This is a genomic window from Formosa sp. L2A11 (assembly GCF_009796865.1).
Taxonomy (GTDB): domain Bacteria; phylum Bacteroidota; class Bacteroidia; order Flavobacteriales; family Flavobacteriaceae; genus Formosa.
Map to the genome: position 1 here is coordinate 461,374 of NZ_CP047028.1, position 57,671 is coordinate 519,044.

The window sequence follows — 57,671 nt, forward strand, 5'->3', positions numbered from 1 at the left end:
AGGATAAAATCACAGCTATTCCAATAAAATCAATGTTAAAAGAAATTGAAATAAAATAAAAACAGTTATTAATATTGAGAGTATATTTTAAATGTCTGGCTTGCAAACACGAAAACCAATTAAATACAGATGCAGGAACTCGTGTTGAATTTGAAATGAAAAATCCCAAAAGAAAGTACAAGTGTGTAAATTGTAGTCGGCACACAAGGCTATCTGCAAATAAATTATACACTAAACAATCTAAATTAATTTCGATGATTTCCGGAATTGTATTTTTAGTAGGCACTTTAATTGCATTATACTTTGTAGTGCAAATGATTTACAAAATGGAAACGGTAGTGGGAATCTATATAATTGCTAGCGGATTATTAATTCCAGTATCTATTTACAATATTTTAAATAAAGAAGACCAAAAGCGCGTAAAAATATTTAACCAAACTTACGTAAAGGAATAAAAATATTTTAACCTCAGATACTCTAAAAATCAGACTAATTAGAGTCTAACCAAACATATATTACCGTTTACAAGTTTTTAATTTTGCTTCAAAATTCTCTTACTTTGGCTATCTTTACGCTCGGCGAAAAGAATTATGCACGCTTTCTGCAAAAAATAATAGCCAAAACATTAGCCTCAGGCTGAAAAAAAATGAAAAAAGCAATTATAATTGGAGGGACTTCAGGAATAGGTCAAGGTATTACAGATGTACTTGTTAGTAATAAATTTAAAGTTGGTATAACTGGTATTGAAAAGGCTACAATTGAAGAACTAGAAAATTCGAAAAAAGAAAATTTTAAAGCAGAATATTTAGATTGTATAAACAGCAATACTTCTGAAACCATCACCGAGTTGGTTAATTGGTTAGGCGGACTAGATATATTAATTTTTAGTGCTGGTATTGGAAATTTAAATAAGGATTTAGGGTATAAAGTAGAAAATAATGCAAACAAATTAAATGTACTCGCATTTACCGAAGTTGCTGATTGGAGTTATAGATTCTTTAAAAAACAGGGCCATGGTCATTTTGTTTCCGTGAGTTCAATCTCGGGACTTTTTGGAAGCCGAGTAGCTCCTGCTTATCACGCTGCAAAAGCGTATCAAGTAAGTTATTTAGAAGCTTTAAGCCAGAAAGCAACAAAAGACAGAAAGTCTGGATTACCAATATACACTACAGATGTAAGACCTGGTTTTGTTATTACACCACTAACAGAAGGTAAAAGATTGTTTTGGGCTGCAACAAAGGAAGAAGCGGGGATACAAATTTATAATCTAATCAAGAAGAAAAAAAATATAGGATATGTATCTAGACGTTGGCGTCTGGTTGCAATACTTATATAAAAATGCTTCCGCGTGGGATTAAAAGTAGAATGTAAAAACAAGTTACCAGAATAACTAAGTATTCGGCTCGCCGATAGGCCAGAGCTGAATATTGTGTTGACGAAGTCGGCAGAAGATGTCTCTTATGGGGAAAACGATATGTTTAGGGAAGGATGTCTTGGTAATGGCTTGTAATTTATGTATTTAAACGACGCTTGTCGATCTTTATTTGGAAGAGATTGTTCCTTTTTTCGGTACTACTTAATATAATTTCACTTCATAATGGCTTAAATTTTAAGTTTAGGCATTGAGAGGTCTGTCCGCGTTAGCAGATTAATTTTTTTAATTGACCCTATTTAATTTTTTATCCCTTAATAATAGTCTCCAATTTTCGGGTGGACCACGTTCGTTAAATAACAGTACGGTATGCAGTTTTCCTTTTTTACAAACAGGACAACGACGGTGTAAAACAGGTTCGACTGTTTTAATAACCACTATCTTTTTACAAGCCAGTTCGGCTTGTAGTCTCGGTAATTTCTCTTTTTTCCAGCTGCTGCTTAAAATACCGTAATGCCGTATGCGTGTAAAGCCTTGGGTAAAATATGCAAAGCAAAGCGTCTAACAAATTCTTCACTGGACAAAGTCAACTTTATCTTTTTAGCTTGGTGCCGGTAATCTTTCGCGGTAAAAGTCACCGTTTTATTTTCACGATCTACAGCAATAATACGATGGTTACTTATTGCAATTTTATGCGTGTATCTGCCTAGATATTCAATAACATATTTTGGACTTCTAAAAGATTGTTTCGCATAGATCACCCATTTTTTACTGTACACTGTATTATAAACTTTCTTTGGGATTTTTACTTCACTTTTCCTAAGTTCAGAGATAAATTTAGCCTTAAACACCTTGCTCATAGATTTTACATTGAATAGATATTTACCTTTATTTTTTGCACTTTTCCATGTCCCTGATTTACGCCATCCACCGCCAGGAACAATACAATGCAAGTGCGGATGTAGGCTCATGTTTTGTCCCCAGGTATGAAGTATAGCAATCATACCCAGTTTAGCGCCCAAGTGTTTGGGGTTGTCTCCAAACTGTTGCAGGGTTTGCCATGCGGTTCTAAACAAACTGCTATAAATTACTTTACCATGACTCAGGCGTAGGTATTAAACTCACTTGGAAGCGTAAAAACGATATGAAAATAAGGCACATTTAATAGTTCGCCTTCTCTGGCTTTTATCCACTGTTCACGTTTGTGTCCCTGGCATGTTGGGCAATGTCTATTTCTGCAACTGTTATAACTAATGTGTAAGGCTTGGCAACAATCGCATTTATCAATATGGCCACCCATAGCTTTGGTGCGACACCTTCTTATGGCTTGTAACCCACGGTAATGCCAAGAGGTCAGACTCAATGTTTTGAGCTGTAGCTGTTCCATTTCTAAAATGTCAGCTACTTTATGTTTACAAAACATTAATCGTAAAGTTTATCCAAGGGAGAAAATTTGGAACCACTAGGCAAATTGGCAACATGAAGATACGTGAGTGTCATCTCGATATGTGCATGTCCAAGAAGTTCCTTTAAACTGACGATATCAACACCATACTCTAATAAATGTGTAGCAAACGTGTGCCGTAAAGTATGGGCAGTTATCTGTTTAGAACTCCCTATTTTACTTCTGTTTTCTTTAATAATCCAGCGTATACCGTTGGTGGTTAATCCGCGTGATTCTCCAGCTTTAGAAACTTGGCTATTAAAAAGATGTCCCTGAGGGTTTTCTGTTGTGATGTATTTTTTTAATCCCCTAATCAGAAGCGGACTCAAAGGCACATAGCGATCTATTTTTCCTTTTTTCTTAGGAATAAACACGGTTTTACGCTCAAAATCGAGATCAGATAATTTAACAGCGCAGAGTTCGTAGCTACGCAGTCCACACCGTAAAGCATACCTATTATCAAACGATGCTTAAGATATTTAGGCGCTTTTAAAAGGCGCTTAACTTCCTCTTTATTTAGAACACATGGTAGTTTAATATCTCTTTTAATTTGAGGAAGCGCTACACGTTTGGCTTCCATGCCCATCACTTTGTAGGCTGCTCTGAGTCCGAAAATGGTGTGTTTAAAGAAACTCTCGGAAGGTGTTTTGTGAAGTTTTTGGCATGGTAAAGATAGTTCTGAACGTGTTCTACCGATAGTTTTTCAGGACTTCGGTTGTAATGCAAAGCTAAGTGTGCCAAGCACCGGAGATAGTTGTTTAAAGTGCTTTTGGCTTTGCCATTAATAGAGAAACTCTGTTCGAGTTTGGTTTGAAGATGACTGAAATCCTTTACATCTGAAAAGGCGCGTTCAGCAATGGTTTTACTTTTTTTTAAACATAATAATAGATTTAAAATTTACCCATAAGTTAATAAATCTATTACTTTTACAAAAGAATAACTTATTCTGAATCAGTCAGGAGGGCTTCCGACCGATAGGGAGGATTCGTTCAACACAGTATATAACAACAACAGATAAATTAGTATTAAACGACAAACTATTAAGCTTTTGCTTATTGCAAACTTGTTTTAAAGCATCTTAATAAACAAACACACAGCGATGTTATATGCAATTAACAAAACTATTTAAAATATTAAAAATAAACACTTTAACAACTCAAAAAAGAAGCCTTTAATAGTCTAAGTAAATCAACAATAATTCTACTTCCTTACTTAACCTTCAATTTATTTCCCTCAAAATGCTTCCTTTTTTTTTAAGTCCACTATTATTTGTATTATTAATTTTGGCTATAAAAAAATGGCATTCATCAACTTTACAACAAGATTAAACAAGCTGTCTTACTTTAAATTAATAGTATTAAATTCTAAAAAGAGTACGTTCTCGTAAGTTTTGAAATCTAGAAGATAGAATAAAACAATACAGTTTTCCTTCTGGAAGCATTTATAATTACAATATTTATTCTTAATTAAATATGACTTTTATCAGTTTATAAATTTCTATTTACTGAATAAGAATCACCATACACTTAAAAGCAAGTGGATTAAGTTGATTCCTTCATTTTTACATCAAGAAAAACTTTATATTCATCTACTCTTTAAATCAAAATTAACAATACCATTGAAGGTCAGTTTCCTTTTTTAGACCATGAATTAAAGATATTCAACATAACTAAAACAATTTAAAACAGAAAAATGAAAAACACTTGCAAATCTTTTATATTAACAACAGTTACTGTTTCGTTATTTATGGCTTGTTCTACAGATGATTCTTCGACTACAACAGACGACACAACCACTCAAGACGATAACGATGATGACACCGTAACAGAATTACATGCCGCTTTTGCGGCCTTTAATACAGATGCAACCACTATTTATTTAGATGGATCTGATGTGGTTATAGAAACTACAGGCTTGCCAGATCACGAAACGGTATACTGGGGAGTAGGAAATACACTATATATAGAAGAACCAGATGTGCAGTTAACCCCATCTATTATGTCTAGTAATAATAATGCAGTAACCATAACAGTAGATGCTACACCAGATTTGACAGGAAACACGGTGTCTACAGAATTAAACACTATAGGTATTGCTGTTAGTGGTGCTTCAATATTTAACGATCAAGAAGGTGCTGGCGATTTAGACGAAGCTGCTGCATCTTTAGATTGGACAGGAGCTCACATTGGCCCAGGTGTATATCACTACCATTTGGAGCCCAAAGCGTTCACGGATGACGATGATAACTTAGCGGGTATTTTACTTGATGGTGTGTTTTTATATGGAAGACAATGTTACTCTACAGGCACACATCCTACAGATTTAGACGAATCTGGAGGGCATACATCTGTAACACAATATACAGATGGTGAAGAAGAATACCATTACCACATTATAAACGAAATATACTCTACTACAGGATCGTATTTAGCATTTGCTGGTCCTTTTCAAGGATATTAATTTCATAATATGAAAGCATTATATTTTATATCATTTGTCTTACTCTTAGTTACCAGTTGTAATAAAACGGTAACTAAGCGGACAGATGTTGTTGTTGAGGAAACCTTAGTTATTAAGGATATTGAAGTCCTAAAAGAAGATTTAATTTTAAACCAGATTGAAGGAAAATGGTATTATAATAACAAACCTTTCTCAGGCTATTCTATTAAACGCTACCCAAACGATTCCATCGCAGAACGACTTGGTTTTGTAAATGGAAAAAGAGAAGGTATTGCTAGAAAATGGTCAGAGAAAGGTGTGCTGCGTACAGAGTCTTATTATAAACATAATCGCTTAGATAGTGTATACAAAACATGGTGGGAAAATAGAGTATTGTCTTCTCAATCTAACTATAAAGATGGTATAAAACAAGGTATAGAAGAAGAATGGTACCCAACGGGGCAACTATCTAAACAAAGGCAACTTGTTAACGGAAAAGAAAATGGTTTACAAAAGGCTTGGTTGAAAAACGGAACTTTATATGTTAATTATGAAGCCAAAAACGGACGTATCTTTGGTATGAAAAGAGCTAATTCATGTTATAAACTAGAAAATGAAATTATTAATAGAGATAAAAAAATATAGCCCATTATTAATCATCATGCTAGTACTACTAAGTACAAGTTGTAAAAATGAGCAAAAAAAAGAAGATATTAAAGTTATTGAAAGTAGCAGAGTAGATTATCTGCCGTATTACGAAGACGAATCATTTACACCGCATTGGATTACTCCAGGATCTCAAGAAGAAAAAGATTTTCATAAGATTCCTGATTTTAAATTAATCAATCAGTTAGGCGATACCATTTCTCAGAAAACTTTTGAAAATAAAATTTATATAACAGATTTCTTTTTCACCGTTTGCCCTGGAATTTGTCCGAAGTTAGCAGAAAGCATGTTAAAGATTCAGGACGAATTTAAAAACGATTCTGAAATCCTTTTGCTTTCACATTCAGTAATGCCTACTAAAGATTCTGTTCCCGTTTTAAAAGAATATGCAAAGACTCATGGTGTTATTAATAACAAATGGCATTTGGTAACAGGCGATAAAAAAGAGATTTATACCTTAGGTAGAGAGCAATATTTTATTGAAAATGATTTAGGAGAACCAAAAAGTATTGACGATTTTCTACATACAGAAAACTTCTTGTTAATTGATAAAGACAAACATATTAGAGGCATCTATAACGGATTAAACAGAGCATCGATGGCACAATTAATTACAGATATAAAGGCTTTAAAAACTGAAAAATAAGAATAGATACTTTAACAAGGTCTTTATATTTATAAATAAGAGGTCTTAAACACTTAAAAATCCCAGATTAATTCTAATCTGGGATTTTTTTTGTTCTAATTCTATCTTTAAATAATTTACAATTACGTTTTTTAAAAATAATTCGACTCCCCATTTAGTAAATTAAAGCATTTAATTACTTATTAAAGAACAATCTTATTACATTAGAGACTGCAGTTCTTAGAAAGAATAAATATAAATCAAAGTAATAGTATGTGTGTGTTTTTAATAAAACTTAAAAATTTATTCTATTTACAACCTATATAATACAAAATAATAAAGCGTTTCATGTTAACTATACATTCAAACATGAAACGCTTTATTAAAAAAAGACTAAAATTGAAATAAAACTATTCCACTAATAAACCTTCAAGTGCTTTTAAATTTGTTATATCACCTTCAATTTCGAATGTTTCCGACTTCTTAAATAATACACTAAGTCCTCCTACGGCTGCTCCGACTCCTGCTCCTGCTGCAATAATAACGGGATCTCCAGAAAAGAAACCTGCTCCTGTTCCAGCCAAAGTTCCTATAAGTACATTATTCCCTCCAGAATATTTAGTTTTAACAGAACCAATCTCGCTTACCGGTACATCTATAACGCCTTCTTTTTTATCTAACTGAAGTGCTGTTTCCGTTATAGCTAATATTCTTCCTTTATTAATTTTATTTCCTTGTAAACCGTACACACGAACAAAAATCTTCGTGTTTTCGAATGTATTTTGAGCACAAACATTAAGGCTAAAAATAAGAGTAAATGCAAAAATTATATTTTTCATAAGTTATAGTTCTAAATAGAATATTCAGCTAAGATATTAAAAGTAAAGACGAAAAGGAAAGGAAAAACACACTTTATCGTATTAAAGTGTTTTTTTATCGAGGATTATTGTTTTTAAGCTGACATCAAGACAATCTAGTCGTTATAAATAAAATTGAAGTTAAACTACATAAGTTAAAACAAACTATTCTATTTTTATTGCAATACAAGACATTATTTAAAAGTAACAAGGCAAGTCCAAGCACAAGATGAAGTCTTTATAAAGGCCCTTATTTTACTTAAAAACAAGTTTCAAGACTCCCTTAACCTGTAGAAAAAAAACGTCCAAACATTTAAATATAACCTAAAGAAGGGATCTCATCTCAAGATAAAAGAATACTCCAAGCAGAAAGGTTAAAACACAAAAAAGCTCTACATTACTGTAGAGCTTTTTGTTATTATATAACTTTAATAATTCTTATAAAGCAGCTATATGCTTAGTCAAACCAGATTTAATGTTTGCAGCTTTATTAGCGTGAATTACATTTTTCTTAGCTAGTTTATCAATCATTGAAACTACATTAGAATACAACGCTTGCGCTTCTTCTTTAGTTTCAGCGTCACGTAACTTTTTAATAGCATTACGAGTCGTTTTATGCTGATATTTATTTCTTAAACGTTTAGCTTCGTTACTTCTAATTCTTTTTAACGATGACTTATGATTTGCCATTTGATTTCTTCTTATTAAATGATTGTAGCCCGTAGGGGAGTCGAACCCCTCTTACCAGGATGAAAACCTGGCGTCCTAGCCGATAGACGAACGGGCCATTGTTATTTTTTTGAGTGTGCAAATATAGAAACTTATTTTCGATTTGCAAAACATTTTTTCAAAAAACTTTCAATGTGATTTTTTGTTGTTACTAATTATCTCATTGCGGGTGCAAATATACAACCTTTTTTGAATATCACAACAATAATTGAAAGTTTTTTAAAAAAAATTATAATTAATATGCTTTTGCGAATAACACGCGACGTGTAGACGGCTTTCCGCTAAACACACAAACACCTTCCTCCTCTACCGAGTTCTCTGGAATACAACGTATTGTAGCCTTAGTAATGTCTTTTATCTTGTTTTCAGTCTCTGTAGTACCGTCCCAATGCGCAGAAATGAATCCTCCAGTTTTTTCTAAAGTTTCTTTAAATTCATCAAAAGTATTTACTTCTGTAGTATGAGTTGCTCTAAAATCAAAAGCCTTCTTATATAAGGTATCTTGTATTTCTGTCATTAATCCTTCTACAATACCTGTAAGTAAATCTAAGGATACAACTTCTTTAGTTAACGTATCTCTTCTAGCCAGCTCTACAGTTCCGTTCTCAATGTCTTTAGGTCCTATTGCTATTCGTAAAGGCACACCTTGTAACTCGTGTTGTGCAAATTTAGCTCCAGGTCTATATGTTGTACGGTTATCATACTTTACAGAAATATTTTTAGCTCTTAAATCACTAATAATTAAATTTGCAATTTTAGAAACCTCTTCAAATTGTTCTTCTGTCTTATATATAGGAACAATAACAACTTGATTTGGGGCTAAGTTTGGAGGCAATACTAAACCATGATCGTCACTATGCGTCATAATTAATGCTCCCATTAAACGCGTAGACACCCCCCAAGAGGTTGCCCAAACATAATCTTGCTTCCCTTCTTTAGAAGTAAACTTAACATCGAATGCCTTTGCAAAGTTTTGCCCTAAAAAATGAGAAGTTCCTGCTTGCAACGCTTTTCCGTCTTGCATTAAAGCTTCAATACAATACGTATCGTCTGCGCCTGCAAAACGTTCACTTTCTGTTTTAAGACCTTTAATAACAGGTATAGCCATAAATTTCTCAACAAAAGTAGCATATACATTATTCATTAACTGTGCTTCTGACAAAGCTTCAGCTTTTGTTTCGTGCGCCGTATGCCCTTCTTGCCATAAAAATTCTGCTGTACGTAAAAATAAACGCGTACGCATTTCCCAACGTACCACATTAGCCCATTGGTTTATTAATAAAGGTAAATCTCTATAAGATTGTACCCAACCTTTAAAGGTGTTCCAAATTATAGCCTCACTTGTTGGTCTTACAACTAATTCTTCTTCTAATTTTGCTTCTGGATCTACACGTAACTTCCCTGGTCTATCAGGGTCATTTTGCAATCTATAATGTGTAACCACAGCACATTCTTTAGCAAAGCCTTCTGCATTCTTCTCTTCGGCTTCAAATAGACTTTTAGGTACAAATAAAGGAAAGTATGCGTTTTGATGACCTGTTTCTTTAAACATACGGTCTAATTCTGCTTGCATCTTTTCCCAAATAGCATATCCATATGGTTTTATAACCATACATCCTCTAACTGCCGAATTTTCAGCTAGATCCGCTTTTACTACTAATTCGTTATACCACTTAGAGTAGTCTTCCGCTCTGCTTGTAAGTTTTTTGCTCATATTGTTAAATTTGGCATAAATATTGCCACTATGTTAAATACATTAAATAGTTACACAAAACTAACTATTTTTGTTATGTTCAACAATAAATTTAATCTAGATATGAGATATAAAGATATTCTAAAACAAAAACCACTCTTTTTTATAATGCTTTCTAGCTTGCTTGTACTCTCATCTTGTGGAAGTTCAGCATACTATAGTCAGCAAAGTACCGACGGTATTTACGGGACTCCAAAGAGCGAAGTTGTCTATCAAAATTACGATACAGCAGAAAATGTGTACTATAAAAACTATTTCAAAGAGAAAACTCAAGAAATAGACGAGTATAATGCGGAACAAGATTCTGTTTTCACAGATGTAGATAGTTACCAAAGTAACACGTATGTAGAAGACAATTATACAGATGATGATTCTTATGCATACCAAAATAATTACAATGGTAATGGCGGTTGGGGTCAAGAAACCGACGGAGTAACTGTAACAATTTATAACGATCCTTATATGTATGGCGGTTATGGTCATGGTTTCCCTTATTTTGGATATAGCTGGGGTTATGCTGGTTGGTACAGACCTTACTACGGCTGGGGTGGCGGCAGATACTACCCTCCTAATTTTGGTGGATGGGGTTACGGCGGAGGCTGGGCCTTTGGTTGGGGTTACCCTAGTGGTTACTGGGGACGTCCTGGTTACAGATACGGATATTATAATAATCGATACCATAGAAGCTATTCACATTATAACAGAGGCGGTCTCTCTTACAATTCCAATAACAGATACTTAAATAGTAATCGTTATGCTAAAACAAATACGAACTCTAGTAGATATCAAAACCTGAGTAGAAATAGCAAAACAAGTACTAGAAACAATAATACAACACGTAGAAATTATACTACAACTAGAAACACATCAAACTACAGCAGACAAAGACCAACAACAAACAGAACAAGTACATCAAGAAGTACAAGGTCTACAACACGTTCTTCGTCTTCATCAAACAGAAGTTACTCAAGCCCTACTCGAAGCTCATCTTCTTCTAGCAGAAGCTATTCTTCTCCTTCAAGAAGCTCTTCACCTTCTAGCAGTACAGGATCTTCTAGTAGAAGTAGCGGTAGCAGATCTTCTAGAGGTAGATAATAACAAAAAACAGAATTATTTATAATGAATTTTAAAACGATAGTTTTTATAATTGCAGGCATTTTTACAGTGCCTGCTTTTTATGCTCAAGACATTACAGACGCATTAAGATATTCTCAAGATAACATTGTAGGAACGGCAAGATATAGAGCGTTAAGTGGTGCTTTCGGAGCACTAGGAGGAGACTTATCTGCAGCGAGTTTAAACCCTGCAGGTTCGGCAGTGTTTACAAATAGCTTTATGTCTTTTACATTAATCAATTTAAACATAAAAAACAATACAGAATACTATAACGGGAACGACTCTAATTCAGATTCGTATACAGAGTTCTCTCAAATAGGAACGGCTTTTGTTTTTAATAGTCAGAACCCAAATAGTTCTTTTAAAAGATTCACCTTCGGTTTTACTTACGATAAAACTCATGATTACAAAGACGATTGGACAGCACATGGTATTGGAGCGAACTCTATTGCAAACTACTTTTTAGATTACGCACAAGGCTTACCTTTAAATGAAATTTCGGCTTTACAAAATGAATCCTTTTCTGATGCATATTCAGAAATCGGACAAATCTATGGCTCAGATAATCAACAAGCTTTTTTAGGGTATGAATCTTACATTATAGATCCTGTAAATAGCTCTGATGAGAACACAGAATATAATGCGAACATAGCGCCTGGAGAATTCGAACAAAACTACATCTATTCTGCAACAGGTTACAATGGTAAAATTGCAGTAAACTTAGCCTCTCAAGTAAACGACAAATTATACATAGGAATTAATTTAAACTCTCATTTTTTAAATTACGACCGTACAACTTACTTAACAGAGTCTAATTCTAACACAGGTTCTTTGGTGAGAGATGTAGATTTTGAAAACAGATTATCTACCATTGGTAGCGGATTCTCTTTTCAATTAGGAACAATTTATAAAGCGACACAAAGTTTAAGATTAGGATTAACATACAACTCGCCAGTATGGTACACTATTGAAGAAGAAACAACACAATCTATCTCTACAATAAGAGTTGACGATTCTGGAACAATAAGACAAGTTGTTAATCCAAGAATTACTAATGTTTTTCCTGATTACAAATTGCAAACACCTGGAAAAATCACAGGAAGTTTAGCCTATGTTTTTGGAGCTAAAGGACTAATTAGTTTAGACTATAATTATAAAGATTACGGAAATACTAAATTTAAACAAAATAACGATTCTTATTTTAGTGAACAGAACAACATTATTAGTAACCAACTAAAAGGAGCGTCTTCGCTTGCTATTGGTGGAGAATACAGATTAAAACAATTTAGTTTAAGAGGCGGATATCGTTTTGAAGAAAGCCCTTATAAAAACGGAAAAACGGTAGGCGACTTAACAGGATACTCTGTTGGGTTAGGTTATAGTTTTGGATTAACAAATATTGATGTTACTTTCGATCAATATCATCGCGATTCAGAATACCAACTTTACAATGTTGGCTTAACAGATGCTGCATCTTTAGACACAAGAGTTTCTAACGTTACATTCACCTTAAGTTTTGCCTTGTAAAAACATACTTTAATACATATTAAACGGGTCTGATTTTAATTAAAAATCAGACCCGTTTCTTTTTGCTTTTTCTTCAATTATTAATTGTTTCATAATTCAAACTTAAAGAAAACTGAATTACTTATCTTTGTGCATTAAAACAGCTTTATTTTTTAGATAAATGAAATTTGACGACAATACAGAAGAGTTTGATGCTATGGGCGATAACCATATTGGAAGTGCTACAGATTCACCAATGCTTCCCGATGCTTTTAAACTTTCGGACGATAAAAAAGTAGAATCCATAAAAGAAGATGTTCGCCATATTATGGAAACATTAGGCTTAGACTTAACAGACGATAGTTTAAAAGGCACACCTAATCGTGTTGCTAAAATGTTTGTGAAAGAGATTTTTAGCGGATTAAATCCTGATAAAAAACCAACAGCTTCTACCTTCGATAATAAATATAAGTACGGTGAAATGTTAGTTGAAAAAAACATCACCTTATACTCCACTTGCGAGCATCATTTTTTACCAATAGTAGGAAGAGCACATGTTGCCTACATCTCTAAAGGTAATGTTGTTGGCTTATCAAAAATGAATCGTATTGTAGATTATTATGCAAAACGACCTCAAGTACAAGAACGATTAACAATTCAGATTGTAAAAGAATTACAAGTTGTATTAGGAACAGAAGATGTTGCATGTATTATAGATGCTAAACATTTATGTGTAAATTCTAGAGGTATTAGAGATATAGAAAGCAGTACCGTAACAGCAGAATTTGGAGGGAAATTTAAAGAAAAGGACACTCGCAGAGAATTCATTGAGTACATTAAATTAGAGACGCAATTTTAAATTACCAAGATTATTATGCCTCAATTATACAAGCAACAAAATATTAAAGTTTACAATACACTTTCTGGACAGAAAGAAGTTTTTACACCTATAAATGACGGCTACGTTGGCATGTATGTTTGCGGACCTACGGTTTACAGCAACGTGCATTTAGGTAATGTAAGAACCTTTATGTCTTTCGATACTATTTTTCGTTACTTAAAACATTTAGGTTTTAAAGTACGCTACGTTCGTAACATTACAGATGCTGGGCATTTAGAAAATGATGCTGATGAAGGTGAAGATAGAATTGCAAAAAAAGCGCGTTTAGAACAAATAGAACCTATGGAAGTCGTGCAGCGTTATACTGTAGATTTTCATAATATTTTAAATAAATTCAACTTTTTACCTCCAAGTATAGAACCCACAGCAACTGGACATATTATTGAACAAATCGAATTAATAAAAACGATTATAGATAATGGGTTTGGTTACGAAATAAATGGATCTGTATATTTTGATGTTTTAAAGTATAACGAAACCAACGATTACGGAAAATTAAGCAAACGTAAGGTTGAAGATTTAATTCACAACACACGTGAGTTAGACGGACAAAGTGATAAGAAAAATCCGCAAGATTTTGCACTTTGGAAAAAAGCAGAACCCCAACACATTATGCGTTGGCCATCGCCTTGGAGCGACGGTTTTCCGGGTTGGCACTTAGAGTGTACAGCAATGAGCACAAAATATCTAGGCGAGCATTTTGATATTCACGGTGGCGGAATGGATTTAAAATTCCCACATCACGAATGCGAAATTGCACAAGCAGAAGCCTGTAATCATCAATCGCCTGTTAACTACTGGATGCACGCCAATATGTTAATCATGAACGGTAAAAAAATGGCTAAATCTACAGGGAATTTTATTCTTCCTGAAGAAATATTTACTGGAGATAATGAGCATATCACGCAAGCCTATAGTGCTAGTGTTGCTCGTTTTTTCATGTTACAAGCACATTACCGTAGCATTCTTGATTTTACAAATAATGGTTTATTAGCAAGTGAAAAAGGGTTTAATAGATTAATGGATGCTATTTCAGAATTAGATACACTTAAATCTGGAGCAACCTCATCTATAAACATTTCAGAATGGAAACAGAAATGTTATGATGCCATGAATGATGACTTTAATACACCAATTTTAATTGCTAATTTATTTGAAGGTGTAAAAATTATAAATCAAATAAAAGAAGGAAAAACAACACTTTCTGAAACAGATTTACAAGAATTAAAAGATACCATGCACACCTTTACATTTGATGTTTTAGGTTTAGTAAACGGATCTGACATAGAAGCTGGCGAAGATAAATTATCTGGAGCTGTCGATTTATTAATTAAGTTAAGACAAGAAGCAAGAGCGAATAAAGATTTTGCTTTATCAGATAAAATTAGAGATGAACTTGCAGCTGTTGGCATTCAACTTAACGACGGTAAGGAAGGCACAACATTTTCTACCAATTAAAAACATAACACGGACAAGCCTTTACACTTGTCCGTTTTTTTACATACTTAATGAAACGTTTTTTAATCGCTCCTTTCCTATTCTTAATAAAGATATACCAATTGTTTATATCTCCATTAAGACCTCCTTCGTGTAGATACCATCCCACATGTTCTCAATACACAAAAGAAGCACTTGTAAAACATGGATTACTAAAAGGCGGCTGGTTAGCAATTAAACGTATTTTTAGTTGCACCCCTTGGGGAGGCTCCGGTTACGATCCTGTACCTTAATATATTCATATAAATAACAAAACTTTAATAGTCGATAACAAGCTATTCTTTTTTAATACTTGAGCAAATGTATATATTTACTCATTGAAAACTAAACACTATGCACTTTTTAAAATTCGATTGGAACCCTACTTCTGGAATTGATATTATTGGTAATTTCCAACTTCATTTTTATAGCCTTATGTGGGTTACAGCCTTTTTATTAGGTTGGTATGTTATGAAACGTATCTACGAAAAAGAGCATGTTTCTTTAGAGTATCTAGATCCGTTATTTATTTATACTGTTTTAGCCACTATGATTGGTGCACGTTTAGGACATGTTATTTTTTACCAACCAGAATTATTTCAACAAGATTTTCTTAGTATCTTTTTACCAATTAGAACCAAACCAGAACTTGAATTTACTGGATTTCAAGGTTTAGCCAGTCACGGTGCTGCAATTGGTATTATTATAGGAATGTATTTATACAGAAGAAAATACAACTACAAATCTTTAATGTGGATTTTAGATCGTATTGTAATTCCAGTATCCCTAGGTGCAATTTTTATAAGAATTGGAAACTTTATCAATTCAGAAATTATAGGAAAAGTTACAGATTCTAGTTTGGGTGTTCGTTTTATTCAAGATGAATATAGTAAACGTGAAGCAATGCAACTTACAGGTATTAAAAATTATAAAGAAGCTTATAATGCCATTGCAAACAATCCGCAATTTCAGAACTTATTAGACGCTGTACCTTATAGACATGCTGCACAGTTATACGAATCTGCTTGTTATGTATTTGTATTCATAATTTTATGGGTTATCTATACAAAAACAAACAAAAAAGACAATCCTGGATTTTTATTCGGTTTATTTTTAGTTTTACTTTGGACTATTAGATTCTTTGTAGAATTTGTAAAAGTAGCACAAGTAAACGATCGTGCAACATGGGCATTAAACACCGGCCAATGGCTAAGTATTCCTTTTATATTAGTTGGATTTTACTTTATGTTTTTATATAAAGGCTCTTCTAAAAAAGCTTAAAATCAAGTTATTATGAAAGTCTCGAAACTTATAGGTTCTATTATTTTATTAGGAATAGCCACTTTAACTTTAGCGTGTAAGAATGAAGAAAAAGAAAACATTACACCTACAGAAATTTCATTTAAAAAAGAAGGTGAGTTAACGCTTTATAAAGCAAAAACAGACACAATAATTAAAGCATTAGATATTGAAATAGCAGATAATGGATATGACCGCGAAACAGGATTAATGTACAGAACTTCTATGAAAAATGATAACGGAATGTTATTTGTATTTCCTAATGAAGAGCCTCGAGCTTTTTACATGAAAAACACTCAAATTGCACTAGACCTTATTTACATTGGAAAAAATAAAACCATTGTAAGCATCTCTAAAAATGCTAAACCCATGGACGAAACCTCATTACTATCTTACAAACCGGCAATGTATGTGTTAGAAGTAAATGCGGGCTTAGCAGATATTTGGCAACTTAAAGAAGGAGATTCTATAGCATATACTAAATAATATAAATTTTAAGTAACCGGAATTTTATTGAAATTTTTAAATTAAAAAGTCGGATTAAATTAGAAATAATTTAATCCGACTTTTTAATTTTCATGATTTAAGATTTTAATCTTTTACAATGTCTTTTCCTTTATGTTTCCATTCTGAAATCCCACCTCGCAAATCGAAAATCTTTACAAAACCTGCATCTTTAAGTTTCTGAGCACATTCTGCACTTCTTTTGCCTGAGTTACAATATAAGGCCACAGGCTTAGTCTTATCTAAATCTTTTATATCCTGCTCAAAAGTAGCCGAATTATAATCTACATGCTGTGAATTTATAATATAACCTTGTTTAAAGCGATCTTCTTCAGATCTTAAGTCTACCAATTGCACATCATCTAAACTAAGAAGCGATTGCATTTCTTCTGCTGAAACCACTTCAATAACACCTGCCTCATTGTTATTACATGACGAGCATAATAAAATTATAAAACAATAAAGTATATTTATTTTTTTCATCTAGTTTATATTACCGCTCTTCTACCTCACCGGCCCAGTCGTTAAATCCTCCTAATAAGTTATACGTGTTTTCAATTCCTAATTGATTCATGATTTCGCAAGACTTACCGCTTCTTGCTCCAGAACGACAATACACATAGTAGTTTTTAGATTTATCTAATTTATCTACTTGATTAACAAATTCCTGTCCTAAATAAAAATCGATATGTTTAGAGTTTGGTATAAATCCTTGGTCTACTTCATCATCTGTACGAACGTCTAAAATAACAGCATTACTATCGCTAGCTAATTGCTCTACCCATTCTTCTTGTGTTAAATCTGCCATAATTGTTTGAATATTTTAATTACAAATTTATAATATCTTTAATATATAAACGAAAAAAAATCCGAAGTCTTACAATTTCGGATTTTATTATTTTTAAAATGGAGCTATATTATAATTTTAAAACATAACAAACAGACATAACACCCTATATTTAATAGCGTTACAATTAAATATACCTAATATATTATTTTAAGAATGTTTTAACCTCAGCCTCTAAAGCTTCGTAAGTAAATGGCGTTTCGTAAAACTGTCGTCTGTCTTTATTATATATAATGGTAACAGGAATGGTTCCCGACCAATTACGATTTACTTTAGGAATCCATGTTTCAGAATCTTGATCGTTTAAAGCAATAACTTTAGATTGTATATTATGGTTTGTAATAAATGGTTTCAATTTAGAATCGTAAACATTCGGAAAATCTAAACTCACTAACACTAATTCTACATGTTTTGAAGCATACTCTGTTCTCAATTTTTCAAAATGAGGTAATTCTTTAACACAAGGTGCACACCAAGTTGCCCAGAAATTAATTACATGCACATTATCATCTTCTACATGCAGTAAAGGTTCTAACTCCTCAAAATTATAAACTATTAAATCTACATTGCTTACCGTTTTTTCGTTCTGTGCTACGGTATTTACATCTTCCTTTACGGAATCTTTTTTAGTATCATTTTTACATGCAAAACAACATAAGCATACTAATAAAATAATGTTTTTCATGTTATAAAAATAGTCAACGCTCAAACCCTTAAAATAACTTTAACAAAACATTATACAAAACAGTTAGAATCATTACAGTCTTTAAGATACATTTGTATATACAATTATTGTACATGAAACAGTTAGAAGATATATTAAAAACAAATACACCTATTCCTTTAAATAAAAAAACGGTACTTAACATTACGTACTCAAGTATTTGGACAAAAGATGTAGTAAATGCGGTTTTAAAATCTTTTGATATTTCTAACGAACAGTTTAATGTATTACGCATTTTAAGAGGAAAGAAGGGAAAACCTGCAAACTTACAGGATATTCAAGACCGCATGATAAATAAAATGAGTAACACAACACGATTAGTAGATAAACTGATTGCAAAAGATTATGTTGAACGTTTTACTTGTAAAAAAAACAGACGAAAAGTTGAAATTTTTATCACAAAAAAAGGATTAAATATTTTAAAAGAAATAGATCCTATAGTAGATAAAACAGAATCTGAAATTACCGCAAACCTAACTACAAAAGAGTTAGAAACTTTAAATCTTTTATTGACTAAATTAAGATCTTAATCTTATTACAAACAGGCTACTGTTAGACAATAATTGAAAAAAAATCCGAAAAGAAATAATAATCATTTATATAATTAAATACCAGAAACAAACATGAAAAACACAGTAAAAAGCGCAATGATATTAGTCTTAGCTATAACATTTGCATCGTTCTCTACATTAAAAACAAAAAAAGTAGATGTAAAAGAAAGTCAAGTAAACTGGACCGGACATAAAGTTACAGGACAACACGACGGTACAATTACACTTAAAGAAGGTACTTTAGAGTTTAACGGACAAACATTAACAGGAGGTGCATTTACAATGGATATGACGTCTATAAATACAACAGATCTTGAAGGCGAATCTAAAACAAAATTAGATGGTCACTTAAAAGCAGACGATTTTTTTGGAACTGACAAATTCCCGACAGCGACTTTAAAATTTACTAAAGTAGAAGCTTTAGGTTCTGATTATGCAGTAACAGGAGATTTAACTATAAAAGGTATTACTAAACCAGTAACGTTTAAAATGAATGTCACAGAAGACACAGCTAAAGCAGCCCTTAAAATAGACAGAACATTATATGATATAAAATACGGTTCGGCGAGTTTCTTCGACAACCTACAAGACAAAGCCATTTATAACGAATTCGACATAAATGTGTCTTTAAAGTTCTAACATTACCTAATTCAGATGTTAGTAAAAATGTGTGATTAAGTGCAATTCCTGTAGTGTTTAGTATTATTATACTGACCTTCAGGAATTCTCTTTTATAATTTATTCAAAAAAAATTTGATAACTAAATTTTCATTCCTATATTTGAGAAATATAATATTAAAATTGAACACAAATTTAACTCATACTTGGTGGTGGAACTCTCGAAATGTAAACTTCGTGAACTAAACCTATTGTATATTTTAAACTCAAAATAACAAGGCTTGTCATTCACGACAAGCCTTTTTTATTACAAAAAAATGAAACAATTTAAACTCACAACACACTACAAAAAAATATTAGCCGATACTATTACACCGGTAAGTGTTTACTTAAAAATTAGAGATAAATTCCCTAACAGTATCTTGTTAGAAAGTAGTGACTACCACGCTAATAAAAACAGTTTCTCTTACATTTGTTGTAATCCTATTGCATCTATAAAAGTGCAAAACGAAACCATTACACAAGAGTTTCCCAATGGCGAAATAATCTCTCAAGCTATTACAGAACGCTGTATGGTTACTGAAGAAATTCACAACTTTACAAAACGTTTTAAAACAGATGATAGTGAAGAGTTTAAATTTATAAACAATGGGGTTTTTGGATATATTGGCTATGATGCTGTGCGTTATTTTGAAGATATAGAAATCACTAAAAAGGAAGACGTCTTAGATATTCCAGATATTTATTATGCCGTTTATCAAAATATTATTGCGATAAACCATTTTAATAATCAGGCGTATATTTTTGCACATTGTTACGATGCCGAAAGTAATATTGATGATTTAAATCAGTTAATTAAATCAAATCAATTTGCTACCTATCAATTTACTCCTGAAGACGATATTACATCAAACTTAACAGACGATGAATATAAAAACAATGTAGCCTTAGCAAAACAACATTGCGCCAGAGGTGATGTATTTCAATTGGTATTGTCTAAAAAATTCTCTCAAGAATTTAAAGGCGACGATTTTAATGTATATCGTGCTTTAAGAAGTATTAACCCATCTCCTTACCTATTCTATTTCGATTATGGGACTTTTAAAATATTTGGAAGTTCGCCAGAAGCCCAATTAGTTGTTCAAGATGGTAATGCAGAAATTCACCCAATTGCAGGAACGTTTAAACGTACAGGTAACGATGAAAAAGACGCCGAACTTGCTAAAAAACTAGCAAAAGACGATAAAGAAAATGCAGAACACGTTATGCTTGTAGATTTGGCTAGAAACGATTTAAGTCGTCACGGAAGCCAAGTTACTGTAGAAACCTATCGAGAAGTACAATTCTTCTCTCATGTTATTCACTTAGTAAGTAAAGTAGTTGGGAAAAAACATGCAGATACGATAACTATGCAAGTGGTTGCAGATACTTTTCCTGCAGGAACACTAAGTGGTGCGCCTAAACACAAAGCCATGCAACTTATTGAAAAATACGAAAAAACAAGTCGAGAGTTTTACGGTGGAGCTATTGGTTTTATGGATTTTAAAGGAAATTTTAATCATGCCATTATGATTAGAACGTTCTTAAGTAAAGACCACAAACTACATTGGCAAGCTGGAGCTGGAATCGTTTCTAAATCGAAACCAGAAGACGAATTACAAGAAGTTTACAACAAACTTGGCGCTTTAACCAAAGCCATAGATTTAGCAAAAAACATTTAATAGTGCAAATACAGAAACTCACTATGAAAAACATATTAGTTATAGATAATTACGATAGTTTCACTTACAATTTAGTGCACTATTTAGAAGATTTAGGATGCCAAGTTACCGTAAAACGTAACGATAAACTAAATTTAGAAGACGTTGAAGCCTTCGATAAAATTGTATTATCTCCAGGTCCTGGAATTCCAGATGAAGCCGGATTATTAAAAGATATCATAAAAACCTACGCCCCTACAAAAAGCATTTTAGGTGTGTGTTTAGGTCAACAAGCCATTGCCGAAGTATTTGGTGGAAGCATTGAAAACTTAGACAATGTGTATCACGGTGTTGCTACAGATGTGACTTTATGTGTAAAAGACGAACATTTATTTGATGGTTTCGACAACACATTTCCTGTAGGTCGTTATCATTCTTGGGTCGTTTCTAATAAATTACCAGATGTTTTAGAAGTCACTTCTTTTGATGCTAACGGACAAATAATGTCGTTAAGACATAAAACATACGACGTTCGTGGTGTACAATATCATCCGGAATCTGTGTTAACACCTAACGGAAAACAAATGCTTAAAAATTGGATAAATAGTTAATTATGAAACAAATACTTAACAGACTTATTAATCACGAACACATCTCTAAAGAAGAAGCAAAACGTGTATTGGTAAACATCTCTAAAGGCGATTATAATCAGAGTCAGATTGCTTCATTTTTAACAGTGTATATGATGCGTAGCATTACTACAGACGAATTAGAAGGATTTAGAGATGCCCTTCTAGAATTGTGTGTAGCAATAGATTTATCTGGTTATAACACCATAGATTTATGCGGAACTGGTGGTGACGGAAAAAACACATTCAACATTTCAACCTTAGCATCATTCATTACTGCAGGCGCAGGTGTACATGTAACTAAACACGGAAATTACGGTGTATCTTCTATATCTGGTTCTAGTAATGTTATGGAACATTTGGGAATTAAATTTACTAACGATGCTGGCTTCTTAGAAAACTGTTTAGAAAAAGCAGGAATTTGTGTATTACACGCACCGCTGTTTCACCCAGCAATGAAAAATGTTGCTCCTATTCGTAGAGAATTAGGTGTAAAAACATTCTTTAATATGTTAGGGCCAATGGTAAATCCTGCATTTCCAAAAAATCAATTAGTTGGTGTTTTTAATTTAGAATTGGCAAGATTATACGGGTATTTATACCAGAATACAGATAAGAACTTTACGATTTTACATGCGCTTGATGGCTATGATGAAATTTCATTAACAAGTGAAACAAAAGTAATTTCTAATTATTCTGAAACCATGTTAACTCCAGAAGATTTTGGAGTACAATTAATTCAGCAATCAGATATTTTTGGAGGAGACACCATTAAAGAAGCATCAGATATTTTTGTGAATATTTTACAAGGTCAAGGTACTGAAGCCCAAAATAATGTTGTTTGTGCAAATGCTGCAATGGCAATAAAAACAGTAAAAAACACATCGCTAACAGATAGTTTTGCTGCAGCAAAGGAATCTTTACAATCTGGAGAAGCCTTAAAAAGATTTAAAACTTTAGTAGATTTAAGCGCATAGTTATATGAATATTTTAGATAAAATAGTAGCAGATAAACGCATAGAAGTAACCTTAAGAAAAAAATTAATTCCTGTAAAACAGTTAGAGCAATCTATACTTTTTTCTAGAGACACAAATTCTTTAGCTTCAGCATTGATAGCAAGTACTAGCGGAATTATTGCTGAACATAAACGTCGTTCTCCTTCTAAATCTGTCATTAATCATAATTTAAATGTGTTTGATGTTGCGAAAGGTTATGAAGCTGCTGGAGTTTGCGGCATGTCTGTTTTAACCGATGGTAAATATTTTGGTGGTAGTTTAGACGATTTACTTACTGCGCGTGCAAGTTGTAACTTGCCTTTATTAAGAAAGGAGTTCATTATAGATACATATCAAATTATTGAAGCCAAAGCCTACGGTGCAGATGTTATTTTACTAATCGCTGCGATTTTAACACGAGAAGAAATTAAGACATTTTCAGAATTAGCAAAAAGTTTAAATCTAGATGTCCTTTTAGAAGTGCATAACGAAGCAGAGCTTCATAAATCTCTAATGCCAAGTTTAGATATGCTTGGCGTGAACAATAGAAACTTAAAAACCTTTGAAGTGTCACTAGACATTAGTAAAGAATTAAGCACATTAATTCCAAACGATTTTGTAAAAGTTTCAGAAAGTGGAATTAGTAATATTGAAGCCATTAAAACACTTCAACCTTATGGTTACAAGGGATTTTTAATTGGTGAAAACTTTATGAAAACAGACAATGCTGGAGCAAGTGCAACATCATTTATAAACGCCTTAAACCCATAGTTATGAAACTAAAAGTTTGCGGCATGAAATTCCCAGAAAATATTGAAGCTATAGCTAGTCTAGAGCCAGATTATCTTGGGTTTATTTTTTACGATAAATCTGCTCGGTTTATTTCATCTAAAATTCCTAATCTACCAAAAACAATTAAGAAAGTTGGTGTGTTTGTTAATGCTCCAGAAGACACTGTAATTACAACCGTTTTGTCAAACAATTTACATGCAGTTCAGCTTCACGGCGAAGAATCTGTAGCCTATTGTAAATACATAAAAACACAACTTCCTAATATTAAAATTGTAAAAGTATTTTCAATTAAAGACGAATTCAATTTTGATGTTTTAGCTCCTTTTGAATCTGTTTGCGATTTCTTCCTATTCGACACCAAAGGAAAATTACCAGGAGGAAACGGATATACTTTCAATTGGAATATTTTAGAAAATTACCCTTCAACAAAATCCTATTTTTTAAGTGGAGGTATTGGCATAAATGAAACTGAAGATTTAATTCAGTTTTCTAAAAGTAACGCTTCAAAATACTGTTATGCAATTGATGTAAACAGTAAATTTGAAACCAACCCTGGTTTAAAAGATTTTGAACGTATAAAAGAATTTAAAAAGCAATTATTTAGCAATAGAGCTGCAAAACAACATACCATGAGTTACAATGTAAATGAGAAAGGTTATTATGGCGAATTTGGTGGTGCATACATCCCAGAAATGCTATATCCTAACGTAGAGGAATTACGCCAAAACTATTTAAAAATTATGGCAGAACCTTCGTTTCAAGAAGAGTTCAACCAATTATTAAAAGATTATGTTGGTCGTCCATCTCCGTTGTATTTCGCTAAGCGATTAAGCGAAAAATATAATACAAAAATCTATCTTAAACGTGAAGATTTAAATCATACAGGCGCACATAAAATAAACAATACTATTGGTCAGATTTTAATGGCCCAACGCCTAGGCAAAAAACGTATAATTGCTGAAACTGGAGCAGGACAACATGGTGTAGCTACAGCAACAGTTTGTGCACTTATGGGTTTAGAGTGTATTGTATATATGGGCGAAATTGATATTGCTCGGCAAGCACCAAACGTGGCGCGTATGAAAATGTTAGGAGCTACTGTTATCCCTGCATTATCAGGAAGTCGTACCTTAAAAGATGCTACAAACGAAGCCATTCGCGATTGGATTAATAATCCTGTAAACACACATTATATTATTGGTAGTGTTGTAGGACCACATCCTTATCCAGATATGGTAGCTCGTTTTCAATCTGTGGTTTCTCAAGAAATAGAATGGCAATTACAAGAAAAAGAAGGCCGTACAAAACCAGACCATATTGTTGCATGTGTTGGTGGTGGTAGTAATGCTGCTGGTGCTTTTTATCAATATTTAGATGATACAGATGTTAATCTTATTGCTGTAGAAGCTGCTGGTTTAGGAGTGAATTCTGGAGAAAGTGCAGCAACCTCAGCATTAGGAAAAGAAGGTATTATTCACGGAAGTAAAACCTTATTAATGCAAACAGACGACGGACAAATTACCGAGCCTTATTCAATTTCTGCTGGTTTAGATTACCCTGGAGTTGGCCCAATGCATGCGAATTTATTTACCACTGGACGCGCAGAGTTTATTTCAATAACAGATGATGAAGCTATGAACGCAGGAATGGAACTTTGTAAATTAGAAGGTATTATTCCGGCTATTGAAAGTTCTCATGCCTTAGCCATATTTAAAAACAGAAAGTTTAAACCAGAAGATGTAGTGGTTTTAAGTTTGTCTGGTCGTGGTGATAAAGATTTACAGAATTATATTGATTACTTTAAAATATAAGATAGTCATCCTCTAGTGAGAACCTGAAATAAATTCAGGTTGACGTAGATGAACCAAAATAAATTGTAAAACCGTAACGTCATGCTGAACTCGTTTCAGCATCACACATGAGAAGAAATCTAACATTGTAATTCTCTAATGGGAACCTGAAATAAATTCAGGTTGACGTAGATGAATCAAAATAAATTATAAAACCGTAACGTCATGCTGAACGCGTTTCAGTATCACACATGAGAAGAAATCAATATTATAATTCGCTAGTGAGAACCTGAAATAAATTCAGGTTGACGTAGATGAACCTAAATAAATTATAAAACCGTAACGTCATGCTGAATTTATTTCAGCATCACACATGAGTAGAAATATGAAATTAAGTTTCATTTACATATTAACCAATACACATAGAACAACTCTATATATTGGTGTAACCGCAAATTTGATTAATCGAATTACAGATCATCAAAATGGAATAGGTTCCGTTTTTACAAAAAAGTATAATATAAAAGATCTTTTATATTTTGAAGAATTTAGCGATATTAATCAAGCTATAGCTAGAGAGAAACAATTAAAGAATTGGAAAAGGGAATGGAAAATAAATCTAATAAAACAGAAAAACCCAACACTTGTAACTTTAACTCTTTAATGATGAGAACCTGAAATAAATTCAGGGTGACGGTAAGATGAAAATTTCGTCATGCTGAACGCGTTTCAGCATCACACATGAGAAGAAATCTAATATCGTAATTCGCTAGTTAGAACCTGAAATAAATTCAGGTTGACGTAGATGAATCAAAATAAATTGTAAAACCATAACGTCATGCTGAACTTGTTTCAGTATCACACATGAGAAGAAATCTAACATCGTAATTCGCTAGTTAGAACCTGAAATAAATTCAGGTTGACGTAGATGAATCAAAATAAATTATAAAATCCTAACGTCATGCTGAACTCGTTTCAGTATCACACAAGAGCATATAAACAAAACTGTTATGAACAGAATAAACAAAAAACTCCAAGAAGACAAAAAATTATTGTCTATATATTTTACTGCTGGATATCCTAGTTTAAACGATACAGTAGACATCATTGAAGACCTTGAAAAAAATGGTGTAGATATGATTGAAATCGGGTTGCCATTTAGCGATCCTTTAGCCGATGGTCCTACAATACAAAAAAGTTCTTCTCAGGCTTTAAAAAACGGAATGACGACTGCTAAATTATTCGAGCAATTAAAAGACATTAGAAAAACAGTATCTATTCCTTTAGTAATTATGGGATATTTTAATCCGATGTTACAATACGGTGTAGATGCGTTCTGTGCAAGATGTCAAGAAATTGGTATCGACGGACTAATTATTCCTGATTTACCTGCAGACGAATACAAATTACATTATAAAGAAACCTTTGAAAAATACGGATTAATTAATGTGTTTTTAATTACGCCACAAACCTCTAACGAACGTATTGCGTTTATCGATAATATGTCTAACGGATTTATTTACATGGTAAGTAGTGCAAGTGTTACAGGAAGTCAGTCAGGATTTGGAGACGAGCAAACAAAATACTTTAAACGCATTTCTGATATGCATTTAAAGAGCCCACAAATTATTGGTTTCGGAATTAATAGTGAAGAAACGTTTAACCAAGCAGCAAAATATACAAAAGGAGCCATTATAGGAAGTGCCTTTATTAAGTATATTACTGAAAATGGAATTGATAATATTGGAGCTTTTACTTCAAAAATTAAACCTTAAAAACACGCTCTAAAAGCTATCCTCCTATAAAATCAAACTTAAAACGAGGCTTTTCTTAATGAAGAGCCTTTTTTTTGCATTACTAAAATAATTACTTATGCCATTAAACATTGTCCTTTTTGAACCAGAAATACCTAACAACACAGGAAACATTGGTCGGTTAAGTTTAGCTTCTGGATCTCATTTACATTTAGTAAAACCTTTTGGTTTCGAAATAGACGACAAACGCTTAAAACGTGCAGGTCTAGATTACTGGAAACATTTAAATATTACCTATTACGATTCTATAGCTGAATTCTTCAGTATAAACGCAGACAAAAAAATGGCTTTCCTATCTAGTCATGGTGAAAAATCACATTGGGATATCGACTTTGAAGATGATATGTTTCTCATCTTCGGAAAGGAATCTGTAGGCTTACCTAAAGATCTTTTAGAAGCACATAAAAATGAGCTGTTTAAAATCCCTCTTTTCAGTGAACATATTCGCAGTTTAAACCTTGCAAATGCGGTAAGTATAGTCGTTTACGAAGGCTTAAAAAAATTAAGTTAGGACTGCAATTTATTTTAAAAAGCTGATAATTTAATTTGTACATTTCACCCATAAATTTCTAGCAAACAGATTTTCATGGAAGATATTGAAAATATTGAATTAGCGTATTTAAGTCTTGACGATTATCAAGAACTTAAAGCGGCGATGATTGAGTCATACAGCAGCATGCCAGACTCTTACTGGCGTGAACATCAAATTGAAACCTTACTAAAACAGTTCCCCGAAGGGCAAGTTGTTATAAAAATAAATAACCAAATTGCAGGTTGTGCACTCTCTATAATTGTAGATTATAACAAGCTAGACGATGCTCATACTTACAAAGATATTACTGGAGACTATACATTTAACACACATAACAAGAACGGAGATGTTATTTATGGTGTAGAAGTTTTTGTAAAACCAGAGTTTAGAGGCTTAAGATTAGGTAGACGTCTTTACGACTACCGTAAAGAATTATGCGAACGCCTTAATTTAAGAGGTTTAGCATTTGGCGGACGTATACCTAATTATCACAAATTTTCTAGCGAATTGTCGCCTAAAGAATACATTGATAAAGTAAAGCGTAAAGAAATTCATGATCCCGTTTTAAACTTTCAGATTTCTAACGACTTCCATCCTACTCGTGTGCTTAAAAACTACCTGGAAGGTGACAGTAATTCTGAAGATTATGCTGTGCTTCTAGAGTGGGATAATATCTATTACGAGAAGAAAGAAATCAAAGCTGCAACGACTAAAAAAATTGTACGCTTAGGGTTAATACAATGGCAAATGCGTCCGTATAATGATTTGGATGAATTAATGCAACAAGCAGAATATTTTGTCGATGCCGTTTCTGGTTACAGAAGCGATTTCGCTTTATTTCCTGAATTTTTTAACGCCCCCTTAATGGCTAAAGACAATAATTTAGCAGAACCAGATGCCATTAGAAACTTAGCAAAGCACACTGCAGAGATCGTACAACGTTTCTCTAAATTAGCTATTTCTTACAACATCAACATTATTACAGGAAGCATGCCCGAAATTGCGGAAGATGGCCACTTATATAATGTTGGCTATTTATGCCGCCGTGATGGAACTACAGAACGTTACGAAAAACTTCATGTTACACCAGACGAAGCTAAAGTTTGGGGTATGGAAGGCGGTTACAAACTGGAAGCTTTCGATACAGATTGTGGTAAAATAGGAATCTTAATTTGTTACGATTCTGAGTTTCCAGAATTGAGTAGATTATTAGCAGATCAAGGCATGGATATTTTATTCGTTCCTTTCTTAACAGATACACAAAACGGATATTCTCGTGTAAGACATTGTGCTCAGGCTCGTGCAATTGAAAACGAATGCTATGTCGCTATCGCTGGAAGTGTAGGTAACTTACCAAAAGTACATAACATGGATATTCAATTCGCGCAATCTATGGTATTTACACCTTGCGATTTCGCATTTCCTGCAAACGGAATTAAAGCGGAAGCTACACCAAATACGGAAATGATTTTAATTGCAGATGTAGATATCGACTTACTTAGAAATCTTAATCAATTTGGAAGCGTAAAAAACCTAAGAGATAGACGAAAAGATATTTTCGAGTTACGTAAAAAATAATTCTAAAGAAAATATCAACATACTTAAGCATCATATAAATATTTTATATGATGCTTTTTTTTTCACCTGTTTTAAAAGCTTAATAAAGTAAAATTTATTTTTTAACAGTTAAACAGTTGTTTAATTTAAACGGTTGTTTAATTTTGTGCTCGTTTTATTACAAGAACAGGAGTATGAAGTTAAACGAAAAGAAGATTAAAATTTTACTTACCGCAGAAAAGCTATTTGCAGAAAATGGTTTTGATGGGACAACCATAAGAAAAATATCTAGAGAGGCTAAAATTAACATCGCCATGGTATCTTACTACTTTGGTTCTAAAGAAAAACTTTTAGAAGCTCTTTTAATTTATCGTATTTCAGATTTCGGGACAGAATTTGATTCTATTATAACCAGTAAAGGCAATCATATTGAAAAGGTTGATGCTTTTATAGAAATGGTAGTAAAGCGCATTCATAAAAACAGACGGACACACAAAATCGTAAATTTTGAATATTCTAATCCTTTTAGGAAAATTAATTTTGATGCTTACGAAAACTACAAAAAAGAGAACTTTATTTTACTTGAAAAGTTTGTAAAAAGTGGTCAAGAAGAAGGTGTTTTTAATAAAGATGTTAACATCGAGATGATTATTCCTACCATTTTAGGAACCTATTTTCATTTTTACTACAATAAACAATTCTATAAAAACCTATTAAATTTTAAAGATCAAGTAGAAGTAGACAATTATGTACATAATCAATTAACCCTACATATTAAACAAATCATAAAAGCTTTATTAACTTATGAAAAGTAGATTTCTAGTATTTGCTGTTCTTGGCATCTTGTACACTTTGCAAAGTCAGGCACAACAAACAAAACCGCTTTCTATTCCCGAAGCAGTGTATTTAGTTTTAGAAAACAGTGATGGTTCTAAAATTAGTAATGCAAAAATCGCAACTTCAGAATATGAAGTACAAACAGCTAAAGCATTGCAATATCCAGATGTTACCGTTGGAGGGCAGTACAGACAATTAACAAATGTAGATTTTTCTTCAGACCTACTAACAGATGAAACATCAGGAAGTACAACAATTCCGGATATAAATCAATTCATGGTAGGGAATTTAGATATCACTATGCCTTTATTTTCTGGTTTCAAAATTAAAAACACAATTGAAGCTAGTAAAAACTTACATACAGCAACAACCTATCAGGCTAAAAACACGAATGAAAAGTTAGCGCTTCAAACCATAAATCTTTATATCAGTTTATATAAAGCAGAACAGTCTGTTCTTTTGTTTGAAGAAAACCTAGTTAGTGCAAAACAACGTGTTACAGATTTTACCAACATGGAAAAAAATGGCATTTTAGCACGTAACGATTTATTGAAAGCACAACTTCAAGTGTCTCAAGTAGAAATTTCTTTAGCAGATGCTAAGAAAACAAAAAACATTTTAAACTATCGTTTAGTCACGCTTCTTAAACTTCCAGAAGGGACAATTTTAGAAACAATTTCAGACAACTTCGGAATTTCACCTACAACTGTAGAAACAGATTCTATTTATAGAAACGATTTAGAAGCTTTAAAATATCAAGAGCTTGCAACAGAAAATCAAATTAAAATTGCCGAGGGTAATTATTATCCAACTATAGGTATTGTTGGCGGATATATGGCGGTAGATATTCCAAATGCATTTACACTAACAAATGCTATGAATATTGGTGTAGGCATCTCTTATAATATCTCAGATATTTTTAAAAACAAAAGTGAAGTTGCTGTAGCTAAAAGTAAAGCAGATGAACTAAAATATACTATAGATAAAGCTACAGATGATATTAAAGTAGAAATAGAAAATGCGAATCAGGAATATCAATTAGCATTTAAGAAATTAGAACTTTATGCAAAGTCTGAAGAACAAGCTATAGAAAACTACCGTATTGTAAAAGACAAATTCGATAACGGACTTGCAGATACGAACGATACACTTGAAGCAGATTTAGGACAACTTCAGGCAAAAATAAACATGGCTTTTGCTAAAGCAAATATCTCTCAAAAATATTACGAGCTATTAACAGCACAAGGGCAATTAACAACATTAATAAACAACTAGTAACGAAATAATAAAATGGAACAGGAGCAAAAACAAAAGACTAATAAGAAATTCGTACTCATAATTTCTGTTATACTTATTATCGGAATTATTTATGGTGGATATAAATTTATGCACTCGTTATCTCACGAAGAAACAGACGATGCACAAATTGAAGCAAACATGACGCCTATTATTCCTCACGTAGGTGGTTATATTCAAGATGTTTTGGTATCAGACAATGCTTTAGTAAAAAAAGGAGATACACTACTAATTATAGACAATACAGACTATATGATTCAGTTATCTCAAGCCGAAGCAAATGTTTCTGCTGCAAAAAGTGGATTAGCAGTTTCTCAAGCTAGTATTGGAACATTTGCTGCGAACTCTCAAGCCGCATATTCTCAAGCAAATTCTGCTAGTTTAACTATAGAAACAGCAAAAATAAAATTATGGCGTGCTCAAAACGATTTTAAACGTTATGAAAACTTATACGAAAACCATTCTATTACTGCACAACAATACGAACAAGCTTTAGCAGGAAAACAAGAAGCAGAAAAACAATTAGAAATTTTACAAAGTCAGCAAAAAGCGAGTGCTAGCCAAAGTAATGCGGCATCTCACCAGACTACAATTTCTAAAAAGCAAGTTACTGTTGCAGAATCTAGAATAAAATTAGCAGAAGCGCAATTAAATGCAGCGATTCAGAATATAAATTACACGTTTGTTACTGCGCCTATAGATGGACAATTATCTAGTGTTAGAATACAATCAGGTCAATTTGTACAACCAGGTCAATCTTTATTCTACCTAGTTAATACTCATGAAAAATGGGTTGTTGCTAATTTTAAAGAAACACAATTAGAAAAAATGACTATTGGCCAAAAAGTAGGGATTAGTGTAGATGCTTACCCAGATTATGAATTTGAAGGTGTGGTTTCAAACTTCTCTCCGGCAACAGGATCTAAATTCTCTTTATTACCTCCAGATAATGCTACTGGAAACTTTGTAAAAACCATTCAACGTTTACCTGTAAAAATTGATTTTACAGACAACAATGATGCAGAAGCATTTAAAAAATTACGTTCTGGAATGAATGTAAATATAGATGTGCATTTAAAATAAATTATGCAAGAGATGGAAGACGAAAACAGTTTAGTTGAATATGGTTTCAGAAGGGTAATTATTACCATAACCGCAGTGTTATGTGCGCTTTTAGAAATTGTAGATACGACCATTGTAAACGTAGCACTAAACGACATGAAAGGTAGTCTTGGTGCCACTTTAACAGATGTGGCTTGGGTAATTACCGCCTATGCCATTGCAAATGTTATTGTAATACCTATGACCAGTTGGTTGTCTAAACAATTTGGACGTCGAAATTATTTTGCTACGTCTATTATAATTTTTACAACAGCATCCTTTCTATGCGGTAACGCAACAAACATATGGGAACTTGTAGCTTTTAGGTTTATTCAAGGTCTTGGTGGTGGTGCATTATTAGTAACTGCACAAACCATTATTACAGAAAGTTACCCGATGGCAAAACGTGGAATGGCGCAAGCTATTTACGGTATGGGAGTTATTGTTGGGCCAACGCTTGGTCCTCCTCTTGGGGGTTATATTGTAGATAATTATTCTTGGCCTTATATTTTTTATATCAATATTCCGCTAGGGATAATCGCTACGTTCTTAACTATTATGTATGTTAGAAGTCCGAAATACGGAGAAAAACTAAAAGCAAGTCAAGTAGATTGGTGGGGCATTGTGTTCTTAGCCACATTTATAGGCTCGCTTCAATTTGTATTAGAACATGGACAACAAGACGATTGGTTTGATAATTCTTTAATTATATCGTTAAGTATAGCTTCATTTTTTGGATTAATACTTTTTATCTGGAGAGAATTAGTTTACGAAAATCCTATAGTGAATTTACGTGTTTTAAAAGATAGTAACTTAAGAGTAGGAACGATAATGACCTTTATTTTAGGTTTCGGATTGTACGGCTCTACATTTATTATTCCAATTTACACACAATCTGTATTAGGTTTTACAGCCACAGATGCCGGACTATTATTAATTCCGAGTTCAATTACCACAGGTATTATGATGCCTATAATAGGAAAACTTATTCAAAAAGGAGTCCCTCAGAAATACCTTGTAACTGCAGGATTCTCCATTTTCTTTATTTATAGTTTATGGATGTATTTAGAAATGACTCCAGACACAGGAGTAGAACACTTTTTCTGGCCACTTGTTGTTAGAGGAGTTGGTTTAGGATTATTATTTGTACCTATTACCACCTTATCACTTTCTACATTAATGGGAAAAGATATTGGAGATGGTGCTGCTTTTACAGGAATGACAAGACAATTAGGTGGATCTTTCGGGATTGCTATTATTACAACTATGATTTCGCGTTGGGCACAACAACATCGCGTAGATCTAATAGCGAATCTAGACCCTACAAAATTTAATGTGCAAGAACGCGTTCAGAACTTACAATATATGTTTATGGGTAAAGGATTCTCGTTTAACGAATCTTTAAATAAAGCTTATGAACTATTAGACTTGTCTGTATCTAAACAAGCTATTGTGCTCTCGTATATGGATATCTTTTTATATCTAGGTATACTATTCTTAATCTGTGTTCCTTTTGTATTACTTATAAAAAAAGGAGCCGGAAAAGTAGACATGAGTAATGTACATTAATTAGTAATGTTTTAAATAACATTATACCGAGAATTAGATTAAAATACATTTTATATTTATTTATAAAAAAACGTGCTAGATTATATGTCTAACACGTTTTTTTTATGAACATAATTTAGTTAATCTACTTTAAAACAATATTCTGCTCCCAAGTAATTCCACTAATATCCGTTAACTTTAAAGTATAGTTATTATGCTTTAAAGACTTAAGTCTATCATTTTTTATAGTTAATTTGGCACGAGCTCCTAAGGGAATAATTAAACTATGAGCTCCTGGTTTTACTTTTGCTACATATGCATTATCAATCATTTCTGGTTTAAACTGAGATAACTCTGCTCCTGAAAACGACAAAACAGATGTATTATCTTCATCTAAAATAGCTATACCAATCAAAAAAGAACCATAAGCATCTACACCTTCTACACGAAAGACTTCAAAATTTAAAACTCCTTTTTTAATATTTGCATTAGAAATTTCAACAATAGGTTTAACAGATTTGTTATGTAAAGGTCCCCAAAGACCACCATGAAAATATTGGTTGGTAAATAAGGTTAAAAATAAAATTCCTAAAGCACCAACTAAGGCCAATTTGGATAACAGTTTTGTAGATAAAGGAATCGCACCAGAACCTAGCCAACTAAACACTCCTTTTTTTGTAATTGCAAACTTCTTTTTCTGCATATAATAGTCTAAAGAGTATCTTCCGCTTCCTGTTAAAAATAGCGTAAATCCAGTAGCAATACCCAAAACACCTATTTGCCACTCGTCTAAACACGTTGTTCCTAGCCAACCAGAACCAAGTAATATACCCATTGCCAATCCAAAAACGCCAATACTCATTAAGCGTGTAAAAAAACCTAACATAATTAATAATCCTACAATACCTTCAATAATTGTAAAACTCGCCATGGCCCACCAAAGCGCTTCTGGATTCTCTACTAAATGAAGAATTATAGGTTTTATACCTAAAGCATTAGGCAAAAAGTGATTGAATTTTTCTCCGATATAACCTGCAGTTTCCGGATCTAATTTGTTTGCTAATATTAATCTGCGCCAGAAGGCAGAAAAATAAGTCCACCCTACAACTAATCTTAAGCTGAGTGTGAACATGCCAGCCATAGTATATGACTGCGATATTTTTGAATTCATGAATGTATATTTTGTATAATAAAAATTTATTTAAACGTATTAAGTCTTACGCTAAAATGAAATCTTTCTTGTTTTTATACAAAATATAAAGCGGCACTTTTAAAGGTGTTACATATTGATTTACTGTTTGAAAAGGAATTTGCTTTTCCGAAAATGAAACAAACTTTAAACCTATATAATCCGAGTTTAAAAGAACTAAATCGTTAGGCTTACTTTGTTTTTTATTGTGACTTGAAGCACTTATTTCTGAAGCAATAAGAGAGACACAGTTACTATTTAATTGAGCAACTTTGCTCTTACTAGTAACCTCTGTTTGTTCAATATCTAGAACGGATTGTAGACTATTTCTAACCGAACACGGAGACAATAACAAGAGCATTCCAAGAGTGAAAATCTTAAAAAATTGACCGATGTTAATATGTAGTTTTCTGTTAGGCATACTAGTTTTTAAAAATAGAAAATGTAAACAAGCCAAACTGTTATTGTGATGTTAAATTTATGGTGTAAAAAAGACGTGTCAGATTTTATTATCTAACACGTCTTTTTTTATATCAAGTATAACCGTTATAGTAAATTAATTGAGCTCTTTATTTTCTTGCTCTTCTATTTCACGAGCTTTAGACAATGACGTTGCTACTAACCCTGCTGGTATTGTTACTATTCCTACTCCTATTATAAGTATGCAAAATGTAAAGATTTTTCCTCCGGTAGTAATTGGATAAACATCTCCGTAACCCACAGTTGTAAGTGTAACTACCGCCCACCAAGCACTATGAAAAATAGATGCAAAAACTTCAGGCTGTGCTTCATTTTCAAAATAATAAATTCCCGCGGATGCTAGAAATACAAATATTGCAGTAACAATTAAGAATAGAATAATTTCTTCTCTAACTATTTTAGCAGCCAAATGAAACCTATGCAATGCTTTATTATATCTAATAAGTTTTAAAGCTCTAAATATTCTAAACACTCTAAATGCTCGTAGAGCTCTAAAATCTAATGTCCCTTTTAAATAGAATGGTAAAATAGCCATAAAATCTATTATACCGTAAAAGCTAAAAATATACTTTAAGGGTTTTTCTGCAACATAAACACGAATTATATATTCAACAGAAAATATAACGACACAAAATGTTTCAAAAAGATCTAAATAATATTTTACATCATTAGAAATATTTGGTAACGTTTCTACAGAAAAAGCAATAAGAGAAAATAAGATTAAAACTTGTATTAGATAATCAAATAACTTTCCACTTTTACTCGTATTATCTTCTACAATAGATCTTAATTTTTCTCTCATATTTCTTTAAATCATTTACCTATTAAAAACTACATACGCTCAGGAACCTGAATTCCTAATAAACTAAATGCATTTTTAATAGTTGCAGATACTGCTTGCGCTAACTGTACTCTAAATATTTTTTCATTTAAATCGTCTGCACCTAAAATAGATACATTTTGGTAGAATGAATTAAATTCTTTTACTAAATCGTAAGTGTAATTTGCTATAATAGCAGGACTATATTGTGCTGCTGCTAATTGAATAGTTTCAGGAAACAACTGTAATTGTTTTAACAACGATTTTTCTTTGTCGTGTAATTCAAGCTTTGGTGTTGCCACACTATAATCGAAATCTGCTTTTCTAATTATAGACTGAATTCTAGCGTAAGTGTACTGAATAAAAGGTCCTGTGTTTCCTTGAAAATCGATAGACTCTTTAGGGTCGAATAAAATACGTTTTTTAGGATCTACTTTTAATATGTAATACTTTAATGCGCCAAGACCAATAGTACTATACAATTCATTTTTTTCGTCTTGAGAATAACCATCTAATTTCCCTAATTCTTCAGAAATTTCTCCTGCAGTATCCGCCATTTCAGAAATTAAATCATCGGCATCTACAACAGTTCCTTCTCTACTTTTCATTTTTCCGCTAGGTAAATCTACCATTCCATAACTTAAATGAAACAAGTTTTTAGACCATTCGAAACCTAATTTTTGTAAAATTAAGAATAAGACTTTAAAGTGATAATCTTGCTCGTTACCTACAGTATAAACAAGTCCGCCAACATTAGGATAATCTTTTATACGCTGTATTGCTGTTCCTATATCTTGCGTCATGTAAACCGCAGTTCCGTCTGAACGTAATACAATTTTCTCGTCTAAACCTTCTTCTGTTAAATCGCACCATACAGATCCGTCTTCCTTTTTAAAGAACACGCCGGTCTTTAAACCTTCGGCAACAAATTCTTTTCCTAATAAATAGGTATTACTTTCGTAATAATAACAATCAAAATCTACTCCTAAATTTTTATAAGATACTTCAAAACCATCATAAACCCATTGATTCATGGTTTTCCAAAGCGATACAACTTCATCATCTCCAGCTTCCCACTTTAACAACATAGCTTGTGCTTCTAATAAAATAGGCGCTTGTTTTTTAGCATCGTCTACAGAAAGTCCGTCTTCTAATAAAGCTGCAATTTCTTTTTTATATTCTTGGTCGAATTTTACATAGTAATTCCCGACTAACTTATCTCCTTTTAAACCTGTACTTTCTGGTGTTTCTCCATTACCAAAACGTTTCCAAGCCAACATACTTTTACAAATATGAATACCACGATCGTTTATAATCTGAGTTTTATAAACATTTTTACCAGAAGCTTTTAAAATTTCGGCTACACTGTATCCTAATAAATTATTTCTAATGTGTCCAAGGTGTAATGGTTTGTTTGTGTTTGGCGAAGAATATTCAACCATAACAGCTTTCTCATTTTCATTTAGTTTAACATATCCAAACGTATTATCAGACTTAATACTATTAAACCAATTTTGGTAATAAGCATCTGCAATTACAATATTAAGGAAGCCTTTTACAACATTATAGCCCGTAACATCTTCTACTTCTTTAAGTAAATATTCTCCTATAGCTTCACCAATTTTTACAGGATTACCTTTTACAACGCGTAACATTGGGAAAACCACTACAGTGATATCACCTTCAAACTCTTTGCGAGTTGATTGAAATTCTACAGATTCCAATTCTGCATTATAAATGGATTTCACTGCTTGTTTGACGTGTTGCGACAAAGACTCTTGTATACTCATTACAATTGATTTTATTAAGATGGCAAAGATACTATTTTTCTCATATTAATAATAAGGTTTACAATATGGAAAACACCACTTAAAAATAGTAGTTATCATATAATTAAGGATATCGATATAAAAAAACGACTTCATTTAAAATTTCATTAATTAAAAGGACTAAAAAACACAATATAATAAGACTTGTTCAGTTTTTAAATAAATACCCTAAGAAAGAGAAAGTAGGTTGTTTTTCTATGTTTTTGGTAGTTGGTCGAATACTTGTATGTAGGTAAATACCACGATTACATTTCAACTAATAAATTGGTATTAAACCGCTTAAATTATGATTTTAGAAGACATTTCATAACTTTGCTCATTATTTGCTATTAATCTATTAAATCTTCTTTGTGAGGGAGAAGTATTTACTATAAAATTTAAGTAACATATATCTTATTATACGGCTATAAATAGTCCATACAATAAGGTTACGTCTACACATGTATGAAAAAGATAATTTATCTAATTATTCTTTTATTTGTATCTTTTAGTTACGCACAAACTAAAAATATAGATAGCTTGACCGTTGCTTTGGCTTTCCAACAGACAGATGCTTCAAAGATAGCAACGTCTATAGAACTAGTAGAACAGTTATACGATCATAAAGACTATAATCTTGCTCTAAAATACGTTCTTGAAGCCGATAAGCTAGCTACTAAACTAAACTTTATTCCAGGTCTTAGTAAGATCGCCTATTTAAAAGCTTTAATATATAATAAGAAAGAAGATTATTTAAATGCTATAAATCATTTTTCTGAAGCAAAAACACTTTATGAAAGTTTAGACGACACACTTGCTATTGCTCGTATAAATAATCAAGTTGGTCTTATAGAAATTTCTCGTGGTTACTATAAAGAAGGTTTAGAACACACCCTTTCTGCAATCAATGAACTTGAAAAAAGACATTTAGAAAGAGAATTAAAAGACACCTATAAAGGATTGGCTACAGCGTATTTTAATAATGAAAAATACGATAAAGCTATAGAATTCAACCTTAAACGTTTAGAAATAGAAGATTTAAACGGAGACAAAAACTCTGTTACTGAGGTTATTAAAAATCTAGCAGGATTATATTCCTTAAAAAAAGAACACCGAAAATCTATTGAATACTACGAACGTATTTTAATGTTAGACCATAATAATAACGACTCTATACGCTCTGACATATTACCAAAATTAGGACATGAATATGTACAGTATAGAGATTATGACAAAGCAGGATTATATCTCTCTGAAAGTATAGATTTAAATAGAAAATTAAAAAACATACCGGGTTTAATTGAAACCTTAAATAATTGTGGAGAATTAAACTACAAACGCGGTAAATCTGGTTTAGCAAAATTAAGATTAGTTGAAGCAAATTCTCTTTTAAAGACAAATGACGATAAAGCTGAAGAACTTAAAAACTATTGGCTTTTAAAAATAGTAGATTCTATACAACACGATTACCAACGTGCTTTTACTTGGCAAACTAAATATCATAATTTAAAAGATAGTTTAAAAGTAGCTGCAACCGCATTATCTGTAAATAAAGAAGGGGAAATACAAGGTATGGAAAACTTTGACTCTTTACAGACAGAAGTAAATTCCCAAGCATCTTCAGTTAACACAACGCTTCATGGAGATACTAAGAGAAAGTTTGATAGACTACAAATTATTACTTATGCCTTATTAGCTGCCTTTGTTATTGTTTCTACATTCTTAGTTCTTATTTATCTAAACAGAGATAGAAGAATTAAACAAGCAATAGATCTTGAAGCTAAAAACGAAAAAATTGAAATTCAGAATAAAGCGATACTAGAACAATCTGCTCATTTAGAAAATATAAACAATATTAAAGATCGTTTATTCTCTATAGTATCTCATGATTTAAAGGATTCTTTAACCTCTATTAATGGATTTATAGATTTACTAAAAGACGGCTCTTTAACGCGTCAGGAATTTGATAGATTAATTCCAGAACTAAGTGAAAATGCAAACAACGCTTCTTTATTGTTGTTTAATCTTTTAAACTGGTCTAAATCTCAGATGCAGGTTCTAGAACCTAATGCGACTTTATTCGATATTAGAGAAGTTATATTAGATAAAATAAAATTAATAGAACACAAACTTGTAGATAAGGATATTGAACTTGTAGATAATACACTACGTGATTTTGTATATGCAGATTATAGTATGGTAGAAATTGTGATACAAAACCTACTAACTAATGCTGTAAAATTCACAAAAGCAGGAGACAGCATCACGATTTCAAACCAAATAAACAATGGTAAATCTATAATTAGTATTGAAGACACCGGTATTGGAATCTCTCAATCTAATATTCAAAAACTATTTAAATGTAACACCTTCTCTACTAGAGGAACTAAGAATGAAAAAGGAACAGGCTTAGGACTTTCTATATGTAAAGAGTTAATAGATTTAAATAAAGGTAAAATTTGGGTTGAAAGTATTGTAAATTCTGGTAGTACATTCTTTGTAGAATTACCAAAAACACAACAAGAAAGTCCAGAATTAAGCTTGGGGTAAAAACACCTCAGCCATCATACAACGTGCACTTCCACCTCCACAAGCTTCAATAGTATCTAAAGAACTGTGTATAATTTTACAATGTTTAGTGATTTTACTAATTTGAGATTGTGTTAAAGATTTGTAAGCAGAACTGCTCATAACTAAAAACAACTCGTTATTAGTTCCTCTAACTTGAAGCATATTCCCTGCAAAATGATGCACTTGAGATTCTGTAATAGCAATTACTTCCTTACCTGTTTCTTTTAAGTGCTGAAGTACGAGTTTACGTTCCTTCTTATCATCTATAGATTCTAAACAAATAACAGCAAAATTTTCAGCTAAACACATCATAACATTAGTATGGTATATTGGTTTTCTTTTCCCTTCTACTGTCTGGTTCGCTGTAAAAACAACAGGGAAATAATCGAAATCTTCACAAAACTCTATAAATAAATCTTCGTCTGCTCTTGGAGACAATGCACAATAGGCCTTTCCGTTTACACGATCTAACAATAAACTTCCAGTACCTTCTAAAAATAAATCTTCATCTTCTGCACTTGTAAAGTCTATAATATCGTTAATAACAAAACCTTCCTTCTCTAATGTATCTAAAATATCTTCACGACGCTCAAAACGTCTATTTTCAGCAAACATAGGATATAAACCAACAGTTCCGTTTTCATGAAAAGAGATCCAGTTATTAGGAAAAATAGAATCTGGAGTATCAGATTCATCTGTATCACTAACAACAATAACACGTAAACCAATAGCTCGTAATTTCTCAACAAAAGCATCAAACTCTTGTTGCGCTCTTACGTTTACCGTTTCTGGCAAAACACCTTCCATAGCTGTTTGATAATAATTATTAACTGCTGTTTGTTCATTCATCCTAAAATTTATAGGGCGAATCATCAAAATGGTATTTGTGGTATGTTGCATGTTTGTGTAAAATTTCGCGTAAAATTAGTCTTTTTTATGATATAAAAGACGTGTTTTATTCAGCCTGATTAATTAAAGAAATTAATTGATTCATGTTATCGAATTCTAATGTAGCATGCCCTTTTAATTGCCCATGAATATCGTGTGCAGTAAATCCAAAAACATCAAATCCACCAGCCTTAGCAGCTGTAACACCAGAAAAACTATCTTCTATAACCAAGCATTCTTCTGGCTTAAAGCCCATTGTTTCTGCGGCCCATAAAAACACCCCAGGATCTGGCTTCCATTTTCCTATGGTAAAGCAGCTAAACAAGTGCACTTCAAAATACGCCAACAAACCAGTTAATTCTAAATTTAAACGCATTTTAGATTCTAGTCCGCTAGATGCTACACAGAAAGGAATATTTAATTGTTTTAATTCTTTAACAACCTCTTTTACGCCTTCTATAGGTTTAATCTGTTTCTTAAAAGCTGCAACGCTCAATCTTCTATATTCTGCTTCAAAATCTTCAGGTATGGGTTTAGTTACTAAGGCTCTAATTTTATCAAGACAGGTTGCCATAGAACACCCTTTAAATATTTTAAGAGCTGCATTTAAATCTAAATCTGCACCATATTTATTGGCCATATCTGCCAAAATACCATTACTTATAGCTTCACTATCTACAAGTACACCATCGCAATCAAAAATTATACACTTATATTTACTCATAATCATGGAGTTGTAGATGAAACTTCTAATACTTTACCGTTATAGAATGTGTTTCCTGTTAATGAAAAATTAAATATATATTGTGCCATAGATGTTGCACTTATTGGTGCAATATAGCCAGGAAAAGCTTCTTCTAACATTTCTGTCTGCACAGCTCCTAGAGCCAATACATTAAAAGCAATTCCTGATTCTTTATATTCTTCTGCTAATAATTCTGAAAGCGTAATAACAGCTCCTTTACTTGAACTATATGCTGCTAAACCAGGGAACTTCATACTGCCTTGAATGCCTCCCATAGAACTTACAGTTACCATATGACTTCCTTTTACCATATACGGAAGTAGTGTTCTGGTTAACTCTGCCACTCCAAAAACATTAGTAGCGTATACCTGCTGAAAATCTGAAGTGGTTAATTCTGAAAATGGTTTATTTATTAATGCTCCTGCATTATGAATTAAAACATCTACTTGTTTCCAATTCGTAGCAACATAAGCATTCACTTTTTCGAAATCTGATGCTTCCTTTAAATTAAAACAAAATGTAGTTACATTTTTTAAATTCAATTTAGAAACAGGCTTATCGTTTCTAGACAGAGCCAGCACTTGGTGTCCAGCTTCAGAAAAATATTTCACTAATTCTAAACCAATACCACGGCTTGTTCCTGTTATAATAACATTTTTCATATAGTAATACGTTAATTAAATCTTCAAACTTATTTCGAAAACAAAGATACTTTCCCACAACGAAATGACATAGCTTTTAATAAGACTTTATCTATTTGTGTTTTTTTTGAATATTTAGGCATAAAAAAAGCCATCTCGAGGATGGCTTTTTTAAATATATGTTAACTTCGATTATAATAACATCGAAATTGGGTTTTCAATAAATCCTTTTAATGTTTGAAGGAATTGAGCTCCTGTAGCACCATCGATCGTTCTGTGATCGGCAGCTAAACAAAGTTTCATAGTATTACCTACTACAATTGCACCGTCTTTAACAACTGGTTTCTGAACAATTGCTCCAACAGAAAGAATTGCTGAGTTAGGTTGATTGATAATAGATGTAAATGTTTCTATACCAAACATACCTAAGTTAGAGATAGTAAACGTACTACCATCCATTTCCTCAAGAGTTAATTTCTTAGTTTTAGCTTTAATTGCATATTCTTTTACAGCTGCTCCAATTTCAGTCAACTTACGTTGATCTGCAAATTTAACAACTGGTACAAGAAGACCATCTTCAACAGCAACTGCTACACCAATATGTACATGGTGGTTTAATCTCATTTTGTCGTCAAACCATTGAGAATTAACTTGAGGATGTTGTTTTAATGCCATTGCACAGGCTTTAACCACGATATCGTTAAATGATATTTTAGTATCAGGAACTGCATTTACTTCCTTACGGAATGCAATTGCATTGTCCATATCAAACTCTACATTTAAATAATAGTGAGGTGCAGTAAATTTAGATTTCGCTAAATTTTTAGCAATAGCCTTACGCATGTTAGAGTTTTTAATTTCTTCAAAACTCTCTTCTGATACTGGAGCAGAAGTTCCGGCAGCAGCAGCTGGTGCTACAGCTTTAGGTGTAAAGTTTTCAACGTCACGTTTAATGATACGTCCACTTTCTCCTGATCCTGGTATATCTGCGATGTTAAATCCTTTTTCGTCTGCAATTTTCTTAGCTAATGGAGACACAAATAAACGTCCACCATCTTTAGTTACTTTTGGAGTTTCTGAAGGTGCTGGTGCAGCTTTTTTAGCAACAGGTGCAGCAGCTTTTGGAGCCTCTGCTTTTGGTGCAGCAGCCTTAGGTGCTTCTGCTTTTGGAGCAGGAGCGGCAGCAGGTGCAGAACCAAAATTACTAGCTACAGCAGATACATCTGTTCCTGCAGGGCCAATAATTGCTAATAAAGAATCTACTTTAGCAGACTCCCCTTCTTGTAATCCAATATATAATAAAGTTCCTGTATTGAAAGATTCGAATTCCATAGTGGCTTTATCCGTTTCAATCTCAGCAAGAATATCACCTTCTTCAACATTATCACCAACTTTTTTCAACCAAGTAGCGACAGTACCTTCTTCCATAGTATCGCTTAAACGCGGCATAGTAACCACGATAACACCTTCTGGAATAGCAGCACTTTCTGAAGCTTGAGCAGGTGCTTCGGCAACAGGTGCCTCGGCAGTAGCTTCTTCAGCAGCAGGTGCGCTAGCACCACCTATTAGTGCAGAGATATCTTCTCCTTCTTCACCAATAATAGCTAATAATTCATCTACTTTAGTTGTTTCTCCTTCTTGGACACCAATATAAAGTAAAGTTCCTTCATGGAAAGATTCAAATTCCATTGTTGCTTTATCTGTTTCGATTTCAGCAAGGATATCACCTTCCGATATTTTATCTCCAACTTTTTTCAACCACGTAGCAACAGTACCTTCTTCCATGGTATCGCTTAAACGTGGCATGTTAATAATTTCAGCCATAGCTTATAATTTATGTTGTAAAAATGGGTAATCTTCTTGATCGTAAACTACATCGTACATTACGCTTTTTTCTGGATAAGGAGATTCGTCTGCGAATTTTTCACATTCAAGAACTCTTTCTTTAACGCCTTTATCTATAGCTTTAATTTCATCTTCACTCAAATATTTTTCAGATAAAATAATATCTTTCATTTGAGTAATAGGATCAATTTTTTTGTATTCGTTTACTTCCGCTTTAGTACGGTAGTGTTGAGCATCACTCATTGAGTGCCCTCTATAACGATATGTTTTTAATTCTAAGAATGTTGGTCCTCCTCCTTTACGTGCTCTTTGAATAGCTTCGTCAAAAGCTTCAGCAACTTTTACAGGATTCATTCCATCTACTGGTCCACATGGCATTTCATAACCTAAACCTAATTTCCAAATATCTTCATGAGAAGCAGTACGTTTAACTGAAGTTCCCATTGCGTAACCATTGTTTTCACAAACGAAAACAACTGGTAAATTCCAAAGCATTGCTAAATTGAATGATTCATGAAGTGACCCTTGACGAGCAGCACCATCACCAAAACAACAAAGAGTTACAGCGTCGCTTCCGTGAAATTTATCACCAAAAGCTATACCTGCTCCTAAAGGGATTTGACCTCCCACAATACCATGACCTCCAAAAAAACGGTGTTCTTTAGAAAAGATATGCATAGAACCACCTAATCCATGGGATGTACCAGTAGCTTTACCATATAATTCTGCCATAACACGTTTTGGATCCACGCCCATCCCGATGGGTTGTACGTGATTTCGATATGCGGTTATCATTTTATCCTTACTCAAGTCCATTGCATGTAAAGCACCTGCTAATACAGCCTCTTGACCATTGTATAAATGTAGAAATCCTCTTACTTTTTGTTGAATGTATACTGCAGCAAGTTTGTCTTCAAACTTTCTCCAAAACAACATGTCTTCATACCATTTAATGTATGTTTCCTTTGTGATTTTTTGCATGAGTTGCGCTATTTTAAAAACGAGAAACAAAAGTAACACTTTACGCTTTAAAGAAAAACCGATTCTAGTAAAAATTAAATATTTTTTTTATATTATCGCCTTTTCGAAAACAAACGGTAATAAATTAGCTAACGATTTAGACCTAATTACCTCTCCTGACTCTCCCATAAAATAAATATCTATAGGCAAATCTTGTTTTACTTCATATTCTGCTATTGCCTGTCTACATGCACCACACGGCGGTACTGGTGTTGTTGTTTTATGTTTTGTAGACCCTGCAACTAGTGCCATAAGTACTATTTTTTTGCATCTGGATATTTAGATCCCGCATAATAAATTGCTGTACGTTCTGCACATAAGCCAGAAGGGTAACAAGCGTTCTCTTGATTGTTACCTGTAATGATTTCTCCATTATCTAACAAAATTGCAGCGCCAACTAAAAACTTAGAATAGGGCGCATAAGCTCTTAGACGTGCTTTAACGGCGTGTTCCATTAATTCTGAAACTTGACTAGGCGTCTCGCTTAAAGACTCGTAAACCTCAAATTCTGAGTCTATTTTTATTTTCTTCATTAAAAAAAATCTTAAATTGTTGTTTCTAAAGATATAAAACTATTTAAAACAAAAAACTATTGCCAAAAAGGCAATAGTTTTTATAATTTATATTTAAAAATACTTTTTTTTAGTACTCTGTATATGTTCCTGTTCCTAAATTAAACGTTAAAGAAAAACGTAACGTATTTTCTAAAGGACTTTGTATTTTTGATGTTGAAAACAAATATGATAAATCCATATTAATAACATTGTATTTAAAGCCTGCTCCTAAAGCAAAAAACTGTCTTGCACCCTTTTCTTCAGCTTCATGGAAATACCCTGCTCTAAAGCCAAAAGAGTCTTGATACATATACTCTGCTCCCAACGCCCATGTAAACTCTTGCATTTCTTCTTTAAATCCTCCTGGTGCATCCCCAAACGACTGAAACATACCTTGTAAAAAATCCACATCATTATCTTGCCCTTGATAGATCACATCACTAGCAACTTCATCGCCAATAAGATCTATACCTTCATCATACTCTCCGTTTCCATTTTCATCGCTATACTCATATTCTGTTCCATAAATTGGAGGTGTTGGCACTAATAATTTAGTAACCTCTCCTGTTACAGATATAGTATTATACTCATCTAATATAAAATCGAAACCTCCTCCTAAACGTAATGTTGTTGGCTGAAAGTTTTCTGCACCATCTTCATCATACTTAAATTTTGGTCCAATATTTTGAATTGCAAAACCCGCTCTCCAACGTCCATTAAAATCGTTATACGCTTCTTCTTCACTTTGATAAAACCCTGCAACATCCACTCCAAAAGTACTCGCTGCAGAAGCATCACCTGTCCCTGTATTTAATCTTAAATCTGATCGAATATATCGTCCAGCAACGGCCATAGAAAACTGATCACTAAGTCTTAATGAATAAGATAAATCCATAGCTAACTCGTATGGACGCTGTATTAATGGCTCTGAAAATTCATCTTCAGTAAATTCAATATCACCTAAAGAAAAATATCTAAAACTTGCTGCTACAGCACTTCTTTCATTTATACGATTAAAATAAGTAACACCTCCTAAAAAGATGTCGTTTACTAACGTACTTAAATAGGGCGTATAACTAATAGCTACCCCTTGTTTTGTTTCGGAAAACGCATATTTTGAAGGATTCCATTGTTGAGAAAATCCATCTACAGAGGTCGCAACCCCCATGTCCCCCATAGCTCCTGCTCTAGCATCTGAAGCGATAAGTAAAAATGGCATTCCTGTTGTAATAACCCTAGAGTCTTGATCGTTCGGAATAATTGTTGTTTGCGCTTGTAAATTAGAAGCGACTAAAACAAAAAGTATTGCTAAAAATATTGTTTTCATTTAGTTAATTTATGTTACAAATATATATGTTTATTATAGGATTACAAGTTTCTCAATTTTTTCAACTGTTTTATTGAGAGATTCTGAACGGACTTTAAGCTTATACACATAAACGCCCTTTCCTATTTTATCACCAAAATCATCTCTTCCGTCCCAAACAATATCTCTAGACAATGATGAATTCCCACTACTACAACAATCTGCAGTATTTGTTTGTCCATTTAGTGTTCTTACCAATTTCCCGGAGACGGTAAAGATTTGTATAGAAACGTCTAAAGTACCCGAACTATTGTGGTTAAACCAAAATTCTGTGTAATTAACAAACGGATTAGGATAATTAAGCACATTTGTAATCACCAAACTTTCATTTTCATTATAAACCATAAACTGAATTTCTGCAGTAGACGAGTTATTATACACATCCCAAGCCTTAACGGTTAACGTGTGCAAACCTGTCTCTAGATCTCTAAACGGATATGTGGCAACTCCGTTTTGATAATCATCTACATCTGTCTGATAATAATCATTTAAGACATAAGGATTCACCTCATCACCATCTATAATAGCAACTAAATCATGACCTATTCCACTTGATGTATTAATCCCATTTTCGTCTTCAAGTTTCACTAATAAAGAAGGCGATTCGTTAGTAATTCCTCCAGACACAAAACTTTCGTCATTCATATATAAGTTAATTACCGGTCCAATATCATCTTCTTCCGCATCTTCATTAATCCCTCCTACTTGAATAACATTTACACCTGCCCCTGCTTGATCTTCTAATGTTTCGTCTGTTTTTGCATAAAAACTAACACGACCAGCACCAACAGGTACACCAATATCTTTAGGCACTACAAAATCGAAACTAAATTGTCCAGCAACAACAGAGGCTTGACCTCTAAAAATAATTTCTCCTAACGTTGTATAATCCATTATATAGACATCGTCCCCAACCACAGTACCATCATTACCCAATGTGGTTCTGCTAATATCTTTATCGTAAACTGTTGACGATAAAATACCATTATAATCTGTTAATAAATTCCCTGCTGTATCTGTAACTTCTCCAGAAAAACTAACCTTGTCTAAAGCTTTTAACTGATCTATTTCTCCCGTAATTGATTTTCCGTTAACTTTTGTAAGTTTAATATTTGGTTCTGGAATAGCCAGTTTCATTGCTGGATCTCCAATAAAAAAGACCAAATGCCTTTGACTAGAATTAGATATTGCCGAATTTGTTTTAGTTAAACGCAAAGCCTCTGCCATAGACGGATATTCATCATCACTATAACTATCTTCTGTGTTGTAGGAAAATAAATATTCACTTAAAATGGTATTAAAAGAAATACCAACACTAACAAATATCTCGCGCGTAGTAGTTAACAAACCTACAGCGCCACCTTCTGCATTCCAATAAGTAACCTCTCCTGCTGTTTCGCGTAACGGATTATCGAAACGTGTAAACTCACATGTTACCGTGATAAAGCAATTCATTTTATACTCGTTAGATAAATCTGCAGCATCTGTAGCCATAAAAATACGCTCGGCAGCTAAACCATCTTCTCCTCCATGCCCAAAATAATTAACTAATAATGCACCATTTTGCATGGCATTAATCATGGCTTCTTTTACCTCTGGATAACGATCTCCTCCAGAAGACGATTCCTGATTATAAGCATCTGAATGAATTTTAGTTATGTTTATAAATGGTTTTTGCTCAGAAATTTCGTCGGCAATTTCATCTGTGGTTTCTTCTAAAATATATTCCCAAGAATCATCTACATCATCAGACACCATAACAACTGTATTTCTCCAGCTTCCGTAAGCACCTTCTTGGTAATAGCGCTCAATCTTATCTACCATTTCTTTAGCCTGAGAGACATCGTCTGCCAAAACACGCCCTAAAGCTAAATCTAATTGATCTGAAGTACTCATACTTCCTTCATTAGCATCCATCATACCATAAAAATCGTCAGACACATAAGAGCTCGTTAAACTAAAACTATTATACTCATGCCATGACGGGACATAATTAGAGTTTGTAGATAATCGGCCTTTATAATCGTAAGAACTATCTCCGAACATACATAAATATTTTACAGCTTTATCTGATGTGCTTGCATTATCGTAAACATATTTTACAAAATTACGTATGGCAGAAATATCTTGATTTCCTGTACTAAACTCATTATATATAGCATCTAAAGTTGCTACCTTAACATTAAGCCCATATTGTGCTTTATCAATTTCTGCTAATCGTACTGCTTGTGCATAAAAACTTGAAGGCGCTACAATAATATAATCTACATCTAAAAATTGACCATCGTCATCTAAAAAAACAGTTCCTTTTAAATCTTGATTTTCAATTCTCGAATTTGATGCTTTCGTTGGAGAATAATAATCTGATGCTGTAACCGCTACAAATGTTTCTAAACGTCCGGACTGTCTAACAAAACTTAATGTAGATGCTGATTCTGAATTTGAAAGTGATGCAACCGAAAACGGATCTGTAACATTCCAAATTTCGGAAATACTCGCTGCATTTGCTAACTGATATTCTACATAACCACTACGTAAAGCCACCTCTGTATTATAAAACCCAAACTGTTCTCCATAAAACGTTAAAGCCCGAGTCGCTTCTATAGAAATATAATCTAAATACCCTAAGGCACTTGGGTTTGATTGCTTATTATAAGTTAAACTCACTGTAATATCGTCACTACTCACAGCCACAGATTTGTTCATAGACGACTCGTTCGCTAGTGTTGGATCACTTGCACCATTAATACTTAATGTTCCTACCGAAGCACCATTAATAGCGACCTGAAAACTAGAAGTACTTTCTGAGGTAGACGCCACATACGCTTTAAAGGTTATTTCTTCTGAAGTTACCAAATCAGGAACTTCGAACGAAAATGATTTTTGCAACGTAACATCAAAGCGATCTCCAAACCAACGTCTCCCAACTTGAGCAAGATTATAATCGTCTGTTTCATGGAACAAATAAGTCTGATGTGTATTTACAACGTAATCTGCGGTATTACTAGAGCTCTGAAAAGACTGTATTCGTTTCCCTTCAACACCATCGGTTTTTAAAAAATAAGACGTTTTAGTAGTATAACTATTTATATTGGTATTACTTTCCTCATTATACGCATTCGGACCAATGGCATAAAACAAAATATAATCGTCGTCGTCAAAAGAACCATCGTCTTCTCCAATTACTTTTATAGCATTTTCAGTGACATCAAAATATTGCGTTTCAGAATTTTCATAAGGAATCATTGCCCCACCGTTACCATAAATTTTAAGCTGTTTAGGATTAATACTATTTACACTAACTCCTAATTGTTGTAAAAACGATTTAGACAATTTATAAACGCCTGTGGTATCGACATAAAACTGAAACCATTCTCCGCTTTTTAATACAGAACTAGACACACTTGGAGTAGAAGAATACTCTAAACTACTTCTGCTTGTCGCTGAAGAATTATAAACTAAATTAAATGAAGTGATTTTTTTATATGAATTTTTGCCATCCTTTATAATAGGAGAAACTTCTAAAAACCCATAAGATTTATAACGTGCAATTGATTTATGAAGTTCAAATTGTAATGCATTAGGAATAGTTGAAACATCTAAACCTTTTAATTCCGTTTTAGAGATTGACGTATAGGTAACATTCTCTAATCTCGCCGAACTTTCATTAAAAGATGAACTTAATTCCCACTTAGAAACAAATTTTAATCCATCTTCTACACTATAATCAAAGTTATCCGGATTAAAACTCGGCACCTGAACAGAAAAACTTCCTGTAGAAATTGTAGTATACCCATCCCAGTCTAATTGAAATTGTTTTTGCTGAGAATAGCCTACAATTGAGACTAACATTAGAAGAAGTACAGCTGTTTTTTTCATTATTTTAATAACGTTTAGCACAAGATATTAGTATAAAACCTTAATTATTTTAAAAATATAGCCAAAAGTACAATAATATTTCATGAGTTTAAACGTTATTACAGACACAAAAACACGAGTAAAAATGCACAAATCATCGGTATAATGAATAAAAAATAGGACGAAATACATATTTTTTCACTCAAATTAGTCAAAATTGCTTGCAGTGTAAGGTTAAATTCTTATATTGCGACTCCAAAAAATAACATTTGCTTACTTAAAAGTATGGATATGAAAAACATAGTAACCGTAAAGGGGCTGTTAGTAGTAACAATCGCTTTAGCCGCTATTAGCTGTAAAAATTCAAGTTCGAATAGTTCGAAGGCCACAGGATGGGAAATTAATTCAAAAGAAGGAGGTTTCCAATACAACACACAATATAAAGAACAAGAAACCGCTCCAGGCTTAGTCTTTATTGAAGGAGGGACCTATACAAAAGGTCAAGTTCAAGATGATGTTATGCATGACTGGAATAATACACCAACTCAGCAACACGTTCAATCATTTTACATGGATGAAACGGAAGTAACAAACATCATGTATCTTGAATATTTAGATTACATAAAACGTATTTTCCCACCATCAGAAGATGGATTTAGAGCGATTTATAATGGAGCGCTTCCAGATACATTAGTTTGGAGAAACCGTTTAGGTTTTAACGAAGTAATGACAGACAATTACTTACGTCACCCAGCATATGCAGATTATCCTGTAGTAGGAGTTAGCTGGATTCAGGCTACTGAATTCGCTAAATGGAGAACAGACCGTGTTAACGAACATAACCTTGCAGAAGCTGGTTATTTAGACAAAAAGGCTTTACGCTCAGAAGTAACGGCTTCTTCAAACTTCAGTACAGATGCATATATTAATGCTCCAGAGCAAACATTTGCTGGTAATGAAGAAATTAAAAAGACAGGAAGAAAAGGCGCTGTAAGAACAGATGCTGATGGTAATGAAACCAACATTTACGCAACTCGTGAAACAGGTATATTATCTCCTGCTTACAGATTACCTACAGAAACAGAATGGGAATACGCTGCTCTTGGTATGTCTGAATTAAGAGAATACAATGCTTACAGAGGTAGAAAAAAATACCCTTGGGATGGTAAATATACACGTTCTGAAAAACGTAGATCTTTAGGAGACCAAATGGCAAACTTTAAACAAGGAAAAGGTGATTACGGTGGAATCGCAGGATGGTCTGATGATAACGCAGATATTACCGCTAAAGTAAAATCTTACAGACCAAACGATTTCGGTCTTTACGATATGGCTGGAAACGTTGCAGAATGGGTTGCCGATGTATATCGTCCTATTGTAGATGATGATTTTAACGACTTTAACTACTACCGTGGTAACGTTTATACTAAAAACGCAATTAACGAAGATGGTACAGTTAAAATTGTAACTACAGATGATATTGTTTACGATACATTAAGTAATGGTAGAGTAGTCGCTAGAAACTTACCTGGAGATATTCTTCAAGTACCTATTGATGAAAATGAAACTTACTTAAGATCTAATTTTGATGCTAGTGACAACCGTGACTTTAGAGATGGAGATAAACGTTCTTCTCGTTACTATGCTGATAGTTTTGATGAAGATGAATCTGAGGATGAGCAAACAGAAAAAATGTACCACTCTCCTAAGAACACAATCACTAGAGATTCTTCTGGTAAAATCATTAGAGAATACGACAAATCTAACAACAAAACATCTATGATTAGCGACGAAGTTCGTGTATACAAAGGTGGTTCTTGGAAAGATAGAGAATACTGGTTAGACCCAGCACAAAGACGTTATTTCCCTCAAGATATGGCAACAGACTACATCGGGTTTAGATGTGCAATGTCTAGAGTTGGATCTAAAACAAAGTCTAGTGCTAAAATGAGACATTAGTAAAAACATTTATTATAATAATAAAAAAGTCCTAACCTTGCGTTAGGACTTTTTTTATACATTTATATTATGAAAACATCAGACTTACACAGCCTATACTTAAACTGTAATACCGTTTGTACAGACACCAGATCTGTTAAAGAAAACGACATTTTTTTTGCTTTAAAGGGAGATAATTTCAACGGAAATTTATTTGCAGAAAAAGCATTACAAGCAGGGGCAAAATATGCCATAATAGACGATCCAGAATACCATATAGAACATAAAACATTTGTTGTTAAAGATGTTTTAGAAACACTTCAAAGTCTTGCAGCATATCACCGAGATTATTTAAACATACCCATAATTGGACTAACAGGTAGTAACGGTAAAACAACAACCAAAGAGTTAATTAACGCTGTTTTATCTAAGAAATACACTACCAAAGCAACAATAGGAAATTTAAATAACCACATTGGCGTACCACTTACACTACTTTCAATGAATACTAATACTGAAATTGGTATTGTTGAAATGGGTGCAAATCACTTAAAAGAGATTGAATTTTTATGTGAGATTGCTAAACCTAATTTTGGATACATCACAAACTTTGGAAAAGCACATTTAGAAGGTTTTGGAAGCACTGAAGGCGTTATTAAAGGAAAATCAGAATTATATACATTCCTTAAAAAAACAAAAGGCTTAGCCTTTATAAATGCAAAAGACACAAAACAAATAGAATTAACTTCAGACATAAAGACAATTGCTTTTGGAGATAAATCTGTAGAGGCAAAAACTATTATAAACCTAAAAGAAGCTAATCCTTTTGTGGTATCAGAATATCACAATCAACAAATAAAAAGTCAGTTGATTGGCGCGTATAATTTCACAAATATTTCAGCTGCAATTGCTATTGGAACCTATTTTGAAGTAAACAATACAGACATTAAAATGGCTATTGAAAGCTACACTCCAACAAACAACCGTTCTCAAATCATTACAAAAGGCAGTAATAAAATTATATTAGACGCCTACAACGCAAACCCAACAAGCATGAAAGCTGCACTAGAGAGTTTTCACTTATTAAAAGACAATAATAAAATAGCAATTATTGGAGACATGTTTGAACTGGGGCATGAAGCACAAAAAGAACATCAAAACATTATTGATCTTGCTTTGTCTTTAGATATCGATAAAGTATACGTAATAGGAAACCTATTTAAAGCAACAAAAAGCACATCCAATAAGATTACATCTTTGGACACTTTTGAATCCTTTAAAGCAGTACTAAAGGATTTAAATATAACAAACGCTACGCTATTAATAAAAGCATCTCGAGGGATGAAACTAGAACGTATTCTAGACTTGATTTAAGTAATGTTTATAAATGAAAAAAGCTTCTCATATTCTGAGAAGCTTTTTTATTTGCTTGTGGGCGCAGAGGGATTCGAACCCCCGACCCCTTGGGTGTAAACCAAGTGCTCTGAACCAACTGAGCTATGCGCCCTAATTTAATAGGCTGCAAATATAAACTAGTTTTTTAAATTAACACTAAAAAAGTGTGTTTTATTTTTAATCGAATAAGGACTTAAAAAACCATAAAAAAAGCTTCTTTATTTGAGAAGCTTTGTGGGCGCAGAGGGATTCGAACCCCCGACCCCTTGGGTGTAAACCAAGTGCTCTGAACCAACTGAGCTATGCGCCCTTTTCAATTGGATTGCAAATATACGTCTGTTTTTAATACTACAAAAACTTTTTACGTATTTTTTTTTAAATTATTTCAGCAACAACAAAAGTACTTCCTCCTATATAAATAAAATCGTTTTGCTTAGCTACTTGCAATGCCTTTTTATACGCTTCATTTACAGAGCCATAAACGTCTCCTTTAAAGCCTGATTGTAAAAAATAAGACTGTAAAACAGTTGCAGACATACCTCTTGGCACATCCGGTTTACAGAAATAATATGTCGCATTTTTGGGTAATAACGGTAAAATAGATGAAACATCTTTATCATTTACAACACCAAAAACAATATGCAACGCTTCAAAAGATTCTAATTGTAACTGCTTAACAACTTCAGATAAACCTTCTTTATTATGCCCTGTATCACAAACAACTTTTGGTAATTCATGTAATACTTGCCAACGCCCTTTTAAACCTGTGTTTTCCATCACGTTTAAAAGCCCTGTTTTAATATGATTTTCAGAGATATTATATCCTAACAGTTGTAATTCTTTAATAGATTGTAATACTGTTTTTATATTCTTTATTTGATATATCCCTTTTAAGTCACTCTCATATATATCAGAGATTATTTGATCTGCAAATACTATTTTTGCGTGTTTTTTTTCTGCTATTGTTTTAAAAACATCTTGGGTTTCTAATTGTGTTTCCCCTATAACAACAGGAATATTAGCTTTTATAATACCTCCTTTTTCTCCTGCAATTTCAGATAAAGTTGTTCCTAGAAACTGTGTATGATCTAGACCTATGTTTGTAATTACAGAAAGTTCTGGTGTAATAATATTTGTAGAATCTAAACGCCCTCCTAACCCAACTTCAATAACAGCAATATCTACTTGTTCCGCTTTAAAATAATCGAAAGCCAAGCCTACTGTCATCTCAAAAAAAGATAAATCGTGTTCTTGAAAAAAGGGTTTATTTAAGGCTATAAATTTAACTACAAAATCTTCTGAAATCTCAGAGCCATTAATACGAATACGCTCTCGAAAATCTTTTAAATGAGGAGATGTATACAAACCAACCTTATAACCTGCTTCTTGCAAAACAGAAGCTAACATGTGGCTCGTAGAACCTTTTCCATTAGTTCCTGCGACATGAATAGATTTAAACGTGTTTTCTGGATGGTTTAAATGTTTGGCTAATACAATTGTATTATTAAGGTCTTTTTTAAATGCCGATTGCCCTTGTCTTTGGTACATAGGAAGCTGAGAAAACATCCACTGTACAGTGTCTTGATATGTCATAATATTTATTGACCTAAACTAAAATCGATAGTAACAAAACCTATTTGCCTAGCCGGAGCATTAGCATCTGGGCGCCATTTATGAGACATGGCTATTTTTTTTGCTGGTTCTAATAAACACGGACTATTATTTTCTGTGCCTTTAACTCCAGGTTCTGCCTTAATAACTTGGCCTTGTTTATTAACTTCTATACGAACCACAACTAAACCGGATTCGTTACAATTTTGTTTTACAGTATTAAATGATGCTTTTCCTCGTCCGTTTAAACCATAACCAACGCCACCACTACCCGATCCTGAGCCTCCAAAATAACTTGCAGCATAGGGGTTTCCATCTAATTGCCCTTTATCTCCAACTTTATTATCGTCGCCTTCACTACCTGTTGCTGTTCCTTCAGATTTATTAATACCTCCCATTAAGGCATCTAATTTCTTTTTCTTTTCTTCTTTTTCACGTTGCTCTTTAGCTACTCGTTCGGCTTCAGCCTTAGCTTTAGCATCGGCCTCTGCTTTTGCCTTATTTTCGGCATCTTGCTTTGCTTTAGCTTCAGCAGCCTTTTGCTTTTTTATTGCTACCGCTTCAGAATTATCTTCTGTTAGGACATTTTCTTTTACTTGAGAAGCTTCTGCTGGTGCCGGTTTTACAGGCTCTGGTTCTGTAACCTCTTCTGGAACTTTATTTACATTAACAGGTTCCGATTTAATAGGTTCATTAGGTTGCACATTTCCGCTTCCAAAATCGGTAGTTCCAAAATTTACAGCAACACCATATTCCTCTGGCGGATCCATATAAGGAGGACCAACAACAAACATTAATAACAATATAATCACACTAATTAATAGTGTAATTTTTGCAGAATTGCGTTCATGTTTTGTTTGAAGATATTTCATATTAATTAATTTGGTCTTACTGCCAAAATCACTTTAAATTTATTTCTATTT

At 33.0% G+C, this 57,671-nt stretch carries 53 protein-coding genes, 3 tRNA genes and 3 pseudogenes (2 of these 59 only partly in view); 32 read left to right on the top strand and 27 right to left on the bottom strand.

Features of this window, described 5'->3' with window-relative positions; all coding sequences use genetic code 11:
* From GQR95_RS16570 to GQR95_RS02075, 3 genes are all read left to right on the top strand, one after another.
* Positions 1-59, top strand: partial view of a hypothetical protein gene (locus GQR95_RS16570; protein WP_199269632.1) — the final stretch only. It extends 523 nt beyond the left edge of the window; the window shows 59 of its 582 coding nt (coding positions 524-582); its start codon lies beyond the left edge, outside the window; the stop codon is at positions 57-59.
* Between the two features lie 15 nt (positions 60-74).
* Positions 75-455, top strand: coding sequence for a hypothetical protein (locus GQR95_RS02070; protein ID WP_159021574.1), 381 nt, complete (start codon positions 75-77; stop codon positions 453-455).
* Between the two features lie 191 nt (positions 456-646).
* Entirely contained in the window at positions 647-1,336 is a 690-nt protein-coding gene (locus tag GQR95_RS02075) for an SDR family NAD(P)-dependent oxidoreductase (RefSeq protein WP_159021575.1), read from the top strand.
* A gap of 321 nt (positions 1,337-1,657) precedes the next feature.
* Here the strand turns inward: GQR95_RS02075 and GQR95_RS02080 are convergent.
* The 3 genes and pseudogenes from GQR95_RS02080 to GQR95_RS17040 all read right to left on the bottom strand — a co-directional run bounded on the left by GQR95_RS02080 (position 1,658) and on the right by GQR95_RS17040 (position 3,713).
* Positions 1,658-2,795: pseudogene (locus GQR95_RS02080) on the bottom strand (IS91 family transposase).
* On the bottom strand, positions 2,795-3,250 hold the full coding sequence (locus GQR95_RS16710) for a tyrosine-type recombinase/integrase (protein ID WP_233266033.1): 456 nt from the start codon (positions 3,248-3,250) through the stop codon (positions 2,795-2,797). Before GQR95_RS16710 ends, GQR95_RS02080 begins: the two are co-directional and overlap by 1 nt.
* Positions 3,251-3,401: 151 nt before the next feature.
* Positions 3,402-3,713, bottom strand: coding sequence for a phage integrase N-terminal SAM-like domain-containing protein (locus GQR95_RS17040; RefSeq protein WP_370514545.1), 312 nt, complete (start codon positions 3,711-3,713; stop codon positions 3,402-3,404).
* Between the two features lie 795 nt (positions 3,714-4,508).
* Here GQR95_RS17040 and GQR95_RS02090 point away from each other — a divergent pair.
* The 3 genes from GQR95_RS02090 to GQR95_RS02100 are packed head-to-tail and all read left to right on the top strand — an operon-like array spanning position 4,509 to position 6,567.
* On the top strand, positions 4,509-5,276 hold the full coding sequence (locus GQR95_RS02090; protein ID WP_159021576.1) for a YHYH protein: 768 nt from the start codon (positions 4,509-4,511) through the stop codon (positions 5,274-5,276).
* Between the two features lie 9 nt (positions 5,277-5,285).
* The gene (locus GQR95_RS02095; protein WP_233265985.1) at positions 5,286-5,900 is read left to right on the top strand and encodes a toxin-antitoxin system YwqK family antitoxin; all 615 of its coding nucleotides are present in this window, start codon (positions 5,286-5,288) and stop codon (positions 5,898-5,900) included.
* Complete coding sequence (locus tag GQR95_RS02100; protein ID WP_159021577.1) at positions 5,869-6,567, top strand: SCO family protein; 699 nt, start codon at positions 5,869-5,871, stop codon at positions 6,565-6,567. Before GQR95_RS02095 ends, GQR95_RS02100 begins: the two co-directional genes overlap by 32 nt.
* 389 nt (positions 6,568-6,956) lie before the next feature.
* On the opposite strand, the gene GQR95_RS02105 is transcribed toward GQR95_RS02100, so the two are convergent.
* From GQR95_RS02105 to proS, 4 genes are all read right to left on the bottom strand, one after another.
* Positions 6,957-7,385: a hypothetical protein gene (locus GQR95_RS02105; protein ID WP_159021578.1), complete on the bottom strand. Its 429-nt coding sequence runs from the start codon at positions 7,383-7,385 to the stop codon at positions 6,957-6,959.
* Between the two features lie 456 nt (positions 7,386-7,841).
* Entirely contained in the window at positions 7,842-8,093 is a 252-nt protein-coding gene (gene rpsT / locus GQR95_RS02110; RefSeq protein WP_159021579.1) for a 30S ribosomal protein S20, read from the bottom strand.
* A gap of 25 nt (positions 8,094-8,118) precedes the next feature.
* A tRNA-Glu gene (locus tag GQR95_RS02115) sits at positions 8,119-8,190 on the bottom strand.
* 177 nt (positions 8,191-8,367) lie between these two features.
* Positions 8,368-9,846, bottom strand: coding sequence for a proline--tRNA ligase (gene proS, locus GQR95_RS02120; RefSeq protein WP_159021580.1), 1,479 nt, complete (start codon positions 9,844-9,846; stop codon positions 8,368-8,370).
* Positions 9,847-9,948: 102 nt separating this feature from the next.
* Between proS and GQR95_RS02125 the strand changes: the two genes are divergently transcribed.
* The 7 genes from GQR95_RS02125 to GQR95_RS02155 all read left to right on the top strand — a co-directional run bounded on the left by GQR95_RS02125 (position 9,949) and on the right by GQR95_RS02155 (position 16,669).
* Positions 9,949-10,980: a hypothetical protein gene (locus GQR95_RS02125; protein ID WP_159021581.1), complete on the top strand. Its 1,032-nt coding sequence runs from the start codon at positions 9,949-9,951 to the stop codon at positions 10,978-10,980.
* Positions 10,981-11,004: 24 nt separating this feature from the next.
* Entirely contained in the window at positions 11,005-12,528 is a 1,524-nt protein-coding gene (locus GQR95_RS02130) for an OmpP1/FadL family transporter (protein ID WP_159021582.1), read from the top strand.
* 160 nt (positions 12,529-12,688) lie between these two features.
* Positions 12,689-13,366, top strand: a complete 678-nt coding sequence (gene folE, locus GQR95_RS02135) for a GTP cyclohydrolase I FolE (RefSeq protein ID WP_159021583.1) — start codon at positions 12,689-12,691, stop codon at positions 13,364-13,366.
* Between the two features lie 15 nt (positions 13,367-13,381).
* Positions 13,382-14,866, top strand: a complete 1,485-nt coding sequence (cysS, locus tag GQR95_RS02140) for a cysteine--tRNA ligase (RefSeq protein WP_159021584.1) — start codon at positions 13,382-13,384, stop codon at positions 14,864-14,866.
* A gap of 50 nt (positions 14,867-14,916) precedes the next feature.
* A complete protein-coding gene (gene yidD, locus GQR95_RS02145) occupies positions 14,917-15,138 on the top strand; it encodes a membrane protein insertion efficiency factor YidD (protein ID WP_159021585.1) in 222 nt (73 codons plus the stop codon).
* Between the two features lie 100 nt (positions 15,139-15,238).
* Positions 15,239-16,165 (top strand): prolipoprotein diacylglyceryl transferase, encoded by a 927-nt coding sequence (lgt, locus tag GQR95_RS02150; protein WP_159021586.1) that lies wholly within the window; start codon positions 15,239-15,241, stop codon positions 16,163-16,165.
* 12 nt (positions 16,166-16,177) lie between these two features.
* Entirely contained in the window at positions 16,178-16,669 is a 492-nt protein-coding gene (locus GQR95_RS02155; protein WP_159021587.1) for a DUF192 domain-containing protein, read from the top strand.
* A gap of 105 nt (positions 16,670-16,774) precedes the next feature.
* Here GQR95_RS02155 and GQR95_RS02160 read toward each other — a convergent pair whose 3' ends face one another.
* The 3 genes from GQR95_RS02160 to GQR95_RS02170 all read right to left on the bottom strand — a co-directional run bounded on the left by GQR95_RS02160 (position 16,775) and on the right by GQR95_RS02170 (position 18,219).
* Entirely contained in the window at positions 16,775-17,170 is a 396-nt protein-coding gene (locus GQR95_RS02160) for a rhodanese-like domain-containing protein (RefSeq protein WP_159021588.1), read from the bottom strand.
* 10 nt (positions 17,171-17,180) lie between these two features.
* Positions 17,181-17,495 (bottom strand): rhodanese-like domain-containing protein, encoded by a 315-nt coding sequence (locus GQR95_RS02165; protein WP_159021589.1) that lies wholly within the window; start codon positions 17,493-17,495, stop codon positions 17,181-17,183.
* A 184-nt stretch (positions 17,496-17,679) separates the two neighbouring features.
* Positions 17,680-18,219, bottom strand: a complete 540-nt coding sequence (locus GQR95_RS02170) for a TlpA disulfide reductase family protein (RefSeq protein ID WP_159021590.1) — start codon at positions 18,217-18,219, stop codon at positions 17,680-17,682.
* A 113-nt stretch (positions 18,220-18,332) separates the two neighbouring features.
* On the opposite strand from GQR95_RS02170, the gene GQR95_RS02175 reads away from it, so the two are divergent.
* The 16 genes and pseudogenes from GQR95_RS02175 to GQR95_RS02245 all read left to right on the top strand — a co-directional run bounded on the left by GQR95_RS02175 (position 18,333) and on the right by GQR95_RS02245 (position 34,040).
* Positions 18,333-18,788 (top strand): MarR family winged helix-turn-helix transcriptional regulator, encoded by a 456-nt coding sequence (locus GQR95_RS02175; RefSeq protein ID WP_159021591.1) that lies wholly within the window; start codon positions 18,333-18,335, stop codon positions 18,786-18,788.
* A gap of 93 nt (positions 18,789-18,881) precedes the next feature.
* Positions 18,882-19,448, top strand: coding sequence for a YceI family protein (locus GQR95_RS02180; RefSeq protein ID WP_159021592.1), 567 nt, complete (start codon positions 18,882-18,884; stop codon positions 19,446-19,448).
* Positions 19,449-19,744: 296 nt separating this feature from the next.
* Positions 19,745-21,148 (top strand): anthranilate synthase component I family protein, encoded by a 1,404-nt coding sequence (locus GQR95_RS02185; protein ID WP_159021593.1) that lies wholly within the window; start codon positions 19,745-19,747, stop codon positions 21,146-21,148.
* Positions 21,149-21,171: 23 nt separating this feature from the next.
* A complete protein-coding gene (locus GQR95_RS02190; protein ID WP_159021594.1) occupies positions 21,172-21,738 on the top strand; it encodes an aminodeoxychorismate/anthranilate synthase component II in 567 nt (188 codons plus the stop codon).
* A gap of 2 nt (positions 21,739-21,740) precedes the next feature.
* A complete protein-coding gene (gene trpD / locus GQR95_RS02195; RefSeq protein WP_159021595.1) occupies positions 21,741-22,733 on the top strand; it encodes an anthranilate phosphoribosyltransferase in 993 nt (330 codons plus the stop codon).
* A 4-nt stretch (positions 22,734-22,737) separates the two neighbouring features.
* The gene (trpC, locus tag GQR95_RS02200) at positions 22,738-23,523 is read left to right on the top strand and encodes an indole-3-glycerol phosphate synthase TrpC (RefSeq protein WP_159021596.1); all 786 of its coding nucleotides are present in this window, start codon (positions 22,738-22,740) and stop codon (positions 23,521-23,523) included.
* Positions 23,524-23,546: 23 nt separating this feature from the next.
* Positions 23,547-24,125, top strand: a pseudogene (locus GQR95_RS17045) (phosphoribosylanthranilate isomerase); the annotation flags it as partial.
* A 48-nt stretch (positions 24,126-24,173) separates the two neighbouring features.
* Positions 24,174-25,355 carry a tryptophan synthase subunit beta gene (gene trpB, locus GQR95_RS17050; protein ID WP_370514546.1) on the top strand — a complete coding sequence of 394 codons (1,182 nt, stop codon included), beginning with the start codon at positions 24,174-24,176 and terminating at the stop codon, positions 25,353-25,355.
* A gap of 364 nt (positions 25,356-25,719) precedes the next feature.
* Positions 25,720-25,998, top strand: a complete 279-nt coding sequence (locus tag GQR95_RS02210) for a GIY-YIG nuclease family protein (RefSeq protein ID WP_159021598.1) — start codon at positions 25,720-25,722, stop codon at positions 25,996-25,998.
* A 346-nt stretch (positions 25,999-26,344) separates the two neighbouring features.
* On the top strand, positions 26,345-27,109 hold the full coding sequence (trpA, locus tag GQR95_RS02215; RefSeq protein WP_159021599.1) for a tryptophan synthase subunit alpha: 765 nt from the start codon (positions 26,345-26,347) through the stop codon (positions 27,107-27,109).
* 97 nt (positions 27,110-27,206) lie between these two features.
* Positions 27,207-27,659, top strand: coding sequence for a tRNA (cytidine(34)-2'-O)-methyltransferase (locus tag GQR95_RS02220; RefSeq protein WP_159021600.1), 453 nt, complete (start codon positions 27,207-27,209; stop codon positions 27,657-27,659).
* Positions 27,660-27,734: 75 nt separating this feature from the next.
* A complete protein-coding gene (locus GQR95_RS02225) occupies positions 27,735-29,258 on the top strand; it encodes a carbon-nitrogen hydrolase family protein (RefSeq protein WP_159021601.1) in 1,524 nt (507 codons plus the stop codon).
* Between the two features lie 173 nt (positions 29,259-29,431).
* Positions 29,432-30,052: a TetR/AcrR family transcriptional regulator gene (locus tag GQR95_RS02230; protein ID WP_159021602.1), complete on the top strand. Its 621-nt coding sequence runs from the start codon at positions 29,432-29,434 to the stop codon at positions 30,050-30,052.
* Positions 30,042-31,349, top strand: a complete 1,308-nt coding sequence (locus GQR95_RS02235) for a TolC family protein (RefSeq protein WP_159021603.1) — start codon at positions 30,042-30,044, stop codon at positions 31,347-31,349. Before GQR95_RS02230 ends, GQR95_RS02235 begins: the two co-directional genes overlap by 11 nt.
* Before the next feature lie 15 nt (positions 31,350-31,364).
* Positions 31,365-32,453, top strand: coding sequence for an HlyD family secretion protein (locus tag GQR95_RS02240; RefSeq protein ID WP_159021604.1), 1,089 nt, complete (start codon positions 31,365-31,367; stop codon positions 32,451-32,453).
* 3 nt (positions 32,454-32,456) lie between these two features.
* Positions 32,457-34,040, top strand: a complete 1,584-nt coding sequence (locus GQR95_RS02245; RefSeq protein WP_159021605.1) for a DHA2 family efflux MFS transporter permease subunit — start codon at positions 32,457-32,459, stop codon at positions 34,038-34,040.
* A 124-nt stretch (positions 34,041-34,164) separates the two neighbouring features.
* Here GQR95_RS02245 and GQR95_RS02250 read toward each other — a convergent pair whose 3' ends face one another.
* The 4 genes from GQR95_RS02250 to argS all read right to left on the bottom strand — a co-directional run bounded on the left by GQR95_RS02250 (position 34,165) and on the right by argS (position 38,298).
* Complete coding sequence (locus GQR95_RS02250; protein ID WP_159021606.1) at positions 34,165-35,190, bottom strand: TQO small subunit DoxD; 1,026 nt, start codon at positions 35,188-35,190, stop codon at positions 34,165-34,167.
* Positions 35,191-35,236: 46 nt separating this feature from the next.
* Positions 35,237-35,629, bottom strand: a complete 393-nt coding sequence (locus GQR95_RS02255) for a hypothetical protein (protein ID WP_159021607.1) — start codon at positions 35,627-35,629, stop codon at positions 35,237-35,239.
* A 135-nt stretch (positions 35,630-35,764) separates the two neighbouring features.
* Positions 35,765-36,490, bottom strand: coding sequence for an ion transporter (locus GQR95_RS02260; RefSeq protein ID WP_159021608.1), 726 nt, complete (start codon positions 36,488-36,490; stop codon positions 35,765-35,767).
* A gap of 29 nt (positions 36,491-36,519) precedes the next feature.
* Positions 36,520-38,298 (bottom strand): arginine--tRNA ligase, encoded by a 1,779-nt coding sequence (gene argS / locus GQR95_RS02265; RefSeq protein ID WP_159021609.1) that lies wholly within the window; start codon positions 38,296-38,298, stop codon positions 36,520-36,522.
* Positions 38,299-38,781: 483 nt separating this feature from the next.
* Here argS and GQR95_RS02270 point away from each other — a divergent pair, with 483 nt between their 5' ends.
* Positions 38,782-40,866 carry an ATP-binding protein gene (locus tag GQR95_RS02270; protein WP_159021610.1) on the top strand — a complete coding sequence of 695 codons (2,085 nt, stop codon included), beginning with the start codon at positions 38,782-38,784 and terminating at the stop codon, positions 40,864-40,866.
* Here GQR95_RS02270 and ctlX read toward each other — a convergent pair.
* The 8 genes and pseudogenes from ctlX to porU form a co-directional block, all read right to left on the bottom strand.
* Positions 40,852-41,787, bottom strand: coding sequence for a citrulline utilization hydrolase CtlX (gene ctlX / locus GQR95_RS02275; protein ID WP_159021611.1), 936 nt, complete (start codon positions 41,785-41,787; stop codon positions 40,852-40,854). The genes GQR95_RS02270 and ctlX overlap by 15 nt on opposite strands.
* A gap of 55 nt (positions 41,788-41,842) precedes the next feature.
* Positions 41,843-42,499, bottom strand: coding sequence for an HAD family phosphatase (locus GQR95_RS02280; protein WP_159021612.1), 657 nt, complete (start codon positions 42,497-42,499; stop codon positions 41,843-41,845).
* A gap of 2 nt (positions 42,500-42,501) precedes the next feature.
* Positions 42,502-43,182, bottom strand: coding sequence for an SDR family oxidoreductase (locus GQR95_RS02285; RefSeq protein ID WP_159021613.1), 681 nt, complete (start codon positions 43,180-43,182; stop codon positions 42,502-42,504).
* 171 nt (positions 43,183-43,353) lie between these two features.
* Positions 43,354-44,985: a pyruvate dehydrogenase complex dihydrolipoamide acetyltransferase gene (locus GQR95_RS02290; RefSeq protein ID WP_159021614.1), complete on the bottom strand. Its 1,632-nt coding sequence runs from the start codon at positions 44,983-44,985 to the stop codon at positions 43,354-43,356.
* Positions 44,986-44,988: 3 nt separating this feature from the next.
* Positions 44,989-45,987 carry a pyruvate dehydrogenase (acetyl-transferring) E1 component subunit alpha gene (gene pdhA, locus GQR95_RS02295; RefSeq protein WP_159021615.1) on the bottom strand — a complete coding sequence of 333 codons (999 nt, stop codon included), beginning with the start codon at positions 45,985-45,987 and terminating at the stop codon, positions 44,989-44,991.
* A gap of 87 nt (positions 45,988-46,074) precedes the next feature.
* Positions 46,075-46,559 (bottom strand): annotated as a pseudogene (cdd, locus tag GQR95_RS02300) (cytidine deaminase).
* Between the two features lie 109 nt (positions 46,560-46,668).
* Positions 46,669-47,907, bottom strand: coding sequence for a type IX secretion system outer membrane channel protein PorV (gene porV, locus GQR95_RS02305; protein WP_159021616.1), 1,239 nt, complete (start codon positions 47,905-47,907; stop codon positions 46,669-46,671).
* Between the two features lie 33 nt (positions 47,908-47,940).
* Positions 47,941-51,825 (bottom strand): type IX secretion system sortase PorU, encoded by a 3,885-nt coding sequence (gene porU, locus GQR95_RS02310; protein WP_159021617.1) that lies wholly within the window; start codon positions 51,823-51,825, stop codon positions 47,941-47,943.
* A 264-nt stretch (positions 51,826-52,089) separates the two neighbouring features.
* Here porU and gldJ point away from each other — a divergent pair, with 264 nt between their 5' ends.
* Both gldJ and murF read left to right on the top strand, forming a co-directional pair.
* Positions 52,090-53,763, top strand: a complete 1,674-nt coding sequence (gene gldJ, locus GQR95_RS02315) for a gliding motility lipoprotein GldJ (RefSeq protein ID WP_199269633.1) — start codon at positions 52,090-52,092, stop codon at positions 53,761-53,763.
* A gap of 69 nt (positions 53,764-53,832) precedes the next feature.
* Positions 53,833-55,116: a UDP-N-acetylmuramoyl-tripeptide--D-alanyl-D-alanine ligase gene (murF, locus tag GQR95_RS02320; RefSeq protein ID WP_159021619.1), complete on the top strand. Its 1,284-nt coding sequence runs from the start codon at positions 53,833-53,835 to the stop codon at positions 55,114-55,116.
* 58 nt (positions 55,117-55,174) lie between these two features.
* On the opposite strand, the gene GQR95_RS02325 is transcribed toward murF, so the two are convergent.
* The 5 genes from GQR95_RS02325 to GQR95_RS02345 form a co-directional block, all read right to left on the bottom strand.
* A tRNA-Val gene (locus GQR95_RS02325) sits at positions 55,175-55,249 on the bottom strand.
* A gap of 123 nt (positions 55,250-55,372) precedes the next feature.
* Positions 55,373-55,447: transfer RNA gene (locus GQR95_RS02330), tRNA-Val, on the bottom strand.
* Positions 55,448-55,512: 65 nt separating this feature from the next.
* Complete coding sequence (locus GQR95_RS02335; protein WP_159021620.1) at positions 55,513-56,730, bottom strand: folylpolyglutamate synthase/dihydrofolate synthase family protein; 1,218 nt, start codon at positions 56,728-56,730, stop codon at positions 55,513-55,515.
* Between the two features lie 5 nt (positions 56,731-56,735).
* Positions 56,736-57,620 carry an energy transducer TonB gene (locus GQR95_RS02340; protein ID WP_159021621.1) on the bottom strand — a complete coding sequence of 295 codons (885 nt, stop codon included), beginning with the start codon at positions 57,618-57,620 and terminating at the stop codon, positions 56,736-56,738.
* Between the two features lie 5 nt (positions 57,621-57,625).
* Positions 57,626-57,671: the end of a biopolymer transporter ExbD gene (locus tag GQR95_RS02345; protein ID WP_159021622.1), read on the bottom strand. It continues 347 nt past the right edge of the window; 46 of the gene's 393 nt are visible here — the last part of the coding sequence; the start codon falls outside the window, past its right edge; the stop codon is at positions 57,626-57,628.

Excerpts from the sequence above, each read along its gene's own strand:
- GQR95_RS02225 (WP_159021601.1), top strand. The coding sequence starts at position 27,735 with ATGGAAGATATTGAAAATATTGAATTAGCGTATTTAAGTCTTGACGAT.
- GQR95_RS02125 (WP_159021581.1), top strand. The coding sequence starts at position 9,949 with ATGAGATATAAAGATATTCTAAAACAAAAACCACTCTTTTTTATAATG.
- GQR95_RS02100 (WP_159021577.1), top strand. The coding sequence starts at position 5,869 with ATGAAATTATTAATAGAGATAAAAAAATATAGCCCATTATTAATCATC.
- gldJ (WP_199269633.1), top strand. The coding sequence starts at position 52,090 with ATGGATATGAAAAACATAGTAACCGTAAAGGGGCTGTTAGTAGTAACA.
- trpB (WP_370514546.1), top strand. The coding sequence starts at position 24,174 with ATGAGTTACAATGTAAATGAGAAAGGTTATTATGGCGAATTTGGTGGT.
- GQR95_RS02240 (WP_159021604.1), top strand. The coding sequence starts at position 31,365 with ATGGAACAGGAGCAAAAACAAAAGACTAATAAGAAATTCGTACTCATA.
- GQR95_RS02260 (WP_159021608.1), bottom strand. The coding sequence starts at position 36,490 with ATGAGAGAAAAATTAAGATCTATTGTAGAAGATAATACGAGTAAAAGT.
- GQR95_RS02090 (WP_159021576.1), top strand. The coding sequence starts at position 4,509 with ATGAAAAACACTTGCAAATCTTTTATATTAACAACAGTTACTGTTTCG.
- folE (WP_159021583.1), top strand. The coding sequence starts at position 12,689 with ATGAAATTTGACGACAATACAGAAGAGTTTGATGCTATGGGCGATAAC.
- GQR95_RS02170 (WP_159021590.1), bottom strand. The coding sequence starts at position 18,219 with ATGAAAAACATTATTTTATTAGTATGCTTATGTTGTTTTGCATGTAAA.
- ctlX (WP_159021611.1), bottom strand. The coding sequence starts at position 41,787 with ATGCAACATACCACAAATACCATTTTGATGATTCGCCCTATAAATTTT.
- GQR95_RS02250 (WP_159021606.1), bottom strand. The coding sequence starts at position 35,190 with ATGAATTCAAAAATATCGCAGTCATATACTATGGCTGGCATGTTCACA.
- GQR95_RS02185 (WP_159021593.1), top strand. The coding sequence starts at position 19,745 with ATGAAACAATTTAAACTCACAACACACTACAAAAAAATATTAGCCGAT.
- GQR95_RS02165 (WP_159021589.1), bottom strand. The coding sequence starts at position 17,495 with ATGGCAGATTTAACACAAGAAGAATGGGTAGAGCAATTAGCTAGCGAT.
- GQR95_RS02175 (WP_159021591.1), top strand. The coding sequence starts at position 18,333 with ATGAAACAGTTAGAAGATATATTAAAAACAAATACACCTATTCCTTTA.
- porU (WP_159021617.1), bottom strand. The coding sequence starts at position 51,825 with ATGAAAAAAACAGCTGTACTTCTTCTAATGTTAGTCTCAATTGTAGGC.
- GQR95_RS02075 (WP_159021575.1), top strand. The coding sequence starts at position 647 with ATGAAAAAAGCAATTATAATTGGAGGGACTTCAGGAATAGGTCAAGGT.
- GQR95_RS02230 (WP_159021602.1), top strand. The coding sequence starts at position 29,432 with ATGAAGTTAAACGAAAAGAAGATTAAAATTTTACTTACCGCAGAAAAG.
- GQR95_RS02190 (WP_159021594.1), top strand. The coding sequence starts at position 21,172 with ATGAAAAACATATTAGTTATAGATAATTACGATAGTTTCACTTACAAT.
- GQR95_RS02155 (WP_159021587.1), top strand. The coding sequence starts at position 16,178 with ATGAAAGTCTCGAAACTTATAGGTTCTATTATTTTATTAGGAATAGCC.
- lgt (WP_159021586.1), top strand. The coding sequence starts at position 15,239 with ATGCACTTTTTAAAATTCGATTGGAACCCTACTTCTGGAATTGATATT.
- GQR95_RS02335 (WP_159021620.1), bottom strand. The coding sequence starts at position 56,730 with ATGACATATCAAGACACTGTACAGTGGATGTTTTCTCAGCTTCCTATG.
- proS (WP_159021580.1), bottom strand. The coding sequence starts at position 9,846 with ATGAGCAAAAAACTTACAAGCAGAGCGGAAGACTACTCTAAGTGGTAT.
- GQR95_RS02130 (WP_159021582.1), top strand. The coding sequence starts at position 11,005 with ATGAATTTTAAAACGATAGTTTTTATAATTGCAGGCATTTTTACAGTG.
- trpD (WP_159021595.1), top strand. The coding sequence starts at position 21,741 with ATGAAACAAATACTTAACAGACTTATTAATCACGAACACATCTCTAAA.
- GQR95_RS02220 (WP_159021600.1), top strand. The coding sequence starts at position 27,207 with ATGCCATTAAACATTGTCCTTTTTGAACCAGAAATACCTAACAACACA.
- trpC (WP_159021596.1), top strand. The coding sequence starts at position 22,738 with ATGAATATTTTAGATAAAATAGTAGCAGATAAACGCATAGAAGTAACC.
- GQR95_RS02280 (WP_159021612.1), bottom strand. The coding sequence starts at position 42,499 with ATGAGTAAATATAAGTGTATAATTTTTGATTGCGATGGTGTACTTGTA.
- rpsT (WP_159021579.1), bottom strand. The coding sequence starts at position 8,093 with ATGGCAAATCATAAGTCATCGTTAAAAAGAATTAGAAGTAACGAAGCT.
- porV (WP_159021616.1), bottom strand. The coding sequence starts at position 47,907 with ATGAAAACAATATTTTTAGCAATACTTTTTGTTTTAGTCGCTTCTAAT.
- GQR95_RS02235 (WP_159021603.1), top strand. The coding sequence starts at position 30,042 with ATGAAAAGTAGATTTCTAGTATTTGCTGTTCTTGGCATCTTGTACACT.
- GQR95_RS02245 (WP_159021605.1), top strand. The coding sequence starts at position 32,457 with ATGCAAGAGATGGAAGACGAAAACAGTTTAGTTGAATATGGTTTCAGA.
- trpA (WP_159021599.1), top strand. The coding sequence starts at position 26,345 with ATGAACAGAATAAACAAAAAACTCCAAGAAGACAAAAAATTATTGTCT.
- GQR95_RS02105 (WP_159021578.1), bottom strand. The coding sequence starts at position 7,385 with ATGAAAAATATAATTTTTGCATTTACTCTTATTTTTAGCCTTAATGTT.
- GQR95_RS02290 (WP_159021614.1), bottom strand. The coding sequence starts at position 44,985 with ATGGCTGAAATTATTAACATGCCACGTTTAAGCGATACCATGGAAGAA.
- GQR95_RS02285 (WP_159021613.1), bottom strand. The coding sequence starts at position 43,182 with ATGAAAAATGTTATTATAACAGGAACAAGCCGTGGTATTGGTTTAGAA.
- murF (WP_159021619.1), top strand. The coding sequence starts at position 53,833 with ATGAAAACATCAGACTTACACAGCCTATACTTAAACTGTAATACCGTT.
- GQR95_RS02180 (WP_159021592.1), top strand. The coding sequence starts at position 18,882 with ATGAAAAACACAGTAAAAAGCGCAATGATATTAGTCTTAGCTATAACA.
- cysS (WP_159021584.1), top strand. The coding sequence starts at position 13,382 with ATGCCTCAATTATACAAGCAACAAAATATTAAAGTTTACAATACACTT.
- GQR95_RS02255 (WP_159021607.1), bottom strand. The coding sequence starts at position 35,629 with ATGCCTAACAGAAAACTACATATTAACATCGGTCAATTTTTTAAGATT.
- pdhA (WP_159021615.1), bottom strand. The coding sequence starts at position 45,987 with ATGCAAAAAATCACAAAGGAAACATACATTAAATGGTATGAAGACATG.
- yidD (WP_159021585.1), top strand. The coding sequence starts at position 14,917 with ATGAAACGTTTTTTAATCGCTCCTTTCCTATTCTTAATAAAGATATAC.
- GQR95_RS02270 (WP_159021610.1), top strand. The coding sequence starts at position 38,782 with ATGAAAAAGATAATTTATCTAATTATTCTTTTATTTGTATCTTTTAGT.
- GQR95_RS02095 (WP_233265985.1), top strand. The coding sequence starts at position 5,286 with ATGAAAGCATTATATTTTATATCATTTGTCTTACTCTTAGTTACCAGT.
- GQR95_RS02340 (WP_159021621.1), bottom strand. The coding sequence starts at position 57,620 with ATGAAATATCTTCAAACAAAACATGAACGCAATTCTGCAAAAATTACA.
- argS (WP_159021609.1), bottom strand. The coding sequence starts at position 38,298 with ATGAGTATACAAGAGTCTTTGTCGCAACACGTCAAACAAGCAGTGAAA.
- GQR95_RS02210 (WP_159021598.1), top strand. The coding sequence starts at position 25,720 with ATGAAATTAAGTTTCATTTACATATTAACCAATACACATAGAACAACT.
- GQR95_RS02160 (WP_159021588.1), bottom strand. The coding sequence starts at position 17,170 with ATGAAAAAAATAAATATACTTTATTGTTTTATAATTTTATTATGCTCG.